48 protein-coding genes (2 of these 48 running past the window's edge) are annotated in these 56,393 nt (G+C 68.5%); 17 read left to right on the plus strand and 31 right to left on the minus strand.

Annotation, left to right across the window (positions count from 1 at the left end; genetic code table 11):
* The 4 genes from ftsA to QZH52_RS26800 form a co-directional block, all read left to right on the plus strand.
* Positions 1-56 carry the final stretch of a cell division protein FtsA gene (ftsA, locus tag QZH52_RS26785; RefSeq protein ID WP_286368870.1) on the plus strand. The gene continues 1,174 nt to the left of window position 1, outside the view, so only the last 56 of its 1,230 coding nucleotides appear in the window; its start codon lies off the left edge, out of view; its stop codon occupies positions 54-56.
* Between the two features lie 162 nt (positions 57-218).
* Positions 219-1,424, plus strand: coding sequence for a cell division protein FtsZ (ftsZ, locus tag QZH52_RS26790; protein ID WP_286523849.1), 1,206 nt, complete (start codon positions 219-221; stop codon positions 1,422-1,424).
* 80 nt (positions 1,425-1,504) lie between these two features.
* Entirely contained in the window at positions 1,505-2,428 is a 924-nt protein-coding gene (lpxC, locus tag QZH52_RS26795) for a UDP-3-O-acyl-N-acetylglucosamine deacetylase (RefSeq protein WP_301813739.1), read from the plus strand.
* Between the two features lie 13 nt (positions 2,429-2,441).
* Positions 2,442-2,618 carry a hypothetical protein gene (locus QZH52_RS26800; protein ID WP_301813740.1) on the plus strand — a complete coding sequence of 59 codons (177 nt, stop codon included), beginning with the start codon at positions 2,442-2,444 and terminating at the stop codon, positions 2,616-2,618.
* Positions 2,619-2,844: 226 nt separating this feature from the next.
* On the opposite strand, the gene ruvC is transcribed toward QZH52_RS26800, so the two are convergent.
* The 8 genes from ruvC to QZH52_RS26840 form a co-directional block, all read right to left on the minus strand.
* Positions 2,845-3,393 carry a crossover junction endodeoxyribonuclease RuvC gene (gene ruvC / locus QZH52_RS26805; protein WP_286533949.1) on the minus strand — a complete coding sequence of 183 codons (549 nt, stop codon included), beginning with the start codon at positions 3,391-3,393 and terminating at the stop codon, positions 2,845-2,847.
* A 186-nt stretch (positions 3,394-3,579) separates the two neighbouring features.
* Positions 3,580-4,644: a phosphatidate cytidylyltransferase gene (locus QZH52_RS26810; protein WP_301813741.1), complete on the minus strand. Its 1,065-nt coding sequence runs from the start codon at positions 4,642-4,644 to the stop codon at positions 3,580-3,582.
* Positions 4,645-5,436, minus strand: a complete 792-nt coding sequence (locus tag QZH52_RS26815) for a lysophospholipid acyltransferase family protein (RefSeq protein ID WP_301813806.1) — start codon at positions 5,434-5,436, stop codon at positions 4,645-4,647.
* A 27-nt stretch (positions 5,437-5,463) separates the two neighbouring features.
* Positions 5,464-6,213 carry a transglycosylase domain-containing protein gene (locus QZH52_RS26820; RefSeq protein WP_301813743.1) on the minus strand — a complete coding sequence of 250 codons (750 nt, stop codon included), beginning with the start codon at positions 6,211-6,213 and terminating at the stop codon, positions 5,464-5,466.
* On the minus strand, positions 6,210-7,055 hold the full coding sequence (aroE, locus tag QZH52_RS26825) for a shikimate dehydrogenase (protein WP_301813745.1): 846 nt from the start codon (positions 7,053-7,055) through the stop codon (positions 6,210-6,212). Before aroE ends, QZH52_RS26820 begins: the two co-directional genes overlap by 4 nt.
* Positions 7,056-7,065: 10 nt before the next feature.
* The gene (locus QZH52_RS26830; RefSeq protein ID WP_301813747.1) at positions 7,066-7,923 is read right to left on the minus strand and encodes an energy transducer TonB; all 858 of its coding nucleotides are present in this window, start codon (positions 7,921-7,923) and stop codon (positions 7,066-7,068) included.
* On the minus strand, positions 7,920-9,977 hold the full coding sequence (locus tag QZH52_RS26835; protein ID WP_301813748.1) for a ribonuclease catalytic domain-containing protein: 2,058 nt from the start codon (positions 9,975-9,977) through the stop codon (positions 7,920-7,922). Before QZH52_RS26835 ends, QZH52_RS26830 begins: the two co-directional genes overlap by 4 nt.
* 36 nt (positions 9,978-10,013) lie before the next feature.
* Positions 10,014-10,604: a YqiA/YcfP family alpha/beta fold hydrolase gene (locus QZH52_RS26840; protein ID WP_301813750.1), complete on the minus strand. Its 591-nt coding sequence runs from the start codon at positions 10,602-10,604 to the stop codon at positions 10,014-10,016.
* Positions 10,605-10,684: 80 nt separating this feature from the next.
* On the opposite strand from QZH52_RS26840, the gene rodA reads away from it, so the two are divergent.
* The 3 genes from rodA (at position 10,685) to QZH52_RS26855 (ending at position 14,749) form a co-directional block, all read left to right on the plus strand.
* Entirely contained in the window at positions 10,685-11,839 is a 1,155-nt protein-coding gene (gene rodA / locus QZH52_RS26845; protein ID WP_286533939.1) for a rod shape-determining protein RodA, read from the plus strand.
* Between the two features lie 34 nt (positions 11,840-11,873).
* Positions 11,874-13,334: a metalloprotease TldD gene (gene tldD, locus QZH52_RS26850; protein ID WP_301813753.1), complete on the plus strand. Its 1,461-nt coding sequence runs from the start codon at positions 11,874-11,876 to the stop codon at positions 13,332-13,334.
* Positions 13,335-13,630: 296 nt separating this feature from the next.
* The gene (locus QZH52_RS26855) at positions 13,631-14,749 is read left to right on the plus strand and encodes a 3-deoxy-7-phosphoheptulonate synthase (RefSeq protein WP_301813754.1); all 1,119 of its coding nucleotides are present in this window, start codon (positions 13,631-13,633) and stop codon (positions 14,747-14,749) included.
* Positions 14,750-14,773: 24 nt separating this feature from the next.
* On the opposite strand, the gene QZH52_RS26860 is transcribed toward QZH52_RS26855, so the two are convergent.
* On the minus strand, positions 14,774-15,274 hold the full coding sequence (locus tag QZH52_RS26860) for a cupin domain-containing protein (RefSeq protein ID WP_301813755.1): 501 nt from the start codon (positions 15,272-15,274) through the stop codon (positions 14,774-14,776).
* A 7-nt stretch (positions 15,275-15,281) separates the two neighbouring features.
* The gene (gene mpl / locus QZH52_RS26865) at positions 15,282-16,685 is read right to left on the minus strand and encodes a UDP-N-acetylmuramate:L-alanyl-gamma-D-glutamyl-meso-diaminopimelate ligase (protein WP_301813757.1); all 1,404 of its coding nucleotides are present in this window, start codon (positions 16,683-16,685) and stop codon (positions 15,282-15,284) included.
* A 151-nt stretch (positions 16,686-16,836) separates the two neighbouring features.
* Between mpl and QZH52_RS26870 the strand changes: the two genes are divergently transcribed.
* The 7 genes from QZH52_RS26870 (at position 16,837) to QZH52_RS26900 (ending at position 23,029) form a co-directional block, all read left to right on the plus strand.
* Positions 16,837-17,436 carry a hypothetical protein gene (locus QZH52_RS26870; RefSeq protein WP_301813759.1) on the plus strand — a complete coding sequence of 200 codons (600 nt, stop codon included), beginning with the start codon at positions 16,837-16,839 and terminating at the stop codon, positions 17,434-17,436.
* Positions 17,433-17,966: a TlpA family protein disulfide reductase gene (locus QZH52_RS26875; protein ID WP_301813761.1), complete on the plus strand. Its 534-nt coding sequence runs from the start codon at positions 17,433-17,435 to the stop codon at positions 17,964-17,966. The genes QZH52_RS26870 and QZH52_RS26875 overlap by 4 nt, the downstream gene beginning before the upstream one ends.
* Positions 17,967-18,081: 115 nt before the next feature.
* A complete protein-coding gene (gene accB, locus QZH52_RS26880; RefSeq protein ID WP_301813763.1) occupies positions 18,082-18,546 on the plus strand; it encodes an acetyl-CoA carboxylase biotin carboxyl carrier protein in 465 nt (154 codons plus the stop codon).
* A 2-nt stretch (positions 18,547-18,548) separates the two neighbouring features.
* Entirely contained in the window at positions 18,549-19,898 is a 1,350-nt protein-coding gene (gene accC / locus QZH52_RS26885) for an acetyl-CoA carboxylase biotin carboxylase subunit (protein ID WP_286523824.1), read from the plus strand.
* A 15-nt stretch (positions 19,899-19,913) separates the two neighbouring features.
* Positions 19,914-20,798: a 50S ribosomal protein L11 methyltransferase gene (gene prmA / locus QZH52_RS26890; protein WP_301813766.1), complete on the plus strand. Its 885-nt coding sequence runs from the start codon at positions 19,914-19,916 to the stop codon at positions 20,796-20,798.
* Between the two features lie 44 nt (positions 20,799-20,842).
* Positions 20,843-22,081: a zinc-ribbon and DUF3426 domain-containing protein gene (locus tag QZH52_RS26895; RefSeq protein WP_301813767.1), complete on the plus strand. Its 1,239-nt coding sequence runs from the start codon at positions 20,843-20,845 to the stop codon at positions 22,079-22,081.
* A 45-nt stretch (positions 22,082-22,126) separates the two neighbouring features.
* Positions 22,127-23,029: a carbohydrate kinase family protein gene (locus QZH52_RS26900; protein ID WP_286533924.1), complete on the plus strand. Its 903-nt coding sequence runs from the start codon at positions 22,127-22,129 to the stop codon at positions 23,027-23,029.
* Between the two features lie 63 nt (positions 23,030-23,092).
* On the opposite strand, the gene QZH52_RS26905 is transcribed toward QZH52_RS26900, so the two are convergent.
* The 8 genes from QZH52_RS26905 to QZH52_RS26940 form a co-directional block, all read right to left on the minus strand.
* Positions 23,093-23,572, minus strand: coding sequence for a histone H1-like DNA-binding protein (locus tag QZH52_RS26905; RefSeq protein ID WP_286523818.1), 480 nt, complete (start codon positions 23,570-23,572; stop codon positions 23,093-23,095).
* 197 nt (positions 23,573-23,769) lie between these two features.
* On the minus strand, positions 23,770-24,999 hold the full coding sequence (locus QZH52_RS26910; protein ID WP_301813770.1) for a ribonucleotide-diphosphate reductase subunit beta: 1,230 nt from the start codon (positions 24,997-24,999) through the stop codon (positions 23,770-23,772).
* Between the two features lie 149 nt (positions 25,000-25,148).
* A complete protein-coding gene (locus QZH52_RS26915) occupies positions 25,149-28,067 on the minus strand; it encodes a ribonucleoside-diphosphate reductase subunit alpha (RefSeq protein ID WP_301813771.1) in 2,919 nt (972 codons plus the stop codon).
* Between the two features lie 339 nt (positions 28,068-28,406).
* Positions 28,407-29,051 (minus strand): 1,6-anhydro-N-acetylmuramyl-L-alanine amidase AmpD, encoded by a 645-nt coding sequence (gene ampD / locus QZH52_RS26920; RefSeq protein WP_436411638.1) that lies wholly within the window; start codon positions 29,049-29,051, stop codon positions 28,407-28,409.
* Positions 29,052-29,169: 118 nt separating this feature from the next.
* A complete protein-coding gene (locus tag QZH52_RS26925) occupies positions 29,170-30,693 on the minus strand; it encodes a sigma-54-dependent transcriptional regulator (RefSeq protein WP_301813773.1) in 1,524 nt (507 codons plus the stop codon).
* A 4-nt stretch (positions 30,694-30,697) separates the two neighbouring features.
* A complete protein-coding gene (locus QZH52_RS26930) occupies positions 30,698-32,386 on the minus strand; it encodes a two-component system sensor histidine kinase NtrB (protein ID WP_301813775.1) in 1,689 nt (562 codons plus the stop codon).
* Between the two features lie 22 nt (positions 32,387-32,408).
* Positions 32,409-32,645: a PP0621 family protein gene (locus QZH52_RS26935; RefSeq protein WP_286523811.1), complete on the minus strand. Its 237-nt coding sequence runs from the start codon at positions 32,643-32,645 to the stop codon at positions 32,409-32,411.
* The gene (locus QZH52_RS26940) at positions 32,642-33,451 is read right to left on the minus strand and encodes a cytochrome C assembly family protein (protein WP_286533917.1); all 810 of its coding nucleotides are present in this window, start codon (positions 33,449-33,451) and stop codon (positions 32,642-32,644) included. The genes QZH52_RS26935 and QZH52_RS26940 overlap by 4 nt, the downstream gene beginning before the upstream one ends.
* A gap of 80 nt (positions 33,452-33,531) precedes the next feature.
* Here QZH52_RS26940 and ffh point away from each other — a divergent pair, with 80 nt between their 5' ends.
* Entirely contained in the window at positions 33,532-34,914 is a 1,383-nt protein-coding gene (gene ffh / locus QZH52_RS26945) for a signal recognition particle protein (RefSeq protein WP_286523809.1), read from the plus strand.
* Between the two features lie 338 nt (positions 34,915-35,252).
* On the opposite strand, the gene QZH52_RS26950 is transcribed toward ffh, so the two are convergent.
* From QZH52_RS26950 to QZH52_RS26985, 8 genes are all read right to left on the minus strand, one after another.
* Positions 35,253-35,591 (minus strand): DMT family transporter, encoded by a 339-nt coding sequence (locus QZH52_RS26950; protein ID WP_286533914.1) that lies wholly within the window; start codon positions 35,589-35,591, stop codon positions 35,253-35,255.
* A gap of 146 nt (positions 35,592-35,737) precedes the next feature.
* Positions 35,738-37,735 (minus strand): glucans biosynthesis glucosyltransferase MdoH, encoded by a 1,998-nt coding sequence (gene mdoH, locus QZH52_RS26955; protein ID WP_301813779.1) that lies wholly within the window; start codon positions 37,733-37,735, stop codon positions 35,738-35,740.
* A gap of 5 nt (positions 37,736-37,740) precedes the next feature.
* Positions 37,741-37,944, minus strand: a complete 204-nt coding sequence (locus QZH52_RS26960; RefSeq protein WP_301813781.1) for a hypothetical protein — start codon at positions 37,942-37,944, stop codon at positions 37,741-37,743.
* Between the two features lie 195 nt (positions 37,945-38,139).
* Complete coding sequence (locus QZH52_RS26965; RefSeq protein WP_436411636.1) at positions 38,140-39,576, minus strand: sigma 54-interacting transcriptional regulator; 1,437 nt, start codon at positions 39,574-39,576, stop codon at positions 38,140-38,142.
* Positions 39,577-39,604: 28 nt separating this feature from the next.
* Positions 39,605-40,237, minus strand: coding sequence for a hypothetical protein (locus QZH52_RS26970; RefSeq protein ID WP_286533908.1), 633 nt, complete (start codon positions 40,235-40,237; stop codon positions 39,605-39,607).
* A gap of 32 nt (positions 40,238-40,269) precedes the next feature.
* Positions 40,270-41,697, minus strand: a complete 1,428-nt coding sequence (locus QZH52_RS26975; protein ID WP_301813783.1) for a sensor histidine kinase — start codon at positions 41,695-41,697, stop codon at positions 40,270-40,272.
* The gene (gene miaB / locus QZH52_RS26980; RefSeq protein ID WP_301813784.1) at positions 41,697-43,064 is read right to left on the minus strand and encodes a tRNA (N6-isopentenyl adenosine(37)-C2)-methylthiotransferase MiaB; all 1,368 of its coding nucleotides are present in this window, start codon (positions 43,062-43,064) and stop codon (positions 41,697-41,699) included. The genes QZH52_RS26975 and miaB overlap by 1 nt, the downstream gene beginning before the upstream one ends.
* Before the next feature lie 120 nt (positions 43,065-43,184).
* On the minus strand, positions 43,185-43,682 hold the full coding sequence (locus QZH52_RS26985) for a hypothetical protein (RefSeq protein WP_301813785.1): 498 nt from the start codon (positions 43,680-43,682) through the stop codon (positions 43,185-43,187).
* Between the two features lie 205 nt (positions 43,683-43,887).
* Here QZH52_RS26985 and QZH52_RS26990 point away from each other — a divergent pair, with 205 nt between their 5' ends.
* Positions 43,888-45,126: an efflux RND transporter periplasmic adaptor subunit gene (locus QZH52_RS26990; RefSeq protein ID WP_301813786.1), complete on the plus strand. Its 1,239-nt coding sequence runs from the start codon at positions 43,888-43,890 to the stop codon at positions 45,124-45,126.
* A complete protein-coding gene (locus QZH52_RS26995; protein ID WP_301813787.1) occupies positions 45,123-48,257 on the plus strand; it encodes an efflux RND transporter permease subunit in 3,135 nt (1,044 codons plus the stop codon). The genes QZH52_RS26990 and QZH52_RS26995 overlap by 4 nt, the downstream gene beginning before the upstream one ends.
* A 16-nt stretch (positions 48,258-48,273) precedes the next feature.
* Here the strand turns inward: QZH52_RS26995 and QZH52_RS27000 are convergent, their stop codons facing one another.
* The 5 genes in view from QZH52_RS27000 to QZH52_RS27020 are tightly spaced (at most 10 nt apart) and all read right to left on the minus strand, a layout consistent with a single transcriptional unit that may run on beyond the window.
* Complete coding sequence (locus tag QZH52_RS27000) at positions 48,274-49,218, minus strand: alpha/beta fold hydrolase (RefSeq protein ID WP_301813788.1); 945 nt, start codon at positions 49,216-49,218, stop codon at positions 48,274-48,276.
* Positions 49,211-50,008, minus strand: a complete 798-nt coding sequence (locus QZH52_RS27005; protein ID WP_301813791.1) for an alpha/beta fold hydrolase — start codon at positions 50,006-50,008, stop codon at positions 49,211-49,213. Before QZH52_RS27005 ends, QZH52_RS27000 begins: the two co-directional genes overlap by 8 nt.
* A gap of 5 nt (positions 50,009-50,013) precedes the next feature.
* Entirely contained in the window at positions 50,014-50,739 is a 726-nt protein-coding gene (locus QZH52_RS27010) for a 4'-phosphopantetheinyl transferase family protein (RefSeq protein WP_301813792.1), read from the minus strand.
* A gap of 10 nt (positions 50,740-50,749) precedes the next feature.
* Positions 50,750-55,720: a non-ribosomal peptide synthetase gene (locus tag QZH52_RS27015; RefSeq protein ID WP_301813794.1), complete on the minus strand. Its 4,971-nt coding sequence runs from the start codon at positions 55,718-55,720 to the stop codon at positions 50,750-50,752.
* Positions 55,717-56,393: the 3' portion of a polyketide synthase gene (locus QZH52_RS27020; RefSeq protein ID WP_301813795.1), read on the minus strand. It continues 5,878 nt past the right edge of the window; the window shows 677 of its 6,555 coding nt (coding positions 5,879-6,555); its start codon lies beyond the right edge, outside the window; its stop codon occupies positions 55,717-55,719. The genes QZH52_RS27015 and QZH52_RS27020 overlap by 4 nt, the downstream gene beginning before the upstream one ends.

Consider the following 56,393-nt stretch of genomic DNA (forward strand, 5'->3'; position numbering starts at 1 on the left):
GCTCGGTCAAGACCGCGTTCGGGCGCTTCAAGGACTTCATCGTGGGGAACTTCTGACATGACCCCCCACCGTCTCTGGCTGGCGCGGGGCAGTCCCCCGCTGCATTTCAACGAGCGATGGCGGCGAACCGGACCTCCGCCCTGACCGCGCTCAACTGCATACCCACAACAAATTCATTCATCAATAAACGGCAACTGCAAATTCAAGGAGTCAGAAAAATGGCTATCGAAATGATCGAGATCGAAGAGTTCAACCAGGGCACCCAGATCAAGGTGATCGGCGTCGGCGGCGGCGGCGGCAACGCGGTCGCCCACATGATGGAGCGCGGCGTGCAAGGGGTGCAGTTCGTCTGCGCCAACACCGATGCCCAGGCGCTGTCGCGCAGCAACGCCCACAAGACGATCCAGCTCGGTACCAACGGCCTGGGCGCCGGCAGCAAGCCCGAGAAGGGCCGCGACGCCGCCGAAGCCGCGATCGACGACATCCGCGAATCGATCGCCGGCGCGCACATGCTGTTCATCACGGCCGGCATGGGCGGCGGCACGGGCACCGGCGCGGCGCCCGTGATCGCGCGCATCGCCAAGGAGATGGGCATCCTCACGGTGGGCGTGGTGACCAAGCCCTTCGACTGGGAAGGCGGCCGCCGGATGACCAATGCCGACCAGGGCCTGGCCGAGCTCGAGGCCAACGTCGACTCGCTGATCGTGGTGCTCAACGAGAAGCTGCTCGACGTGCTCGGCGAGGACGTGACGCAGGACGAGGCCTTCGCGCATGCCAACGACGTGCTGAAGAACGCGGTCGGCGGCATCTCGGAGATCATCAACGAATACGGCGGCGTCAACGTCGACTTCGAAGACGTCCGCACCGTGATGGGCGAACCCGGCAAGGCGATGATGGGCACGGCTGCGGCCAGCGGCCCGGACCGCGCCCGCATCGCCGCCGAGCAGGCCGTGGCCTGCCCGCTGCTCGAAGGCATCGACCTGTCGGGCGCCAAGGGCGTGCTGGTGCTGGTGACGGCCTCGAAGTCTTCGCTCAAGCTGAGCGAATCGAAGCTCGCGATGAACACCATCCGCGCCTACGCATCGCCGGACGCGCACGTGATCTACGGCGCCGCCTACGACGACGCCCTCGGCGACGAGATGCGCGTCACCGTGGTGGCCACCGGCCTGTCGCGCCAGGATGCACGCCGCCAGGCACCGACGCTCGAAGTGATCCGCACCGGCACCGACAACATCGCGTTCACCGTGCCGACCCTCGGTACCGGCACCGGCCACGCCGCCAGCCAGCCGAACTACGACGGCATGGCGGTGCCCAGCGTGTGGCGCACCAACCGCACCATGGCCGCGGCCAAGGTCGATGCGCTGTCGTCGGGCGGCATGGACGATTTCGAGATCCCGGCTTTCCTGCGCCGCCAGGCCGACTGAGGCCTGCCGGGGTGACGGCTATCGGGGACATAGCGAGGCGTGCGGCGCTGCGGACGGCGCGCGCCTCTAAAATGCCCTCCGTGCTGTCCCAACGAACCCTCAAGTCGATCACCCGCGCCGTTGGCGTGGGGCTGCACAGCGGCCAGCGGGTCGAGCTCACCTTGCGGCCCGCACCGGTCGACCACGGCATCGTGTTCCGCCGGGTCGACCTGCCGGAGCCGGTCGAGATCGCGATGACGGCCGAGTCGGTGACCGACACCCGGCTGGCGTCGACCGTCTCGGCGGGCGGCGCCAAGGTCCAGACCGTCGAGCACTTGATGTCGGCCTGCGCCGGCCTGGGCATCGACAACCTGCTGATCGACATCACGGCCGACGAGGTGCCGATCCTCGATGGTTCGGCATCGTCCTTCGTCTTCCTGCTGCAGAGCGCTGGCATCCAGCCGCAGGCGGCGCCGCGGCGCTTCATCCGGGTGAACAAACCGGTCGAAGTGCGCGAAGGCGAAGGCGCGGATGCCAAGTGGGCGCGGCTCGAGCCCTACCATGGTTACAAGCTCAGTTTCGAGATCGACTTCGACCACCGGGTGGTCAACTCGACCGGCCAGCGGGTCGAGTTCGACCTCGGCAGCGGCTCCTACAGCCGCGACATCGCACGCGCGCGCACCTTCGGGTTCACCAAGGAAGTCGAGTACATGCGTTCCAAGGGCCTGGCGCTCGGCGGCGGGCTCGACAACGCGATCGTGATGGACGACACCAAGGTGCTCAATGCCGGCGGGCTGCGCTACGACGACGAATTCGTCAAGCACAAGATCCTCGACGCGATGGGCGACCTGTACGTCATCGGGCGGCCCCTGCTGGCCGCCTACAGCGCCTTTCGCTCCGGCCATGCGCTCAACAACAAGCTGCTGCGCGAGCTGCTCGCCCATCCGGATGCCTACGAGGTCGTGACCTTCGACGACGAGAAGCGGGCCCCGGCCGGCTTCGCCGAAGTCGCGCGCGCCTGGTAGCGCAGCGGCGCCGATGCTGCTGTTCCGCTGGGCCATCCTGCTGCTGCTGCTGGTGGCCGGCGTCTCGTTCGCGTTCTACGCCGGCACCGGGCAGCTCAAGTACCGGCGCTTCGGCTGGATCGTGCTCAAGTGGACGCTGCTGGCGGCCTTCGGTTTCTTTGCGGTGCTGATCGCCGAGCGGGCCTTCTGAGACCTTGCGGGACTTCCTGGGACCTTGCGGGACTTCCTGGGACCTTGCGGGACAAACCAAGAAACTGCGCAGCAGTTTTCGCTCTGTCCTCGACCTCGTGAGACCTTGCGGGACAAACCAAGAAACTGCGCAGCAGTTTTTGCTCTGTCCTCGACCTCGTGAGACCTTGCGGGACAGATCAAGAAACTGCGCAGCAGTTTTTGCTCTGTCCTCAACTGATCAGATCTCAGCGCGTCCGGCCGTCCCGATAGCGCCCACTCGTGCTGCGCCCCAGCACGGTCGCCTGCCCGAGCCGCGCCAGCGACGCGCCCACGTGGGCATGCGTGATCGCGATGCCGAGTGCGTCGGCCGCATCGCTGCCCGGCAGCCCCGGCAGATGTAGCAGCCGCTTGACCATCTCCTGGACCTGCGCCTTGGCGGCCCGCCCGTGGCCCGCCACGGCCTGCTTCATCTGCAGTGCCGTGTATTCCGACACCGCGAGATCGCGGGTCACCAGGGCCGTGAGGCAGGCGCCGCGGGCCTGGCCCAGCAGCAGCGTGGACTGCGGATTGACGTTGACGAAGACGATCTCGACCGCGGCCGCGTCGGGCTGGTAGCGCGCCGCCAGTTCGCCGATGCCGTCGAACAGCACCTTCAGCCGCGCCGGCAGCTCGCCGGTGCCGAGGTGGCGGGTGCTGATGGTGCCGCTGGCGACATAGCGCAGCGCGTGGCCGTCGACGTCGACCACGCCGAAGCCGGTGGTCTGCAGTCCGGGGTCGATGCCGAGGATGCGCATCTCAACTCTCCATGGCGTACGGTGCCGCCAGCATTGCCCGAAACCGAAGCACGCTCACCGATCGAACGGCCGCGGAGCAGGCCATGCCAGGGCACCCGCGGAACCGGCTTTGCCGGGCCGCTGGGTGCGCCCCCTTGAGGGGGTTGGCGAAGCGACACGAAGTGCGCGAAGCTTGGGGGAGTTTCATCACACCTGGAAGTACCAGCGCACGGCGTGGAAGAAAACGGGCGCCGCGAAACACAGCGCATCGACCCGGTCGAGCAGGCCGTTGGCACCGGTCACGCCGACGCCGCGCCGGCCCCAGTTCGGAATGCCGCGATCGCGCTTGAGCGCCTTCATCACGAGATGGCCCATCGAGCCGGCCACGCAGGCGATCAGCGACATCGCGAAGGCCTGGCCGAACTTGAACGGCGTGATGAAGGAGAACAGGCCGCCGACCACGCCCGCGATCGCCATGCCGAGCGCCCAGCTGGTCCAGTTGAAGCTGCGGCTGACGTTCGGGGCGAAGGGCGGCTGCATGAACAGCCGATGCCGGATCGCGCCCAGCAGGCCCGGCATGCGCTCGGCTGCCGGCGCGCCCTCGTCCGGCATCGCCTTGCGTCGCGACACCAGGTGCTGCACCAGCATGCAGCTCTGGACCACGATCACCAGGAAGAAGACCAGGAAGGCGCTCTTGCCCTCGTAGCCCGGAAAGGACAGCAGCAGCAGGGCCGGCACGTGGCTCATGCCGTAGACGCAGACCATGATGCCCCATTGCAGCTTGGCGTTGCGCTCGAGGAAGTGGCTCGGGTCGTCGGCCAGCGCGCTCACGACCGGGATGGCGAGGAACACGTAGACCGGGATGAACACCGTGAAGAGGTCGAAGTGGGCGGTCGCCACCAGCCAGAACTGGATCGGCAGCACCACGAAGAAAGCCAGGATCAGGCTGCGATGGTCGCCGCGCCGGGTCGGCGAGAGCGTGATGAACTCGCGCAGCGCCAGGAAGGCGATCAGTGCGAACAGCAGGGTCGCCACCCGTTCGCCCAGGGCCCAGCCGATCCAGAACACCACCACCATGAACCAGGTGGTGTTCAGCAGCGCGCGGAAATGCCGCAGCTCGCGCTGCCAGATCTCGTCGTGGACCGGGTTGCGGCGCTCCTTGAAGCTCAGCAGGAAGGCGACGGTACTGACGATGAACAGCAGGCCGAAGACAATGACGAACAGGGCCGCGACCTGGTGCGTCGGGGAAAGGCTGCGCAGGTAGTTGTTCATCTAGACGTTCCGCAGCGCCACCACGGCCTCGCGCGCCCGGTCGAGAAAGGGCCGGCGTTCCTCGCCCTCCTCGAGCTCGATCGGCGCGCCGAAAGTGACCGAACACAGGATCGGCACCGGCACCACCTCGCCTTTTGGCATCACGCGCTGCACGTTGTCGATCCAGGCCGGCACCAGCACGACCTCGGGGAACATCTGGGCCAGCGTGAACAGCCCCGACTTGAATTTCTGCGGTTCACCCGTGTGGCCGCGCGTGCCCTCGGGAAAGATGATGATCGAGTAGCCGCCCTGCAGCGCTTCGATCAGCGGCTGCAGCGGCGCCAGCGCTTCATCGCTACCTGGCGGCGCGAGCGGCGAAGGCTCCGGTTCGGAGGCCGGCTGCGACAGCGGAATCTCGAACTGCGCGCCGGCGGGCTCGGCCGCGGCGAATGCGACAGGCGCCTCGTCGAGCGAGGGTTCGATACGGACCGCGGGCGGTGGCTCGGGCGGTGCCGGCGGCACCACCGGCGCGCCGCCGCCGCGCTCGACATAGATCGCATGGAACACCTCGGTCGTGATCCAGCGCTTGAAGGGCGTGTTGGCCCAGTAGTCGCGCGCCGCGATCGGCCGCGTGATGCCGCGCAGTTCCTCGGGCAGGGCAGCCCAGATCATCACGAGGTCGAGATGGCTCTGGTGGTTGGCGAAGTAGATGCGCTGCTCGGCCTTGGGCGGGCAGCCCCACCAGCGCGCCTGGGCGCCGGTGAGCAGCCGGATCAGGCCCAGCAATCCCCACCCCGTGAACTTTGCAAGCAACATGGTCCCGATGATACGGGGCGGTCCTCACGGCAATTCCGCCGACGGCATGCGTGCGGCAATCGTCGCCGTGCGGCTCGCGAGATAGCCCGATCCCTGCCGGCGCTCGAAGAACTTCGGGCTCGGCAGCATCACGGCCAGCCGGGCCGCCTCGTTGACGCCGAGGCGTGCCGCGGGCTTCTTGAAGTAGTGCTGCGCCGCCGCCTCGGCACCGAAGATGCCTTCACCCCATTCGACGTTGTTGAGGTAGATCTCGAGGATCCGTTCCTTGCTCAGAAAGGTCTCGAGCGCGGTAGCCAGCAGCAGCTCCTGCCCTTTGCGCAGCATCGTGCGCTCGCTCGACAGCAGCAGGTTCTTGGCCAGCTGCTGCGTGATGGTCGAGCCGCCGCGCAATGGCGCCGGGCGCGGTTCCTTGCCGCGCGCGCGCATCTGGGCGGCGCGTCTGGCGGCGATCTCCTCGGCCTTGGCATTGCGTTGCCGGGCCCGCTCGATGGCCTCCCACTCCACGCCCTGGTGGTAGATGAACTCGCTGTCCTCGCTGGCGATCACGGCGCGCTTGAGGCTGTCGGAGATCCGGCTGTAGGGCACCCACTGCTGCCGCCATTCGCGCTCGCCGTTGCTGCGCCCCTGGGTGGCGAGCTGCCAGGCCTCGGAGCGCTGGAAGGTCGTCGACTGCGGATCGATCACCGCCATCGCGGCGATCCGGAGGATGAAGAAGAGCTGCAGCGCGAAGGCCGCGATCAGCACGCAGCCGAGCCAGCGCAGGGCGGCGATCACTTGGCCTCGACGAGGGCGCGCAGCTCGGCCAGTACCGGGGCGGTCGGCGGCCGCACGCCGCGCCAGATCTCGAAGGCCTCGGCGGCCTGCTCCACCAGCATGCCGAGGCCGTCGCGCGGCACCGCGCCGTGGGCGCGGGCCCAGTCCATGAAGCCCGCTGCGGCGGCGCCATACATCATGTCGACCGCCAGCGCGCCGGGCTTCAGCACGCTGGCCGGCACCGGCACCTCGCCGCCGGACAGGCTCGACGCGGTCGCGTTCACCAGCACGTCGAAGCGGCCCGGCACGCTGTCGAGCGCCTGTGCCTCGAGCGTGACCCCATGCTGCAAGGCCAGCGCCGCATGCCGCTGCACCAGCGCGATCGCCTTGGACAGCGTGCGGTTCGCCACCACGACCCGGCGCGGTCCGGCTTCGAGCAGCGGCCCCAGCACGCCCGCGCTGCCGCCGCCCGCGCCCAGCAGCAGCAGCTCGCTGTCCGCCAGCGTGACGCCCGCGTGGACCCGGATGTCGTTGACCAACCCGATGCCGTCGCTGTTGTCGCCGTGCACGCCGTCGTCGCGGAAGCTCAGCACGTTGACCGCCTGGGCCAGTGCCGCGCGCGGCGTCAGGTGCTGCGACAGCGCCGCGGCCTCGAACTTGAACGGCACCGTCACGTTGCAGCCGCGCGCCGTGCCCGTGGTCTGGGCGCGGAACGCCGCCACCGCGCCGGCGAAGTCGTCCAGCGGCGCGAGGCGGCGGCCGTATTCCAGCTGCTGTCCGGTCAGCTCGGCGAAGCGGGCATGGATCCAGGGCGAGCGGCTGTGTTCGACCGGGTGGCCCATCACGCAATACAGGTCGGTCATCGTCGGTCGCTCATTGTCTGGACGACAGCTGGGTCTCCAGCGTCTCGTCGCGGGTGAACTTGAAGCGCGACGGCAGCACGATCTGGTCGGTCTGGCGCCGCATCGCATCGGTGAACTTGCCGAAGCTGCCGATGCTGCGAACGATCGCCTGGGCGCGGCGGTCGAGCGTGCGGTCGCCCGAGCCCTCGACGATGTCGGTCGCGAGGATCGAGCCGTCGTGGTTGACGGTCACCATCATCGTCAGCTCGCCGTAGAGCTTCTTGCCCGCCGATTCGGGGAAGTTCTCGGTGCCGCGCACCTCGATCTTGCGGCGCAGCGCGTCGACATAGGCCGCGTAGGCCGCCTCGCGCGTGGCCGGGCTGATGTAGCGCTTCTTGGGCCGCGCGTTCTCTTCGTTGACGCGGCGCTCGATCTCTGCCAGCAGCTCGACCAGCTGGCGACGTTTTTCTTCGCGTGCCGCGCTCTCGCTCGGGTTGCCCTTGGCGCGCGGATCGGGCAGCGGCATGTTGGCGAGCTGCTGCTTGATCTGGGCCAGCAGCAGCATCTGCTGCTGCTGCATGGCTTCGACCTGGCGCTGGGCGTCCTCCATCGAATCGCCGATGGCGGTGAAGGTGGAGGGCGGCAGCGGGCTGGTGGCACGACCGCGGTCGAGGTCGCCGCCGCCGGCCAGCGAGGCCTGGGCGATCGCGCGGGCCTTGTCGGGCCGCTCGTTGGTCCGGGCGTTGACCAGGATCACCTCGAGCGGCGTTTCCTGGAAGACCCGGTTGAAGGACTCCGGATCGACGAAGCGGACCGCCAGCAAGGCGGCATGCGCGGCGACCGACAGGCCGAGCGCGATCTGCAGCGTGCTGAGGTCGCGCAGGTTCATGCCGGTGCGTTCTCCGGAGCGGCCTCGCTGTCGGCGAGGTCGACCGCGATGGCGATCGGCCCGGCGACTTCTTCCTCGTCCTCGCCGCTGTCGTCGGCGGCCGCATCGGCCGGTGCGGCATCGAGCCGTTCGATGACCGTGCCGTGGACGTCGAGCGCGATCTCATCGATCTCGCCGAGCCGCACCCGCACTCGCGCGCCGCGCTGCAGGCCTTGCGTGCCGGTCACCTCGAACACCAGCGGCAGCTGGTCGGCCCGCGCCAGGGCGCCGTTCGGCAGTTCCTTGATGAGGGCCGCCTCGAGCTCGGTGATGCCTTCCTGCTGCAGGTACTTCAGGGTCCAGAAGCGTTCCATGCCGCCCTGGTGGCCGTTGTAGGTGCTGTAGGCGGCATCGAAGCCCGAGAGGATCGAGAACAGGTCGGCGTCCTTGGGCTTGAACGGCGCCGCCAGCGCGGCGGTCTTGCCGTGGCGCGCCGCCGCGATGATCTGCCACTGGTTCACGAGGTCGGTGTAGCGGCGCAGCGGCGAGGTGCTCCAGGCGTAGCTCTTCACGCCGAGGCCCGCGTGCGGCAGTGCCCGCGTGCCCATCCGCACCTTGATGCCGGGCGCCAGGCTGGCCTGGCTGCGGTAGAGGCCGGGCACGCCGAGCTCGCCGAGCCATCCGCCCCAGCTGCTGTTGGCCAGGATCATCGCCTCGGAGACGATCAGGTCGAGCGGCGCGCCGCGCTGACGGGTGCCGATCTGCACCTGCTCGTTGCCGGTCGGCTCGCCGTCGTTGCCGAGCAGCCGGAAGGTGTAGTCGGGCCGGCTGAAGTTCTCGGGCTTGCCGCGCACCACCTCGCGCTGTGCCTTCAGCTGCTTCGCCAGGCGGAACAGGAAGGACAGCGGCGCGCGCAGCGGCGCCAGCGCCGCCGGCGTTTCCGCACCGCCGGCCGACGGGTCTTCGAGCCAGGCCTGGTCGATCACGCTGTCGAGCTGGTCGTGGCGCAGGTTGGCCACGATCGGCACCCGCTCGAGCCGGGTCTCGGTGCCCTGCAGCGCCAGCGTCGCCTCGTCGAAGGTCGCGTAGAGCGAGACGGCCGGGCAGTCGCGCCCTTCCTGCAGCGTGTAGGCCTCGACCACGTGGTCGGGCAGCATCGTGATCTTGTGGCCCGGCATGTAGACCGTCGACATGCGCGCGCGCGCCACCTGGTCGATGGCGCTGCCCGGCACCAGGGCCAGCCCGGGCGCCGCGATGTGGATGCCGACCACCACGGTGCCGCTGCCGAGCCCCTGGACCGACAGGGCGTCGTCGATCTCGGTGGTCTGCGAATCGTCGATCGAGAAGGCCTGCACGTCCGCCAGCGGCAGTTCGTCGGCGATCGCCGGCGCCTGCAGCGCCGGGAAGCCGGTGCCTTTCGGGAAGTTCTCGAACAGGAAGCGGCGCCAGTGGAACTGGTAGGCCGAGTCGATTGCGCCGGCCTGTTTCAGCAGCTCGAGCGGCGGGCGCTGGGTGGCGCGGGCGGCGTCGACGACCGCCTTGTATTCGGGCGCGTTCTTGTCGGGCTTGAACAGGATCTTGAACAGCTGCTCGCGCACCGGCTCCGGGCAGACGCCCGCGGCCAGCTGGCCCGCCCATTCGGCGATCTGGGCCTGCACCAGCTTCTTCTTCTCGATCGCGGCCAGCGCCTGCTGGATGATCTCGGCCGGCGCCTTCTTGAAGCGGCCCTTGCCGGCACGGCGGAAGTAGTGCGGGGCGTCGAACAGCGCCAGCAGCGCCGCGGCCTGCTGGACCAGCGTCGGACGGGCCTGGAAATACTCGGTGGCCAGCTCGTCGAAGCCGAATTCGCCCTCGGGCGCGAATTCCCAGGCGAGGTCGAGGTCGACCGTGGCGGCGAGCGCGCGGCCCTCTGCGATCAGCTCAGCCGGCGCCGGCTTCTCGAAGCGCAGCACGATATTGGCGCTCTTGACCTTGACCCGCTTGCCGGTCTCGAGCTCGACCTGGGCCGAGGCTTCGGCCTCCGACAGGACGCGGCCGCCCAGGTATTTGCCGGCTTCTTCGAACAATACAAACATGGCGCGGATTCTCCCATGCGCAGCGGCGCAGGCCGCTCAGACAGGGTCGATGAAGGCCAGAACCTCGTCCAGGTGCTGGGCCTCGAAGTCCGACAGCGCGTGGTCGCCGCCTTCGAGGAGCTTGATCCGGCTGCCCGGGTAGCGGTCCGACATGTCGCGCCAGTCGAGCACTTCGTCGCCCTTGGCGATGACCGCGAAGACCTGCTCCGGCCGGTCCAGCGGCCCTACCTGGAGCGCACGCAGCTCGGCGATGTATTCGGGACGGAAGTGGAAATGCTCGGACGGGTCGTGCCAGAGCGTCTGGTCGCCGATGTGACGCACCAGGTCGCGCGCCGGGTCGACCGCCGGGTTCAGCAGCACCGCCCGGCAATAGGTTGTGGCTGTTACATATGTGGCGTAGAAGCCGCCGAGCGACGAGCCCACCACCGCCATCGAACTGCGCGGCCAGCCGGCGATGCCCCGCATCACGAGCGCGACCGCCTCGCGCGGCGAGGGCGGCAGCTGGGGGCACCACCAATGCAGGTTCGGGTGCAGTTTGGCCACGCGCTGCGCCATCTGGCTGGCCTTGGTCGACCGGGGCGAGGAGCGGAAGCCGTGGAGATAGAGCAGGTGGGTGGTGGGCGGCATGCCGCGATTATCCGGAACCGGGGCCGGAATTGGCCCTGGGGCCCATCCGGAGGGCCTCGGGCGGCGATAATCCCCACCCCATGTCGGCCGTCTTCAATCAACCTTCGCTCGCACGGCGCGTGTTGCCCGTGTTCCAGGGCTTCGACGGCTTCCTCGCCTTCGCCGTGCTGCTGCTGGGCTGTGCCGGCATGCTGACCATGTATTCGTCCGGCTACGACCATGGCACCCGCTTCGTCGACCACGGCCGCAACATGCTGCTGGCCGCCTTCATCATGTTCGTGGTGGCCCAGGTGCCGCCGCAGCGCCTCATGATGGCCGCGGTGCCGATCTACACCTTGGGCGTGGCGCTGCTGGTGGCGGTGGCGCTGTTCGGCATCACCAAGAAGGGCGCCCAGCGCTGGATCAATGTCGGCGTCGTGATCCAGCCCAGCGAGATCCTCAAGATCGCGATGCCGCTGATGCTGTCCTGGTGGTTCCAGCGCCGTGAGGGGCAGCTGCGGCCGCTCGACTTCATCGTCGCCACCTTGCTGCTGGCGGTGCCGGTCGGCCTGATCATGAAGCAGCCCGACCTCGGCACCGCGCTGCTGGTGCTGGCCACCGGGCTGTCCGTGATTTTCTTCGCCGGCCTGTCGTGGAAGCTGATCTTGCCGCCGGTGGTGATCGGCCTGGTCGTGGTGGCGCTGATCGTCGGCTTCGAGTCCCAGCTGTGCGCCAACGGTTTCGACTGGAAGATCCTGCACGACTACCAGAAGCAGCGCGTCTGCACGCTGCTCGACCCGACCAAGGACCCGCTCGGCAAGGGCTTCCACATCATCCAGGGCATGATCGCCATCGGCTCCGGCGGCGTCGGCGGCAAGGGCTTCATGCAGGGCACCCAGACCCACCTCGAGTTCATCCCCGAGCGCACAACCGACTTCATCTTCGCCGCCTACTCCGAGGAATTCGGCCTGGCCGGCAACCTGGCGCTGATCGCCGCCTTCATCTTCCTGATCTTCCGCGGCCTGGCGATCGCGCTCGACGCGCCGACCCTGTTCTCCCGTCTGCTGGCTGGCGCGGTCACCATGATCTTCTTCACCTACGCCTTCGTGAACATGGGCATGGTGAGCGGCATCCTGCCGGTGGTGGGGGTGCCGCTGCCCTTCATCAGCTATGGCGGCACTGCGATGGTCACCCTGGGGCTGGGGCTGGGCATCCTGATGTCCATATCCCGCGCCAAGCGATTGATCCAGAGCTGACGTCCTTCTGGCATTCCGCTCCTAGAATGCCTTGATGATTTCTCGCGAACCCACCATCGAGCGCCTCGCCACGGCGCAGAACCTCCTGCTCACGCCCTTCGGTCTCGACGAATCGCACCTGTCGCGTGCGCTCGCCGAGATCAAGGCGCACAAGGTGGACGACGCCGATCTCTACTTCCAGTACACGCGCAGCGAAGGCTGGAGCCTCGAAGAGGGCATCGTCAAGACCGGCAGCTTCAGCATCGACCAGGGCGTCGGGGTGCGCGCGGTCAGCGGCGAAAAAACCGCCTTCGCCTATTCGGACGACATCTCCGAGGCCTCGCTGCTCGATGCCGCACGCACCGTGCGCAGCATCTCCTCCGCCGGCAAGACCGCGCGGGTCAAGGCGCCGGCGCGCAAGATCGCCGGCAGCCGCTCGCTCTACGACGGCATCGACCCGATCTCGACCCTGGACAGCACGGCCAAGGTCAAGCTGCTCGAGAAGGTCGAGCAGCTGGCCCGCTCGCGCGACCCGCGGGTGGCACAGGTCATGGCCGGCCTGGCGAGCGAATACGACGTGGTACTGGTGGCGCGCGCAGACGGCACCCTGGCGGCCGACGTGCGGCCGCTGGTGCGGCTGTCGGTCACCGTGATCGCCGAGCAGAACGGCCGCCGCGAGGTCGGCTCCGGCGGCGGCGGCGGCCGTTTCGGCCTGGCCTACTTCGACGACGCGCACATCGCCGAGTACGTCGACCAGGCGGTCAAGTCGGCCCTCACCAATCTCGATTCGCGCCCGGCACCGGCCGGCGAGATGACCGTCGTGCTCGGCCCGGGCTGGCCCGGCATCCTGCTGCACGAGGCCATCGGCCACGGGCTTGAAGGCGACTTCAACCGCAAGGGCTCGAGCGCCTTCTCGGGCCGCATCGGCGAGCGCGTCGCGGCCAAGGGCGTGACCGTGCTCGACGACGGCACCATCGCCGACCGCCGTGGCTCGCTCAATGTCGACGACGAAGGCAACGCGACCCAGCGCAACGTGCTGATCGAGGACGGCATCCTCAAGGCCTACATCCAGGACTCGCTCAACGCCCGCCTCATGAAGGCCAAACCCACCGGCAACGGCCGCCGCGAGAGCTATGCCCACGCGCCGATGCCGCGCATGACCAACACCTACATGCTGGGCGGCAACCGGGTGCCGGAAGAAATCGTCGCCAGCATCAAGAAGGGCCTCTACGCCACCAATTTTGGCGGCGGCCAGGTCGACATCACGAGCGGCAAGTTCGTGTTCTCGGCCAGCGAGGCCTACTGGGTCGAGAACGGCAAGATCCAATACCCGGTCAAGGGCGCGACGATCGTCGGCAACGGCCCCGATGCGCTGACGCGCGTGACCATGATCGGCAACGACATGGCGCTCGATTCGGGGGTCGGCACCTGCGGCAAGGAAGGGCAGAGCGTGCCCGTGGGCGTCGGCCAGCCCACATTGCGCATCGACGGCCTGACGGTCGGCGGTACAGCCTGAGACCTTGCGGGACAGATCAAGAGATTGCGTAGCAATTTTTGCTCTGTCCTCAACTGACTAAATCCCTTCGCCGATTCGTAAATGCAGCCGTGAACGCGCTGCCTGTGCTACATTCCACCCCCATGTCCGCAGCTCGCGCTTATTACTTTGCCTTCTTTTGGTTCCCGGTCTCCGGCGGACGAGAGGTGCGCGCGTAAAGCAAGCAGACAGCAGAACCTCCCAAAACCGCCGGTGCCCCAAGCACCGGCGGTTTTTTTTTGCCCCACCGACATCCAGACCCCTCCAAGGAAGCACACATGAGCACGAAAGCCGCCCCGCCCAGCGACACCTGGTACGCGAACGTCGAGAAAACCAGCCGGACCGACGACGAACGCATCAAGGACATCACTGTGTTGCCTCCCCCCGAACATCTGATCCGCTTCTTCCCGATCGCCGGGACGCCGGTCGAATCGCTGATCACCCGCACCCGCCACGCGATCCACAAGATCATGGCCGGCAAGGACGACCGCCTGCTGGTGATCATGGGCCCGTGCTCGATCCACGATCCGGCCGCCGCGCTCGACTACGCGCGCCGCCTGAAGGCCGAGCGCGAGAAGTACGCCGGCACGCTGGAGATCGTGATGCGGGTCTACTTCGAGAAGCCGCGCACCACGGTGGGCTGGAAGGGGCTCATCAACGACCCCTACCTCGACGAGAGCTTCCGCATCGACGAGGGCCTGCGGATCGCGCGCCAGCTGCTGATCGACATCAACCGCCTGGGCCTGCCGGCCGGCAGCGAGTTCCTGGACGTGATCTCGCCCCAGTACATCGGCGACCTGATCTCCTGGGGCGCGATCGGTGCCCGCACCACCGAGAGCCAGGTGCACCGCGAACTGGCCTCTGGCCTGTCGGCGCCGATCGGCTTCAAGAACGGCACCGACGGCAACATCCGCATCGCCACCGATGCGATCCAGGCGGCGGCGCGCGGCCACCACTTCCTGTCGGTGCACAAGAACGGCCAGGTGGCGATCGTCCAGACCAACGGCAACCGCGATTGCCACGTCATCCTGCGCGGCGGCAAGGCGCCCAACTACGACGCCACCAGCGTCGCGGCGGCCTGCAAGGATCTCGAGGCGGCCAAGCTGCCGCCCAAGCTGATGGTCGACTGCAGCCACGCGAACAGCAGCAAGCAGCACCAGAAGCAGATCGAGGTCGCGCGCGATATCGCGGACCAAGTCGCGGGCGGCAGCCACAGCGTGTTCGGCCTGATGGTCGAGAGCCACCTGAAAGCCGGGGCGCAGAAGTTCACGCCCGGCAAAGACCCGATCGACGCGCTCGAATACGGCCAGAGCATCACGGATGCCTGCCTGGGCTGGGACGATTCGACAGAGGTCCTGGAGATCCTCTCGCAGGCGGTCAAGAAGCGCCGGAAGTGAAGGGCCGCCCGGCGCCGGCCTCGATCAGATCAGCGCCGCCAGGTCCGGCCAGTGGTGGCGCAGCAGCGCCGCCTCGTCGCCATCGGGCTGCATGAAGGCGAAGTCGTCGAAGTCGAAGCCGGGTCCGACGGTGCAGCTCACCAGTGTGTAGTCGGGTCCCCCCGGCCCGACGATCGGCCGCGCCGCCTGCCACTGGCCGGCCGGCACGGTGTGCTGGGGCCGGGTGCCGTGGACGTCGACCGGGCCGAGCCGCAGGTGGGCGGGCGGCGTGCGCAGCGCCGCGTCGCTGGTCCACAGTGCCAGCGGCGCGCCTTCGAGATGGATCCAGACCTCGTCGGACTGCACCCGGTGCCAGCGCGAATGCTGTTCGGCTTCGAGCAGGAAGTAGATGGTGGTCAGCGCATCGCGCGCCGCCCGGCCGTCGGCCGGCAGCACCTGCGCCGACGAGCGGAACATCTCGCGGTACCAGCCGCCCTCCGGGTGGGGCTGCAGCTGCAGGGTCTCGATCAGTTGGCGGGCGCGCATAAGCCGCTCATTGTGGCGCGCGCAGCGCCGAAAGCAGCTTGTCGTGCACGCCGCCGAAGCCGCCGTTGCTCATGCAGACGATGTGGTCTCCGGGTTGCGCCGCCGCCGCGACCTGCGCGACCAGCGGCTCGATGGCATTCGCCACCCGGGCCCGCGCGCCCATCGGTGCCAGGGCCGCGCCCGCATTCCAGTCGAGGCCGCCGCTGTGGCAGAACGACAGATCGGCGGCCTCCAGGCTCCAGGGCAGCTGGGCCGCCATGGTGCCGAGCTTCATCGTGTTGCTGCGCGGCTCGAACACCGCGAGGATGCGGTCCTGGCGGCGCCCGGCGGCATCGAGCTTCTGGCGCAGGCCGTCGAGCGTGGTGCGGATCGCGGTCGGATGGTGGGCGAAGTCGTCGTAGACCGTGATCGTCCCCGTGGCGCGTTCCACGCTGCCGCGCAGTTCCATGCGCCGCCGCACGTTCCGGAAGCTCGCCAGCGCGCCGGCGGCCTCGGCCGGCGCGACGCCGACATGCTCGGCGGCGACGATCGCCGCCAGCCCGTTCATCTGGTTGTGCAGACCCGACAGCGCCCATTCGACCCGCCCGACCCGTTCGCCGCCGCGCAGCACGTCGAAGGCGTCGTGCGGGCCCGCGGCCTGCCATTCGCCGCCGGCGCCGAAGCGCGCGAGCTCGCTCCAGCAGCCTTGGGCAAGCACGCGCTGCAGGCTGTCCTCGGTGGCGTTGACCACCACCCGCCCCTGGCCCGGGACCGTGCGCACCAGGTGGTGGAACTGCCGCTCGATCGCCGCCAGGTCGTCGAAGATGTCGGCGTGGTCGAATTCCAGGTTGTTCAGGATCGCGGTGCGAGGGCGGTAGTGGACGAACTTACTGCGCTTGTCGAAGAACGCCGTGTCGTATTCGTCCGCCTCGATGACGAAGGGTGCCGCCGCATCGGCGCCCAGCCGGGCCGAGACGCCGAAGTCGAGCGGCACGCCGCCGACCAGGAAGCCCGGCGCCCGGCCGGCGCGCTCGAGGATCCAAGCCAGCATCGAGGTGGTGGTGGTCTTGCCGTGGGTGCCGGCGACCGCCATCACGTGGCGTCCCTGCAGCACCTGCTCGGCCAGCCACTGCGGACCGCTGGTATAGGGCGCGCCGGCGTCGAGGATGGCCTCCATCAGCGGGAACTTGGGGCTGCCATCCGCCAGCCGGGCCCGGGAGACCACGTTGCCGACGACGAAGACGTCCGGCCTGAGCGCCAGCTGGTCGGCGCCGAAGCCCTCGATCAGCTCGATGCCGAGCGAGCGCAATTGGTCGCTCATCGGCGGATAGACGCCGGCGTCGCAGCCGGTCACCCGATGGCCGGTTTCGCGCGCAAGTGCCGCCACCCCTCCCATGAAGGTGCCGCAGATGCCGAGAATGTGAATGTGCATCGGTGGATTCTAGGAGCCCCCACGCTCCGTCACTTCGTGTACTCGCTGCCTCCCGAGGGGGCGCGGACCGCCTTGGGAGCGGCCGGCGGCGGTCCGGGGATCCGCAGGGGCCATTCACCTGCAAGCCGCGCAGTCCGGGCAAAATGGACCGATGGACACGTCGAAGCAGGAAATTGCCGCCACCGCGGCCCGCCTCGTGGTCGAGGAGGGGCTCGAATACGGACCCGCCAAGCGCCGGGCGGTGCGCGATCTCGGGTTGCCCGCGCGCACCGCGCTGCCCAACAACGACGAAGTCGAGGCCGAGGTCCGCGACTACATCCAGCTCTACTGCGCCGACACCCAGCCGCGAGAACTGCATGCGTTGCGCCTGCTGGCGCTCGAATGGATGGAGCGCATGGCGCAGTTCCGTCCCCATGTCGGCGGCGCCGTCTGGCACGGCACGGCGACGCGGCTGTCGGACATCTATATCCAGCTGTTCTGCGACGACTCCAAGTCGGCCGAGATCGCGTTGATCGATCATCACGTCGACTACGAGCCGCGGATGGTCACCGGCTTCCACGGCGAGCAGGTCGAGGCGCTCAGCGTGCATGCCGCCAGCCGCGCGCTGGGCGAAGAGATCGGCGTCCATCTGCTGGTCTACGACCTGGACGACCTGCGCGGGGCGCTGAAGCCCGACACCCAGGGTCGGGTGCCGCGCGGCAACCTGGCGGCGCTGCGGCGGCTGATGGAAAAAGAAAAGGACAACGGATGACTTCGAGCTCGACGCGCCGAGGCTGGCTCTATGGGGGCGTGGCGCTGATCGCCGCGGCCGCCGGGGTCGGCGGCGCCTGGTGGACCCAGCGCCGCGGCGCGGGCGGCGGCGAGAAGCTCGACGCGGCCTTCTGGGCCCAGCGTTTCGAGCGGCCCGAGGGCGGCGAGGTGGTGTTCGAAAGTCTCCGCGGCAAGCCGCTGGTGGTCAATTTCTGGGCCACCTGGTGCCCGCCCTGCGTCGAGGAAATGCCGATGATCGACGCCTTCTTTCGCGAAAATGCCGCCAACGGATGGCAAGTTGTCGGATTGGCCATCGATCAGCCCAGTGCGGTGCGCAAGTTCCTTACCAAGACGCCGGTCAGCTACCCGATCGGGCTGGCCGGGCTGCAGGGCACCGAACTGGTCAAGCAGATGGGCAACACGGCGGGCGGCCTGCCGTTCACCCTCGTGATCGATGCCGGCGGCTCGATCGCGGCGCGTAAAATGGGAAAGCTCGACGCCGGCGATCTTCAAGCATGGCGACGGGCCTAGTTCGCGGCTAGAATCCAGCCCCTACAAATCCGGTAGTTGGCGTTGAAACGCCGAAATAACCGGATCTTCAGGCGAGTTACATTCAAATGACCGGCAAAGCCGGCGCTGGAGTCCCATGGATCTACGCAAGCTCAAGACACTGATCGACCTGGTGTCCGAATCCAACATTTCCGAACTGGAAATCACCGAAGCCGAAGGCAAGGTCCGCATCGTCAAGGGTGGTGTCGCCGCGCCGGTCCAATATGTCCAGACGCTGTCTGCGCCGGCCGCGACCGGCGCCCAGCCGGCCGCTGGCGCCCCGGCGGCTGCTGCGCCCGCCGCCGCGCCGGCCGCGGCCGCCGCCACCGGCCACGCGATCAAATCGCCGATGGTCGGCACCTTCTACCGCTCCTCCAGCCCGGGCGCTCCTGCCTTCGTCGAGATCGGCAGCCAGGTCAAGGAAGGCGACACGGTCTGCATCATCGAGGCGATGAAGATCCTGAACGAGATAGAGGCCGACAAGTCCGGCACCGTGACCCAGATCCTCGGCGAGAACGGCCAAGCCGTCGAATACGGCCAGCCGCTGTTCATCATCGAGTGAGCATGTTCAAGAAGATATTGGTCGCCAACCGCGGCGAGATTGCGCTGCGAATCCAGCGCGCCTGCAGCGAACTCGGCATCAAGGCGGTGATGGTTTATTCCGAAGCCGATCGCGATGCCAAGTACGTCAAGCTGGCCGAGGAAGCGGTATGCATCGGCCCCGCGCCGTCGTCGCAGAGCTACCTGAACATGCCCGCCATCATCTCGGCGGCCGAAGTGACCGACTCGGAGGCGATCCATCCGGGCTACGGCTTCCTGAGCGAGAACGCCAACTTCGCCGAGCGGGTGGAGCAGAGCGGCTTCCAGTTCATCGGCCCGTCGCCCGAATCGATCCGCATCATGGGCGACAAGGTGTCGGCCAAGCAGGCCATGATCAAGGCCGGCGTGCCCTGCGTGCCGGGCTCCGAGGGCGAGCTCTCCGACGACGCCGCCACCAACAAGCGCATCGCCCGGGCGATCGGCTACCCGGTCATCATCAAGGCCGCGGGCGGCGGCGGCGGGCGCGGCATGCGGGTGGTGCACACCGAGGCGGCGCTGGTCAACGCGATCCAGATGACCAAGGCGGAGGCCGGCGCGGCCTTCAACAATCCGGCGGTCTACATGGAGAAGTTCCTCCAGGACCCGCGCCACATCGAGATCCAGATCCTCGCCGACAAGCACAAGAACGCGGTGTACCTCGGCGAACGCGACTGCTCGATGCAGCGTCGCCACCAGAAGGTGATCGAGGAATCGCCGGCGCCGGGCATCCCGCGCAAGCTGATCGAGAAGATCGGTGAGCGCTGCGCGGCGGCCTGCAAGAAGATCGGCTACCGCGGTGCCGGCACCTTCGAGTTCCTCTACGAGAACGGCGAGTTCTACTTCATCGAGATGAACACCCGCGTGCAGGTGGAGCATCCGGTGACCGAGTTCACCACCGGCATCGACATCGTGAAGACGCAGATCATGGTGGCGGCGGGCGAGAAGCTGCCGTTCACCCAGCGCCAGATCGAGGTCCGCGGCCATGCGATCGAGTGCCGCATCAACGCCGAGGACCCCTACAAGTTCACGCCCTCGCCGGGGCGCATCACGATGTGGCACCCGCCGGGCGGGCCGGGCGTTCGCGTGGATTCCCACGTCTACACCAACTACTTCGTGCCGCCGAACTACGACTCGATGATCGGCAAGATCATCGTCTACGGCGATACCCGCGAGCAGGCCATGGCGCGCATGCGCACGGCGCTCAACGAGACCGTGATAGAGGGCATCCAGACCAACATCGCACTGCACCGCGAGCTGATGGTCGACGCCAAGTTCATGGGTGGCGGCACCAACATCCACTATCTGGAAGAGTGGCTCGCTGCGCACAAGCGCTGAGCGGGCGAATCAACCATGTTCGAACTCCGCCTGCTGGCGCCTGAAGACCTGGTCGAGACCGTCAGCGAGGCGCTCGACGCGCTCGATGCGCTCAGCGTGTCGGTCGAGGATGCCGACGCGCAAACCGACGCCGAGCAGGCCCTGTTCGGCGAGCCCGGCATGCCGCCGCCGAAGGATGGCTGGCAGCGGTCGCGCGTGATCGCGCTGTTCGCGACCGAGGCCCTGGCGCGCGAAGCAGCGGCGCTGCTCGAGGCGCAGGACTTCTTCGCCGAGTGCCGCCTGCTGGGCCTGGCCGAGGTGCCGGAGCAGGATTGGGTGCGGCTGACGCAGTCGCAGTTCGCGCCGGTCGAGATCACCCCCGAGTTCTGGATCGTGCCGACCTGGCACGAGCCGCCGGCGCAGGCGCGCCAGGTGATCCGGCTCGATCCCGGGCTGGCCTTCGGCACCGGGACGCATCCGACCACGCGCATGTGCCTGCGTTGGATCGCCACGCGCGGCGGCCTGGCCGGCCAGCGTGTGCTCGACTACGGCTGCGGCTCGGGCATTCTCGCGATCGGCGCGGCGAAACACGGCGCCACCGACATCGACGCGGTGGACATCGATCCGGCCGCGGTCGAGTCGACCGGCCTCAATGCCGACGCCAACGGCGTCCGGCTCAAGGCCGGCCTGCCGGATGCATCGGCCGGCCGCTACGACGTCGTGCTGGCGAACATCCTCGCGACACCGCTCAAGGTGCTGGCTCCGCTGCTCTGCGCACATGTCGCGCCGGGCGGCGCGCTGGTGCTGGCCGGCATCCTCGAGCGCCAGGCCGACGAGCTGAAGGCCGCCTATGCGCCCTACGCGGCGCTGGAGGTCAGCGACAGCGAGGACGGCTGGATCCTGATGACCGCAAGGCTGTAGAACGCCGAGGCTGTTGCCTCCGGCAACAATACAATCGGCGCCACATGAGCCTGGTCACCCGCTGCCCCGCGTGCGACACCACTTTCAAGGTGGTGCGGGACCAGCTTCGCATCTCGGACGGGTGGGTTCGCTGCGGACGCTGCAGCCAGGTGTTCGACGCCACCATCGACCTGCAGGAAACACCGCCGGCCTCCTCCAGTCCTGCGGTCGCGGCGCCGGAGCCGGGCGAGCCGCCGCCGCACACCGATCCGGAGCCGCCGGCGGCCACCGCAGCCGAAACGGCCGACGCTCCTGCGGAAGCGATCGCCGAGACCGACTTCTTCGACGACGAACAGGCGTCGGGCCCGGCACCGCTGGCCCCCTCTGACGGCTTCCTTGCTCCGAGACCCATGTCGTGGCCCGATGCGGATTCGCTGCTGCTCGGCGACCAGGGGCGCACGGCCGTGCGGCCTCCCGTGCCGCCGCCGCTGGCCTTCCCGGACATCGACCTCACGCTGCCGTCGCGTCCTGCCACTTTGGCGAGCGCGGTCACGCCGCCGGAGGCCGACGACAGCGGCCACATGCAACTCGAGAAGGCGCTGCGCCGCGCCCGCATCAAGTCGGCCAAGATCGCCCGCGCGAAAGCCAAGGAGCAGGCCGCTGCCGCTGCCGCTGCCGTGGCCGAGGTCGCGCCGGTGGTGCAGGCCGCGAGCGAGCCCGAGCCGGCAGCGGGCAGAGCCGATGCGGCATCCGCGACCGCGCTGGACGCCGAGCCGTTGCCGGCCTTCCTGGGCATCGACGAAGCCCCGATCGGCTGGCGGCGACCCGCGGTGCGACGCTCGCTGGTCGTTGCCGCCGTGCTGGCCGCACTGCTGCTGCTGGCGCAGGTCCTGCATCAGGAGCGCGACCTGATCGCGGCCCGCCAGCCCGCCTTGCGGCCGCTGCTCGACGGCCTGTGCCGCGTCACCGGCTGCACGCTGACCGCCCTGCGGCAGATCAACGACATCAAGATCGACGGCGCCTCGTTCGCGCGCGACAAGGAGGGCGACGGCTTCCACCTCGGCTTCACGGTGCGCAACAGCGCGACCCTGCCGCTGGCGATGCCCGCGGTGGAGTTGTCGCTGCTCGATACCCAGGAGCGGGCCGTGGTGCGGCGCGTGCTCATGCCTTCCGATTTCGGTGCGCCGGCGGTGCTGCCGGCGCACGCCGAGCGCTCGGCCTCGCTGGCTCTTCGCCTCAGCGGCGACGAGGCGGCTTCGATGCCGCCGGTCGCCGGCTTTCGTCTCGAGGCGCTCTATCCCTGAGCGCCACGGCCTTTCAGCTTTTTCAATCCAACCAGTGGCTCATCCATGGCAGCAGTGATTTGCGGTTCCCTCGCGTTCGACACCATCATGACTTTCGAAGGGCGGTTCGCGGACCAGATCCTGCCGGACCAGTTGCACATCCTCAACGTGTCCTTCCTGGTGCCGGGCTTGCGGCGGGACTTTGGCGGCTGCGCCGGCAACATCGCCTACAGCCTGAACGCCCTCGGCGGCACCGCGCTGCCGATGGCGACGGTCGGCAGCGACGGCGCCGACTACATCGAGCGCCTGCGCACGCTGGGCATCAGCACCGAGTTCGTGCGCCAGGTCGGCGATACCTTCACGGCCCAGGCCATGATCATGAACGACCGTGACAACAACCAGATCACGGCCTTCCATCCGGGCGCGATGCAGCAGGCGCACATCACGAAGGTGGCCGCGCGCGACGACATCAAGCTCGGCATCGTCGCGCCCGACGGCCGCGACGCCATGCTTCAGCATGCCGAGCAGTTCAAGGCGGCCGGCATCCCGTTCGTCTTCGATCCGGGCCAGGGCCTGCCGATGTTCGACGGCAAGGAACTGGCGCATTTCGTCGACCTGGCGAGCTGGGTGGTGGTCAACGACTACGAGGGCAAGATGCTGTCGCAGCGGACCGGATGGAGCCTGGCGGAGATCTCGAAGCGGGTCGAAGGCCTGGTCGTGACGCTGGCGGCCGAGGGCTGCGAGGTGTGGACGAACGGCGAGCGCGAACATGTGCCGGCGGTCACTCCCGCGGCGGTGGTCGAGCCGACCGGCTGCGGCGACGCCTGGCGCGGCGCCTTGCTGTTCGGACTCGAGCAGGGCTGGGCGCTGGCGCGCTGCGCTGCCTTGGGCAACCACCTGGGGGCGCTCAAGATCGCCCAGCGCGGCCCGCAGAACTACCAGGTCGACCGCAACGCTCTGGGCCTCTGACCCCATGAAAAAAGCCCGGCACCTTTCGGTGCCGGGCTTGTGCCTTCAAGGCCGCTGGAAGACTCAGGGCTTGCTGGCCGTCGGGAACGGCCAGGCAGCCTGCGGGTTCAGCGTGGTCTGGGCAGCAGGAGCAGGCGCTACGGCAGCCTTGGCGGGAGCCTTCGCAGCCTTCTTGGCAGCGGGCTTCTTCGCGGCTTTCTTGGCAGCGGGCTTTTTCGCCGCAGCCTTCTTCGCCGGGGCCTTCTTGGCAGGCGCCTTTTTCGCAGCGGCCTTCTTCGCCGGGGCCTTCTTGGCTGCTGCCTTCTTGGCAGGGGCCTTCTTCGCCGGGGCCTTCTTGGCTGCTACCTTCTTGGCGGGGGCCTTCTTGGCAGGCGCCTTCTTGGCGGCGACCTTCTTGGCCGCTACCTTCTTCGCCGGAGCCTTCTTGGCCGCGACCTTCTTTGCCGGCGCCTTCTTGGCTACGACCTTCTTGGCGGGAGCCTTCTTTGCCGGAGCCTTCTTTGCAGCGGCTTTCTTAGCCGGCGCTTTCTTTGCAGTTGCCATTTCTATTTCTCCTTGATCAAGTTGAAAAAATCAACCTTTTGAAGCACTCCACGCATGTTGGTCAGCGTGAAGCGATTCATGGCGTTGGAACGGATTCCAGCACCATGAACACCGTCGCCCTCAGCAATGCCGCACTCTCCGGTGCAGTGTGTTGCTGAAGGCTTTTTCTGAATGCACTTTGTTCTTGTCGGAAAGTCTCAGTCCCAGGAGAGCGCACCGCCCGATTGATACTCGATCACGCGGGTTTCGAAGAAGTTGCGCTCCTTCTTGAGGTCAATCATTTCGCTCATCCAGGGGAAGGGGTTTTCTTCGTTCGGGAAGAGCGTTTCGAGGCCGATCTGCTGCGCGCGCCGGTTGGCGATGTAGCGCAGGTAGCCCTTGAACATGGAGGCGTTCATGCCGAGCACGCCACGCGGCATGGTGTCTTCGGCGTACTTGTACTCGAGCTCGACGGCCTTCATGAAGAGGGCCTTGATCTCGGCCTTGAACTCGGCCGTCCAGAGGTGCGGATTCTCGAGCTTGAGCTGGTTGATCAGGTCGATGCCGAAATTGCAGTGCATCGACTCGTCGCGCAGGATGTACTGGTACTGCTCGGCGGCGCCGGTCATCTTGTTCTGGCGGCCCAGCGCGAGGATCTGCGTGAAGCCGACGTAGAAGAAGAGGCCTTCCATGAGGCAGGCGAAGACGATCAGCGACTTCAGCAGGGTCTGGTCGGTCTCGTGGGTGCCGGTCTTGAAGTTCGGGTCGCTGATGGCGTCGATGAACGGGATCAGGAACTGGTCCTTCTCGCGGATCGACGGCACTTCGTTGTAGGCGTTGAAGATCTCGCTCTCGTCCAGGCCCAGCGATTCGACGATGTACTGGTAGGCGTGCGTGTGGATCGCTTCCTCGAAAGCCTGGCGCAGCAGGAACTGGCGGCATTCGGGCGCCGTGATGTGGCGGTAGGTGCCCAGCACGATGTTGTTGGCGGCCAGCGAGTCGGCGGTCACGAAGAAGCCGAGGTTGCGCTTGACGATGCGGCGCTCGTCCTCGGTCAGGCCGTTGGGGTCTTTCCAGAGCGCGATGTCGCGCGTCATGTTCACTTCCTGCGGCATCCAGTGGTTGGCGCAGGTGGCGAGGTACTTTTCCCAGGCCCACTTGTACTTGAACGGCACCAGCTGGTTGACGTCGGTCTGGCCGTTGATGATGCGCTTGTCGGCCGCCTTGACGCGGTGCGCGGCCGGCGCGACGGGCACTGCGGCCTGCGCGGGGCGCAGCGCTGCGCCGTCATCGAGCGTGCGCGCAGCGGAAGAAACTTGGGGAGCAATTTGCGAAGTCGGGAACTCCGACGAGCGGGCGACTGGCGCGCCGCTGTTCGATGGGTGCCGCAATCCTTGAGGCAGATCCTTTGGCAAGGAGGGCTTGACTTCTTCGTCCCAGGTCAACATAGAAAAATCCAATGCTCAAATTATGTGAGCAACGATGTGAGTTGCAAAGTGCTCCTCACATCGCGCTTCAATTATGTGGTCGTTATGTTGTTCGCATGCATCGCAATTTGTCAGTCGATGCCGCGAACCACGACAACTTCAGGCCGACATCACTGGCAGGCTTCGCAGGTCGGATCGTCGACGCCGCAGAACGCGATGTCGGTGGCGGGCATCGCGCTGAGTTGCGCTTGCGCTGCGCGCGCTGCCGCTTCGAGTGCGCTCATGCCCGATGAAGCATCGCCGCTGCCCGACGACACGGCGTTGAGGCGACCCGATTGCACGGTCGATTTCTCGGCGTGCGTCGCGCTCTGCGTGCGCAGGTAGTAGGTGGTCTTGAGACCGCGCAGCCAGGCCAGCTTGTAGGTGTCGTCGAGCTTCTTGCCCGATGCGCCGGCCATGTAGATGTTGAGCGACTGTGCCTGGTCGATCCACTTCTGGCGCCGTGCCGCGGCCTCGACGAGCCAGGTGGTCTCGACCTCGAAGGCGGTGGCGTAGAGCGCCTTGACGTCTTGCGGCACACGGTCGATCGGGCGCAGCGAGCCGTCGAAGTGCTTCAGGTCCATCACCATCACGTCGTCCCACAGGCCCAGGCGCTTGAGGTCGCGCACCAGGTAGTGGTTGATGACGGTGAACTCGCCCGACAGGTTCGACTTGACCGACAGGTTGCCGAAGCAAGGTTCGATCGAGGCGTCGACGCCGATGATGTTCGAGATGGTGGCGGTCGGCGCGATGGCGACGCAGTTGGAGTTGCGCATGCCGTCGGTCTTGATCTTCTGGCGCAGCGCGTCCCAGTCGAGCGTCGACGAGCGGTCGACCTCGACGTAGCCGCCGCGGGCCTTCTCGAGCAGGTCGAGGGTGTCGGGCGGCAGCACGCCCTTGTCCCACAGCGAGCCCTTGTAGCTCGAGTACTTGCCGCGTTCGCGCGCCAGCTCGGTCGAGGCCCAGTAGGCGTGGTAGCAGATCGCTTCCATGGATTCGTCGGCGAACTGCACGGCGTCCTGCGAGGCGTAGGGGATGCGCAGCTCGTAGAGCGCGTCCTGGAAGCCCATCAGGCCGAGGCCGACCGGGCGGTGGCGCAGGTTGGAGTCGCGCGCCTTCTTGACCGCGTAGTAGTTGATGTCGATCACGTTGTCGAGCATCCGCATCGCGGTGGAGATGGTGCGCTGGAGCTTGGCCTGGTCGACCTTGCCGTCCTTCAGGTGCTGCAGCAGGTTGACCGAGCCGAGGTTGCAGACCGCGGTTTCGGTGTCGCTGGTGTTGAGCGTGATCTCGGTGCAGAGGTTCGACGAATGGACCACGCCGGCGTGCTGCTGCGGCGAGCGCACGTTGCAGGCGTCCTTGAAGGTGATCCAGGGATGGCCGGTCTCGAACAGCATCGTGAGCATCTTGCGCCACAGGTCCGAGGCCTGCAGCGTGCGGCTCGGCGTGATCTCGCCGCGGGCAGCCTTTTCTTCGTAGGCGACGTAGGCGGTCTCGAAGTCGAGGCCGAACTTGTCGTGCAGGTCGGGCACGTTCGACGGCGAGAACAGGGTCCAGCTGCCCTTTTCCATGACGCGGCGCATGAACAGGTCGGGGATCCAGTTGGCCGTGTTCATGTCGTGCGTGCGGCGGCGGTCGTCGCCGGTGTTCTTGCGCAGCTCGAGGAATTCCTCGATGTCGAGGTGCCAGGTCTCCAGGTAGGTGCAGACGGCGCCCTTGCGCTTGCCGCCCTGGTTGACCGCCACCGCGGTGTCGTTGACCACCTTGAGGAAGGGCACGACGCCCTGCGATTCGCCGTTGGTGCCCTTGATGTGGCTGCCGAGGGCGCGCACTCGGGTCCAGTCGTTTCCGAGGCCGCCGGCGAACTTCGACAGCAGCGCGTTTTCCTTGATGGATTCGTAGATGCCGTCGAGGTCGTCGGGCACGGTGGTCAGGTAGCAGCTCGACAGCTGCGAGCGCAGGGTGCCGCTGTTGAACAGGGTCGGGGTGCTCGACATGAAGTCGAAGGACGACATCACCTCGTAGAACTCGATGGCGCGGGCTTCGCGGTCGATCTCGTTGAGCGACAGGCCCATCGCGACGCGCATGAAGAAGGCTTGCGGCAGCTCGATGCGCGACTTGCGCACGTGCAGGAAGTAGCGGTCGTACAGGGTCTGCAGGCCGAGGTAGTCGAACTGCAGGTCGCGCTCGGGCTTGAGCGCCGCGCCCAGGCGGGCCAGGTCGAACTGCAGCAGCTTCTCGTCGAGCAGCTCGTTGTCGACGCCCTTCTTGATGAAATGCGGGAAGTAGTCGGCGTAGGCCTGGGCCCGTTCGGCCAGCGGCACTTCGCGGCCGATCACTTCCTTGAAGATCGTGTGCAGCAGCAGGCGGGCGGTGGCGAAGGTGTAGTCGGGGTCTTTCTCGATCAGCGTGCGGGCGGCCAGGATCGAGGCCTTGTAGACCTCGTCGAGCGGCACGCCGTCATACAGGTTGCGCATGGTCTCGGCAACGATCGGGCCGGCCGTGATGCTGTCGCCGAGGTCGGTGCAGGCGGATTCGATCAGGCCCTTGAGCTCGTTGAGGTCGAGCGCGACGCGCTCGCCGCGGTCCAGCACGTGCAGCGTGGAGACCGCGACCGGGGCTTCCTGCTCGCCTTGCTTGCTGCGCTCCTGGGAGCGGCGCTCGCGGTACAGCACGTAGGCGCGTGCGATTTCGTGGTGGCCGCCGCGCATCAGGCCGAGTTCGACCTGGTCCTGCACGTCTTCGATGTGGAAGGTGCCGCCGCCGGGACGCGAGCGCACCATCGCGCGCACCACGGCCTGGGTCAGGGTGTCGACCGTCTCGCGCACGCTGGCCGATGCCGCGCCCTGGGTGCCGTGCACGGCGAGGAAGGCCTTCATCATCGCGATCGCGATCTTGTTGGGCTCGAAGGGCACCACCGCGCCGTTGCGGCGGATGATCTGGTAGTGGGCCAGCGCGTTGCTGGCGGGTGAGCCGGCGACGTCGCGCTGCTGGAGCGGCGTCGAGGAGGAGGAATGGGGGGCGGAGGGGGTGCTCAGGGCAGTTTGCATGCGAAACCTCGGTTGGCAATTCTTGTTGGGGCGGCGGTGCCAGGGCGGCCATGGGTTTGGGCGTCGGGCGCCGGGCAGGACACACTATATCTAGGGTCTGGTGGGTCTACAACCCACTAGATGTAGTGTTTTCCATAAATGTTAAAAAATGTTTTTGGGCGCATGGCGGGGCTGGAATGCGGTTGTGCCCCGTGCCCGTTGATCGACGTTAGCGCAGCCCCCGTCCGACGGGCGTTGCGGCCGTTTTTGGGCTTGGAAACCGCATGGTTGCTGCACTCGGGCCGCTCTGGGCAAGCCTTCGTGCGGACGCATCGCGAGCCGCCCAGCGATTGAAAAAAACTAGCGGTCGATGGTGTCCGGGGGAAACATCGCGCCGTCCCAGCCGAGCTGCTCGCGCAGCAGGCACCAGTCGAAGCCGGCGCCCGGGTCTTCCTTGCGGCCGGGTGCGATGTGCTGGTGGCCGGCGATGAAGCGGATCGGGTGGCGCTGCGCAAGCGCCGGGCAGAGGCTGGCCAGGGTCTCGTACTGGGCACTCTCGAAGGGCCCGCCCTCGATGCCTTCGAGCTCGATGCCGATCGAATCGTCGTTGCAGTTGGCGCGGCCGCGCCAGGACGACGCACCGGCATGCCAGGCGCGGTCGTCGCAGCTCACGAACTGCCAGAGCTCGCCGTTCCGCCGCACATAGAAGTGCGCCGAGACCTCGAGGCCGCGGATGCTGCCGAAGTAGGGATGCGCATCCCAGTCGAGGCGATTGGTGAACAGCTGCTGGACCTGGTCGCCGCCGTACAGCCCCGGCGGCAGGCTGATCGAATGCAGCACGATCAGGTCGATGTCGGCGCCGGCCGGCCGCGGTCCGAAGTTGGGCGAGCGCAGCGGGCGCGCGAAGCGATACCAGCCATCGCGCCAGAGACCCGTGGCGCAGAGGGGGGGCTCAGGCCGGCGCCGGGCCGCCCCAAGGCGGCCTGCGGCCCCCTCGGGGGGCAGCGACCCACACGCAGTGGGGGAGCGTGGGGGCGATTCAGGCCGGCGCCGGGCCGCCCCAAGGCGGCCTGCGGCCCCCTCGGGGGGCAGCGACCCACACGCAGTGGGGGAGCGTGGGGGCTCATTCATCGGCGCCGTCGCCGTTTGGAGTCGCGATGCCGAGGCGCGCGATCCGGTAGCGGATCTGCCGCAGGCTCAGGCCCAGCCGGGCCGCCGCGGCGGTGCGGTTGAAGCCGGTTTCTTGCAGCGCGCGGATCAGGATCTCGCGCTCCTGCTGGTCGAGGTAGCCCTGCAGGTCGTTCGGCACCTCGGCGGCGCCGCCCTTCGGGGGCGACGCGATGGCGGCCGCGGACGGGGCCGCGGCGTAGATCGGCGCGGCCGGCTCGCGCAGCGGCAGCTCGCTCGGCTGCAAGGTGCTGTCGACGAAGTCGAGGTGCAGCATGTCGCCGTCGCTCAAGGCCACGGCCCGGTGCAGCAGGTTCTCGAGTTCGCGCACGTTGCCGTGCAGCGGATGCTCGGCGAGCAGCTGCAGCACCTCGGCCGACAAGGTCGGCACCGGCATGCCGGCATCGCGCGCGATCCGCGCCAGCAGGGCCTTGCACAGCGCCGGCAGGTCGCCGCGGCGCTCGCGCAGCGCGGGCACCGCGATCTCGATCACGTTGAGGCGGTAGAACAGGTCTTGCCGGAACCGGCTGGCCTGGACCTCGGACTGCAGGTCCTTGTGGGTGGCGCTCACGATGCGGACGTCGACCGCGTCCTCCTGGGTCGAGCCGATCGGGCGCACGCTGCGTTCCTGGATCGCGCGCAGCAGCTTGGACTGCATGGCCAGCGGCAGGTCGCCGATCTCGTCGAGGAACAGCGTGCCACCGCGCGCGGCCTGGAAATAGCCGTCGCGGTCTTGTGCGGAGCCCGTGTAGGAGCCCTTGCGGGCGCCGAAGAACTCGGCTTCGAGCAGGTTCTCGGGAATGGCGCCGCAGTTGACCGCGACGAAGGGACCGTCGCTGCGCTGGCTGCAGGCATGGACGGCGCGGGCGACCAGTTCCTTGCCGGTGCCGGATTCGCCGCGCACGAGCACCGGCGCCATGCCGCGCGCCACCTTGGCGATTCGGGCCTTGACGATGCGCATCGGCTCGGAGTCGCCGACCAGCCGCTCGAGTGCGGCGGCGCCGCCGCTGCCGACCGCGCTGGCGATCTTGGCGCCGTCGTCGACCCGGTCGTCGACTGGCCGGGCCGCCCGCGCACCGGCCAGCTGCGCGGTGGCCTGCACCGCGGAAGCCACCACGGCCCGGAACTGCTTCAGGTCGACCGGCTTGGTGAGGTAGTCGAAGGCGCCTGCCTTGAGGGCCTCGACCGCGTTCTCGGCCGAGCCGTAGGCGGTCATGACGACGCAGCGCTCGCCGCGCTGGTCTTGCTGGATGCGCTGCAGGATCTCCATGCCGAGCCCGTCGGGCAGCCGCATGTCGGTGATCACGGCGTCGAAGCGGCCGGCGTCCAGGTGCTGGGAAGCCTCGGCCACGCTGCCGGCGGCTTCGACCCGGTAGCCCTCGCGCAGCAGCGTGAGTTCATAGAGCGTGCGCAGGTCGGGTTCGTCGTCGACGACCAGGATCTGGGCGGGGCGCGGCGTGGACGGATGGGGGGTGCTCACGCGGCTATTGTGTCAGCCGGGTCTCGGCGTCGGCAAACGAAACGAAGAACTCGTTGCCTTCGGGCCCGGCCGCGGACAGTGCGCGGCGTTCGTAGCCGATGGTGGCGCCGTGCCGCTCGCACAGCTCGCGGCAGAGGAACAGGCCCAGGCCGCTCGAGCGGCTCTCGGACGAGAAGAAGGGCTCGAACAGATGCCGCTGCACCGCCGGCTCGAGCGGCGCGCCGTCGCTCCAGATCTGCAGCGTGGCCCGGCCGGCGGGGTTGAGCCGGGTCGCCACCTGGATCGAGCCGTCGCGGTCGCCGGCGTAGCGCGCCGCGTTGTCGAGCAGGTTCACGAGGATGCGGCGCAGGTGCTCGATGTCGAAGCGGACGTCGCGGCCCGGCGCGTCGAGCACCAGCAGCACGCCCTGGCGCTGCGAATGCAGCACCCACTCCTCGGCCAGCGTGCGCACGGTGGCGTCGAGCGCCACCTGCTCGCCCAGCGGCAGCACGCGCTGCTGCCGGGCCCGGGCGACGTCGAGCACGTCGTCGACGATGCGCGACAGGCGCTGGGCGTTCTGCTGCACCATGGTGGTCAGCTGGCGGTGCGCCGGGTCGACCAGGTCCTCGGCCAGCAGGGCGCTGGCCTGGGTGATCGCGGCCAGCGGATTGCGGATCTCGTGCGCCACGGCGGCCGACATGCGGCCCATGGCGGCCAGCTTCTCGGTCCGGATGCGGGCCTCGAGCTCGCGCAGGTCCTGCAGGAACATCACGCACAGGCTCTCGGAGTTCGGGTCCGGCGAGCGGGTCAGCCGGGTGCGCACCCGCACCTCGCGCGCCGCACCCTGGGCCTGGGCGACCGGGATCTCCTTCGACTGCGGACTGCGTCGGGCAAAAGTCTGTCGCGCCAGCGCGGCCAGCGCGACCCAGGCCGGGTGGGCGTCGAGCTTGAACGGCAGCTCCATCTGGGCCAGGCCCTGGCCCAGGATCGCATCGGCGGCGGGGTTGGCGGCATGGACCTGACCCTCCGAATCGAGCACCAGCACGCCTTCACTGAGGGTCTCGATCACCAGGTCGTTGACCAGCGCGTGCATCTGCGCCGCGCTGCGGTTGCGCTGGGCCAGCGCTTCCTCGCGCGTGAGCCGGCGGGCCATCTCGTGGGCGATCAGCGCGACCACGAACAGGCCGGTGCCGGTCAGCGCCGCCTGCACGAAGCGCGGCGAGGTGTCGGCCGGCTGTTCGAGCCAGTACCAGGTTGCGTGGCCCAGCAGCAGCAGGGTGGCGGCCGCGGTGGTGCCGAGACCGACGGCGCCGCTGCCCAGCACGGCTCCCATCAGCACGGGCAGCGCGAACAGCGGCGAATAATTGATGCCCCCGACCTGCAGCACCTGCAGCGCGGCGAAGACCACGAGATCGATGCCGATGGTCGCGAGCCAGGTCCGGCCCAGGCTGCGGATCTGCTGCACCGGCGCATAGCGCGCGGCCAGCAGGGTGGCGACCAGATAGCCGGCGCACAGGGCGACGGTGGCCGATTGGGTCGCCTGTCCGAGCACGAAGGCCAGCGCCTGGAGCAGCAGCAGCACCATCGCCACGAAGCAGCGCGCGGCCACGAAGCCACGCCACAGGCGCTTCAGCGCGGTGCTCTGGCCGTCGAAGTGTTCGAGCGAACTCCAGTCGGTCGCCGGCTCGCCCCGGGCACGCAGGAGCGCGGTCATGGCAGGCGCGGCGCGGGCTGTTTCATCGGCTCGCGGCCTGGCGGTGGGCGACGCTGCAGAACACGGCGCCGTCAGGGCCGGCGATCGCGTCGGCGGCGGGCAGGTGGAGGCCGCAGTGGGCGCAGCGGACCATGGCCTGCGGCGCGCCGACGGCGGGGGGTTTTTGCGGCGGCGGGCGCGATTGCATCTCTTCGCGCCGATTCTTGCGCCAGAGCCAGACCGCGATGAAGACCACCGCGAAGACGAGCAGGTATTTCATGAGATGGCGCGAGAAAGAACGACTTCGAGCACGAAGCGCGAGCCCACGTAGGCCAGCAGCAGCAGCGCCGAGCCCGCGTAGAGGACCCGCCGCGCGGTGCGTCCGCGCCAGCCGAAACGGGCGCGGCCGGTCAGGAGGATCGCGAACGTGAGCCAGGCCAGCACCGAGAAGACGGTCTTGTGGTCCCACTTCCAGCCGCGCACCGCGCCGCCGTACAGCGTCTCGCTGAACAGCAGGCCGGCCAGCAGCGTGGCCGACAGCAGCACGAAGCCCGCGGTCACGAAGCGGAAGGTGAGCCGTTCCATCGTCAGCAGCGGGACGCCGCCCTGCGGTTCGGCCGCCAGCCGGATCTGCTTTTCGGCCCGCGTCATGAGCCAGGCGTGGACCACGGCGGCGCCGAACAGGCCGTAGGAAGCGATGCCCAGCGCCAGGTGCAGCGGCAGCCACGGCGAGGCCGAGACATGCAGCGGCGTGCCGGGCAACAGCACGGCCAGCATCACGGCGACCGCGCCCAGCACCGCCAGCGCGCGGCGCACCTTGAGCTGGGGATAGAGGCTGCTTTCGATGGCGTAGACCGTCAACACCAGCCAGGCCGTCACCGAAATCGCCGGCGCGAAGCCGAAGCGCGGCGTGCCGCCGGCCAGCCCGGTGGCCAGCGTCAGGCCGTGCAGCAGCCAGGCCAGCGCCAGCAGCCACTGGGTCGAGGAGCGGCTGAGGCGGGAGGCGGCGGCGGCGGTGACGCCATAGGCGGCGGCGGTGGCGATGCCCAGTGCCACGCCGAGCGGGGAGGGGATCGCTAAAATCATCGGCTGGAGTTTAGCTTCTCGCCTTCTGCGGAATGCCGCCGCTCCCGTCTTCATACCGGTCCCGTCCAGCGGGAAGCATCATGGCCAGCGCCCTCACAGAAAAATTCTCCCGCCTCGTCAAACAGGTCAGCGGCCAGGCCCGCATCACCGAAAGCAACGTCCAGGACATGCTGCGCGAGGTGCGCATGGCCCTGCTCGAGGCCGACGTCGCGCTGCCGGTGGTGCGCGACTTCGTCGCCCGCGTCAAGGAAAAGGCGCTCGGCCAGGAGGTGCTGGGCTCGCTGAAGCCCGGCCAGGCGCTGGTCGGCATCGTGAACCGCGAACTCGCCGCCACCATGGGCGAGGGCGTGGCCGACATCAACCTCGCCGCCCAGCCGCCGGCCGTCATCCTGATGGCCGGCCTGCAGGGCGCCGGCAAGACCACCACCACCGCCAAGCTGGCCAAGCACCTGATCGAGAAGCGCAAGAAGAAGGTGCTGACCGTGTCCGGCGACGTCTACCGGCCGGCCGCCATCGAGCAGCTCAAGACGGTGACGAAGCAGGCCGGCGCCGAATGGTTCCCGAGCACGCCCGACCAGAAGCCGCTCGACATCGCGCGAGCCGCGCTCGACCACGCCAAGCGGCACTTCTTCGACGTGCTGCTGGTCGACACCGCCGGCCGCCTCGCCATCGACGAGGTGCTGATGCAGGAAATCCAGCAGCTGCACGCGGCGCTGGACCCGGTCGAGACGCTGTTCGTGGTCGACGCGATGCAGGGCCAGGACGCGATCAACACCGCCAAGGCCTTCAAGGAAGCGCTGCCGCTGACCGGCATCATCCTGACCAAGACCGACGGCGACTCGCGCGGCGGGGCCGCGCTGTCGGTGCGGCAGGTCACGGGCGTGCCGATCAAGTTCGCCGGCGTGAGCGAGAAGATCGATGGCCTCGAGGTCTTCGATGCCGAGCGCCATGCCGGCCGCATCCTGGGCATGGGCGACATCGTCGCGCTGGTCGAGCAGGTCACGGCCGGGGTCGACGTGGCGGCGGCGCAGAAGCTGGCGGCCAAGGTCAAGAGCGGCGTCGGTTTCGACCTGAACGACTTCCTCGGCCAGCTGCAGCAGATGAAGCAGATGGGCGGGTTGTCGAGCATCATGGACAAGCTGCCCGCCCAGATGGCGGCCAAGGCCACCGAGGCCGACATGACCCGGGCCGAGCGCGACATCCGGCGCAAGGAAGGGATCATCAACAGCATGACGCCGCAGGAGCGGCGCAAGCCCGAGCTGCTCAAGGCCACCCGCAAGCGCCGCATCGCCGCCGGCGCCGGGGTTCAGGTGCAGGAAGTGAACCGGCTGCTCAACGAGTTCGAGCAGATGCAGACCATGATGAAGAAGATGAAGGGCGGCGGCCTCATGAAGATGATGAAGCGCATGGGTGGCATGAAGGGCATGCCGCCGATGGGCGGGGGCGGGATGCCGCGCTTCTGAGCCCTGGGGTTCGCGCAAGGCGCCCTTTCCCTTTCTGGCGCTGGTCTGCAGGGGTGCGTGCCGAGGGCACCGGGTGGCCCCCTCCGCTCATGTCCCCCGGCCTGCGGCCTCCTCCTTTACTTCGCTGCGGGGGCCGCCCGGTGCCCTCGGCACGGGTAGCGCCGTGGAGTGCTGGCTGAGGATGAACCACCGGCTTGACGGCTCACGCCGATGGTGTGCTCTGCGCAGCGAAATAAAGGAGGAGCCCGAAGGGCGGGGGACATTCGCGGAGCAGAGTACGCCGTCGACGTGAGCCCGCCCCGAACCAATAGCGTCGTATCGAATCCAGGCGCTCGGATTCATCCTGAGTGAGCGCTCAGGTTCAGCGCGACCACGCCGCCGACGACCATGAGCAGCCCCGTGATGCGAAGCGCGGTAGCCGCCTCGCCGAACCAGATGATTCCGGCGATGGCCGTGAGCGCCGTGGCGCTCCCGGCCCAGACCGCATAGGTCAGGCCGATCTCCAGATGCCTGACCGCGAGCGCCATCCACCAGATGGCGGCCGCATAGCACGCGGCGGCTGCCAGCGAGGGAAGAAGCAGCGTGAAGCCCGCGGCATGGCGAAGCGCCAGCGTGCCGAGCACTTCCGCGGCTACGCTGGCCGCGAGGATCAGCCAGGCAATGGTTTGTTGACGCACGGACACCTCCGCGTCCGGCGCCGATACCGGGCGCGAAGACGGGCGGATGGCGGTACCCGGGTGCGCCATGGTAGCTGGGCATCGGCCGCAGCCACCAACGAAAAAGCCCCGCATCGCGGGGCTTTTTCTCAAAGGCTAGAACCTGCTCAGGCCGCAACCGGCCGCGACAGCCGAAGCGCATGCATCCAGGCCCTGCGCAGCACCGCAGGCGAGCGCGATTCCTCGGGGATCAGCAGGAAGCCGCGTTCGCGCAGCGCGATGCCGAAGCCGATCTGGCTGGTCAGCACCGTCAGCGGGATCGCCAGCAGCAGCGGCAGGCCCACCGGCATCAGCCAGGTGAGGGCGCTGGCGTCGATCAGCGCGATGCCGACGGCCAGCGCGGCGATCACGAAGGACATCGGAGCCAGCTGCGAGACCGCGATGCGCCAGGACACGGCGGCGGCTTCGCGCGGGGGCGACTTCCAGTCGAGCTTGAGGCCGGTCAGGGCCACCACCACGAACAGCGAGTGGGCCAGCATGCGCACCGGGGCCTGGACGATGGCCATCGCGCTTTCGAGCGTGGCGCTCTTGAGCAGGCCGCCGATGCCGCCGAACTGGCGCTGCTCGCCGCGGATCACCACCGCGACCAGGCCCAGGATGCGCGGCAGGAACAGCAGGCAGAGGGTCCACAGCCAGAGGCCGACGAGTTCCATCGGCATCGCGAGCCAGTGCTCGACCACGCTCGAACCGGTCAGCCACAGCGCGGTGCCCAGGGTCAGGAAGGCCAGCCACAGCGGCGCCGAGAGGTAGGCCATGGTGCCGGTGACGAACATGGCGCGGTGCACCGGGTGCAGGCCGGGCTCGGCCATCAGGCGGGCGTTCTGCAGGTTGCCCTGGCACCAGCGGCGGTCGCGCTGCAGCTCGGACAGCAGGTCCGGCGGCTGCTGCTCGTAGCTGCCGACCAGGTCGGCGACCAGCCAGACGTGGAAGCCGGCGCGGCGCATCAGCGCGGCTTCGACGAAGTCATGCGACATGATGCCGCCCGCCATGCCGCCCTTGCCCTTGATGGGCGCCAGCGCGCAGTGGTCCATGAAGGGCTGGACGCGGATGATCGCGTTGTGGCCCCAGTAGTGCGACTCGCCGAGCTGCCAGAACTGCATGCCGAGCGTGAACAGGCGGCCCGTCATGCGCGAGGCGAACTGCTGGGCGCGGGCGTGCAGCGTGACGTGGCCGATGGCCTGGGTCGCGGTCTGGATGATGCCGGCGGTCGGGTTGGCTTCCATCAGCTTGACCATCGAGGTCAGGCAGTCGCCGCTCATGACGCTGTCGGCGTCGAGCACGACCATGTAGCGGTAGTCCTTGCCCCAGCGGCGGCAGAAGTCGGCCACGTTGCCGGCCTTGCGGTGCGTGCGGCGGGTGCGCAGGCGGTAGTAGACCTCGACCTGCGGCTGGTTCGGGCTGTCGGCCAGCGCGGCGCGCAGGTCTTCCCAGGCGGCGCGCTCGGCGGCCGCGATCTCGGGCGTGTAGCTGTCGGACAGCACGAAGACGTCGAACTGTTTCGCGTGGCCGGTGGCGGCCACAGATTCGCAGGTGGCGCGCAGGCCGGCGAACACGGTCGCCACGTCCTCGTTGCAGATCGGCATGATGATCGCCGTCCGTGCCTCGGGGTTCATCGGATGGTCGGCGACCTGCTTGCCCGACAGCGCGTGCTTGTCACCGCGCACCGAGACATAGAAGCCCATCAGCGCGGTCACGAAACCGGTCACGACCCAGCCGGACAGCACGGCGTAGAGCGCGATCTGGCTGTATTCGAGCCACAGGTTGTCGTAGTCGGGCTGGACCCGGGCGAACAGCGTCGCGGCTGCCACCGTGCTGAGCACCGTCAGCGCCAGGAAGGCGAGGCGGCGCTGGGACGCGGCGCGCTGCCAAGGTTGCCTTGCCGAGGGCGCGGCCTGGGCGGCGGCATTGCGGCCGGCGCCGAGCTTGACCAGCAGGGCCGTGCCGATGCTGTTCCAGAAGCCGCGCCAGGGGCGGGGCGCCATGGAGCCGCGGTTGATGGGGGGGGCCGTCACCGAATTCGGGTGGCGTTCCTCGCGCAGCGGGCTGCGGTGCGAGAAATCGCTCTCGGCCAGCAGCTTCGGTTGGGCGTAGTGGGTGGGCTTCATGTGCTTCAGCCGCGTTGCTTGTCGAAGGAGGGCGTGTCGCCGATTGCCGGAAAGCGCTTGAACACGCTCTCGGGCGCGAAATGGCCGGCGCCCGCCTGGGATGCCAGCAACTGACCCGCGGCACGGGGCCGCGAGAGGGAAAACTGCTTTTGACGCAGGCCGTCGCGCTGCGGACGCAGTGCGAAAGAGGGGCTGGTGAGTGCTGTCATGCCTGTACAGGGGCAAACCCTGTGCCAGGGCTGAAAAACCCTTTGAAATCAATCGCTTGGACTGAATTTCCGGTTTTTCGAGGGGGCTCGGACCCCAGAAAGGCCGCCAGACCCCCGAAATTGTCGCCTGGGCCCGACAGCCTGCGAGCCTGACCGACAAAACCCAATCAAATCAACAACTTGGCGTGTCGCTGGTCAGCGACCGTTTTCGCCCCCCGGCGACGGGGCCTCGGCCTTGAAGTGGCCGGGCGTCAGTTCGTGCTTCTGCAGCAGGCGGTAGAACTCGGTGCGGTTGCGGTCGGCCAGGCGGGCCGCGTCGGCCACGTTGCCGTCGGTCAGCTTGAGCAGGCCCACGAGATAGTCGCGCTCGAAACGCTGCTTGGCCTCGGCGTAGGTCTGGACTTCGACGCTCGGAACGCGCAGCGCGCGCTGCACCAGCGCCAGCGGGATCAGCGGCGAGCTCGACAGCGCGCAGACCTGCTCCACCACGTTGAACAGCTGGCGCACGTTGCCGGGCCAGGAGGCGGTGGTGAGCGCCTTCAGCGCCTCGGGCGCGAAGCCCGACAGCCGCTTGCCGTACTTGGTCGACAGCCGCTGCAGGAAGTGGTTGGCCAGCAGCGGGATGTCCTCGCGCCGCGCCGACAGCGGCGGCAGGCTGAGTGTCACGACGTTGAGGCGGTAGTAAAGGTCTTCGCGGAACTGGCCGGCCTCCATCGCGGCGTCGAGGTCGCGGTGGGTGGCCGAGATGATGCGAACGTCGACCGCGATCGACTGGCTGCCGCCGAGCGGGCGCACCGCGCGCTCCTGCAGCACCCGCAGCAGCTTGACCTGCAGCGCCGGCGGCATGTCCCCGATTTCGTCGAGCAGCAGGGTGCCGCCGTCGGCCTGCTGGAACAGGCCCTTGTGGTTGGCGACCGCGTCGGTGAAGGCGCCCTTCATGTGGCCGAACAGCTCGGATTCGAGCAGCGCCTCGGGGATGGCGCCGCAATTGACCGCCACGAAGGGCTTGTCGGCGCGCGCGCTGGCGCGGTGGATGGCGCGCGCCAGCACTTCCTTGCCGGCGCCGCTGTCGCCGCGCAGCAGCACGCTGGCGTCGGACTTGGCGACCATCCGGGCCTCGGCCAGCAGCTCTGCCATGCGGTTGCTGCGGCTCACGATCTCGGCGCGCCAGCTTTCGTCGCCGCCCTTGCCGGGCGCGGCGGCCGGCGCGCCCAGGGCCAGCGCCTGGCCGATCTTCTCGAGCAGCTCGCGGGCGTCGTACGGCTTGGTGAGGTAGGTGAAGACCCCGCGCGCCGTGGCCTCGACCGCGTCGGGAATGGTGCCGTGCGCGGTCAGCAGGATCACCGGCAGGGTCGGATGGCGCTTGCGGATCTCGTCGAACAGTGCCAGGCCGTCGCGGCCCGGCAGGCGGACATCGGAGAGCACCAGCTGGGGATGTTCGATCTCGAGCTGGGTCAGCGCCGACTCGGCCGAGGTCACGGCCGTGACCTGGTAGCCGGCCGACATCAGCCGCATCGACAGCAGGCGCAGCATGTCGGCGTCGTCGTCGACCACCAGCAGGCGGGCGCCGCGGGCCGTCGGGACCGCGGCAGTATCGGGCGGCTTCGGTGCCGGGGGCGGCGCGCTGCTCATGAAGGGACCTTCGTGCTTCGCATTGCGCTCATGGCGCCGGCTTCGGCGCCGCCGGCGCCGGATTGGGCCGCGAGAAGCTGCGCTCGATGGCGCGCAGGGCTTCGATGCGGTCGTTGAGCTGGTCGATACGGCGCTGACTGTCGCGCAGCTGCTGCGCCAGCTTGTCGCGGTCGTCCTCGACCTTGCGCTGCTCGGCGTAGCGCGCCGCCAGCGTGCGGGCCAGCGGCTGCAGCGGCAGGGCGTCGGCGGAAGGATTGGAGATCACGCGCTGCAGCAGGCCGCTGGCGCGCCCGAGATCGGCGGGGACCCGGGTCTGGGCCAGCACGATCGCCATCTGCATCTGCACCGCGGGCGTCTCGACCAGGTCGCCCAGGCGGTTGAGCTCGGCCGCCAGCTCGGGTGCGCCCAGCGGCCGCACCTTGTCGGCATAGGCCAGCATGGCGCCCACCGGGCCCTGCGTCCATTGCGTGAAGAGGCTGCCGGGCTGGGTCGCGGGGGCCAGAGGCTCGGCCTCGACCGGGGTGATCGCCGGCGGCGCTGGTGTCGGGGCGACCGCGACCGCGACCGGCGCGGGAGGCGGCTTGCGGGGCGCGGCGCAGCCGGCCAGCAGCAGGGCGCAGCTCAAGGCGATGGCGGGTCCGCGAACGATCGAAGAAAACATGGACTCAGGAATGGGCGCGTGGGCGATGAAGGTCAGGCGGAGCGTGGCAGCGCGATGCGGAATCGCGCCCCCGGTCCCTCGGGCAGCAGCGTGACGCGGCCGCCATGGGCTGCAATGTACTCCTGCACGATCGACAGCCCGATGCCGGTGCCCTTGACCGAATGCTGGGGCTGTCGCTCGCCGCGGTAGAAAGGTTCGAAGACGCGGTCGCGGTCGCCGTCGGCGATGCCGGGGCCGGCGTCGGCGATGTCGATCTGCGCCGTGTCGGCGGTGCTCGACACCGTCAGCGTGATGGTGCCGCCGCGGGCCGAGAAGCGGATCGCGTTCGACAGCAGGTTGGCCACCGCGGTGCCGAGCTTGACCGGGTCGACCACCACCGAGATCGGCTCGCCTTCGGCGCGCACCGTGAGGCCGTTGGCCTGCCACTGCAGCCGCTGGGCCTCGATCTGCTCTTCGATCAGCGGCAGCAGCGGCGTGCGTTCGCGGCGCAGTTCGCGGGCCTCGAAGGCGGCGGCGTTGAAACGCAGCAGGGCCTCGATCTGGCCCTGCAGCGCGACCGTGTTCTGCTGCAGGATCTGCGTCACTTCGTGCTGGGCCGGATTGAGCGCGCCGGTCACGCCGTCTTCCAGCAGCGAGACGCCTTCGCGCAGGGCGGCCAGCGGAGTCTTGAGTTCATGCGAGACGTGTCGCAGGAAACGTGCCTTGTCGGCATCGAGTTCGGTCAGCCGCAGCCGCAGCCACTCGAGCTGCTGCGACACCCGGCGCACGTCGGACGGCCCGTGGATGTCGATCGGCACGTCGAGCCGGTTCTCGCCGAGGCCGACGATCGCGCGCTCCAGGCGCTTGAAGGGCCGCGCCAGCCAGACGCCGAAGGCCAGCGCCAGCGCCGCCGCCAGCGCGCTGGCGGCGATCACCAGCCGCATCAGCCGCTTGCGCGCGGTCTCGATGCGCTGGGCCAGCTCGTTGTTCTGGGTCTCGATCAGGAACTGCGCCTGCTGCGCGATCTGGGTGTTGAGCGCATCGAGCTCGCGGAATTGCACCGCCATCGAGCTCTCGCGCGCCAGCGAGGTCTCGGGGGCGCCGCTCATCAGGCCCTGGATCACTTCCAGCTGCTCGCGCCATTTGTCGGGCCCGTCGGGACCCAGGCCGTTGGCGGAGAGCCGGCCGAGCACCTGGCGGGCGTCGCGCGCGGCGTCTTCGAAGCGGCGCCGCAGCACGCCGTCGTTGAGCACCAGCGACTGCCGCCCGGCGCGCTCCATGGCGGCGCTGCGCTCGGCCAGGGACTGCGCGGCGCCCGACAGCGTGAGCGCGCGCGCCGCCGCGTCGCGGCTCTGGGTCATCAGGATGTCGTACTGGAACACCGCCCGCAGCGCCACGCCCACCAGCAGCGCGGTGATCAGCAGGAACGCGAACAGCAGCAGTTGCTGGAACGAGCCGCGGGCTGCGCTCAGCTTCGCCATCAGGCGACCGGCAGCGCGGCCGAGCGGCCGGCGGCGGTGGATTCGGAGGTGACGACCTCGCCGCGCAGCGTGTAGGCGAGCGAGCGCGTGATGCGCAGGTCGACCATCTGGCCGACCAGGCGGGCGTCGCCCTCGAAGTTGACCACCCGGTTGCACTCGGTGCGGCCCATGAGCTCGCCCGCGTCCTTGCGCGAGGCGCCCTCGACCAGCACCCGCTGGACCGTGCCGACGCGGCTTTCACCGAAGCGCCGCACGTTGCCGTCGATCACGGCCTGAAGCTGCTGCAGCCGCGCCAGCTTGACCGCATGGGGCGTGTCGTCGTGCAGTGCCGCCGCCGGCGTGCCCGGCCGCGGGCTGAAGATGAAGCTGAAGCTGGCGTCGAACTCGAGCTGGTCGATCAGCCGCATCATCTTGCCGAAGTCCTCGTCGGTCTCGCCCGGGAAGCCGACGATGAAGTCGCTGCTGAGCGCCAGCTGCGGGCGGATCGCGCGCAGCTTGCGCACCGTGCTCTTGTATTCCATCGCCGTGTAGCCGCGCTTCATCGCCATCAGGATGCGGTCGCTGCCGTGCTGCACCGGCAGGTGGAGGTGGCTCACCAGCTGGGGCACCCGGGCGTAGGTGTCGATCAGGCGCTGGGTGAACTCGTTCGGGTGGCTGGTGGTGTAGCGGATGCGCTCGATGCCCGGCAGTTCGGCGACGTACTCGATCAGGGTGGCGAAATCGGCGATCTCGGCGGTGTCGCCCATGCGGCCGCGGTAGGCGTTGACGTTCTGGCCCAGCAGCGTGACCTCGCGCACGCCCTGGTCCGCCAGCCCGGCGATCTCGACCAGCACGTCGTCCAGCGGCCGGTTGATCTCCTCGCCGCGGGTGTAGGGCACCACGCAGTAGCTGCAGTACTTCGAGCAGCCTTCCATGATCGAGACGAAGGCGGTGGCGCCCTCGACCCGGGCCGGCGGCAGGTGGTCGAACTTCTCGATCTCGGGGAAGCTGATGTCGACCTGCGGGCGGCCCTCGCGGGCGCCCTGGCTCAGCATCTCGGGCAGCCGGTGCAGCGTCTGCGGCCCGAACACCACGTCGACGTAGGGCGCGCGGGCGATGATCGCCGCGCCTTCCTGGCTGGCGACGCAGCCGCCGACGCCGATCTTCACGCCCTTGGCCTTCAGGTGCTTGACCCGGCCGAGGTCGGAGAACACTTTCTCCTGGGCCTTCTCCCGCACCGAGCAGGTGTTGAAGAGGATCAGGTCGGCCTCGTCCACGTTGGTGGTCGGCTCGTAGCCTTCGGCGGCGCGCAGCACGTCGGCCATCTTGTCCGAGTCGTACTCGTTCATCTGGCAGCCGAAGGTCTTGATGAAAACTTTGGGGGTCATAAGGCTCTCCCGGGAGCAGGTTGGCGTGATCGATCCATCAGCGCGCCACCATGGGGCGCCATGCGCCGCAGTGCGGCGCTTCCCATGAGGGCCGCAGGCCAGTAGACCGGCGAAGCCGGTCTACTGGCCGAAGATCGGCAACTGGTTGAAGGGCGTCTTGCCGTCGTCGCGCGGGCCGCTGTCGGCCGACACGAAAGGCCAGAAATTGAGCAGCGGCTTTTCGGCCGAGGCCCGCTTGGCACGGGCTTCGTCCGGGGTCAGGATCCAGACGTCGCGCACCATGCCGGCGGCGTCGCGGGTGTAGTTCACCAGCAGGTTCTGGCCGGTGATCGACGCCGGCATCACCAGCATGCGGTCGGCGCTGCGGATGCGGGCCCCAGGGGCGAGCCGCTCGGCGTTGCCGTCGAGCTGGATCTCGGGCGGGTTCACGACCAAGAAGCTGCCGCGCAGGGTGCCCGGCGGAAAGTTGCGACCGCCGTTGGCAGCTTCGTTCTGGGTCGCCGAAGGGTCGAGCGCCTGGGCCGCGGCGGGGCCGGCAAGGAACGCGCCGGCAGGGACGATCAGCACCGCGAGGGCGATCGACAGGAGGCTGGGAAAAGGCTTCTTGCAGCGGTTCATGGGGTATATCCAGAGGCTGTGGAGCGCGGATTCTAGCGGCCTGGGGGCGCAGAATGATTCGCTCAACGTGCCATTCTGCCCAGACGCTTTACATTTCTTTACGGCAAGCGCGGGCTCTTTTCCCGGCTCGCTGCTCCAATAGCTGCCGCCGCGATATTTAGTGTGACCGCGCCCCCTCGATCCATCCCGATCCATCTGGAACCCCATGAAGAAGAATCTCGTTCTCGCCCTTTCCGGCGTGCTGGTCGTGGCCGTCGCGGGAGGCACCTGGTGGTGGTCGGGCGCCAAGACCCGCAGCGCCGCGGCCACCCAGGCCGCCGCCCCCGGCGCCGGTGCCCCGGCGCTGGTCACGCTGGCGTCGGCCCAGCGGCAGAACGTTCCGGTCACGGTCCAGGTCAACGGCAGCGTGGTGTCGCTGAACAGCGTGGACCTGCGGCCGCAGGTGACGAACACGGTGCGCGAGGTGCATGTCAAGGAAGGCGAGTTCGTCAAGGCCGGCCAGCTGCTCTTCACGCTCGACGACCGCCCGGACCAGGCCAACCTGGCCAAGGCGCGGGCCCAGCAGCAGCGCGACGAGGCCATGCTGGCCGACCTGGAGCGCCAGTACAAGCGCAGCCAGGACCTGGTGGCGCAGAACTTCATCGCCAAGAGCGCCGCCGATGCGACCTTGTCGCAGCTGGAGGCGCAGCGCGCCGCGGTGGCGGCCGATCGGGCGGCCGTGCAGTCGGCGCAGGTGGCGCTGGGCTATGCCACGCTCAAGGCGCCGATCGCCGGGCGCATCGGCGCGGTCAACATCTACCCGGGCACCTTGGTGCAGCCCAGCCTGTCGCTGGTCACGATCACCCAGCTCGATCCGATCGCCGTGAGCTTCCCGGTGCCTGAAGGCAAGCTGCAGGACCTGCTGCAGGCGGCCCGCGAGCACACGCCGGTCGAGGCCCTGGTGACCGGGCGCAAGGCGCCGCTCAAGGGCACCCTGAGCTTCGTCGACAACACGGTCGACCCGCTGATCGGCACGGTGCGCGCCAAGGCGGTGTTCGACAACGCCGACCAGGCGCTCTGGCCCGGCCAGTTCGTCGAGACCCGGGTCACGGTGCGCACGATCGACGGCGCCACGGTGCTGCCGGCCTCGGCCCTGATGATGCTGGCCGACGGCAACTCGGTCTACGTGGTCGACGCCGAGCGCAAGGCCGCCCGGCGCAAGGTGCAGGCGATCTACAACTTCGGCACCCAGGTGGTGGTGAAGGGCGTCGAGCCCGGCGAGCAGGTGGTCACCGAAGGCAAGCAGAACGTGCGCCCCGGCGGCAAGGTGCGCATCGACGCGCCCCAGGCGCAACCCGACAAGCAGCCGCAGCCCGGCAACGCGGCACCCGGGCCCTCGCCGGGCAGCGCGGCCTCGGTCGCGCCGTCCAGCGCCAGCGTCGTCGCGGACCGGGAGCGCACATGAACATCTCCGAGCTGTGCATCCGTCGTCCTGCGATGACGGTGCTGCTCTCCGCCGCGGTGGTGGTGATCGGCATCTTTGCCTATTTCCAGATTCCGGTGGCGGCGCTGCCGAGCTACAACACGCCGGTCATCAACGTCTCGGCGCAGCTGCCGGGCGCCAGCCCCGAGACCATGGCCTCGTCGGTCGCGCTGCCGCTCGAGAAGCAGTTCTCGACCATCCCGGGGCTGCAGACCATCAGCTCGGTGAACACCCAGGGCGTGACCTCGGTCACGCTCGAATTCGTCAGCACGCGCGACATCGACGCCGCCGCGGTCGACGTCCAGGCGGCGCTGCTGCGGGCCCAGCGGCAGCTGCCGGCCGAGCTCACGCAGCTGCCGTCCTACCGCAAGGTCAATCCGGCCGACGCGCCGGTGCTGTTCATCGCGATGGTGTCGAACTCGATGACGCCGGCCGAGCTCAACGACTATGCCGAGAACCTGATCTCGCCGACCCTGTCGACCATCGACGGCGTGGCGCAGGTGGCGGTCTATGGCCAGAAGCGCTTCGCGGTGCGCATCAAGGCCGACGCCAACCTGCTCAATGCCCGCAACATCACGCTCGACGAACTCGCCAACGCGGTGCGGCTGGCCAACGCCAACACGCCGGTCGGCGTGCTCGACGGTCCGCGCCAGACGCTCACGATCCAGGCCAACGAGCAGATGCTGAAGGCGGCTGATTTCGCCAAGGTCATCGTCGGCCAGCGCAACGGCGCGCCGGTGCGGCTGGACGAGGTGGCGACCATCGAGGACAGCTTCGAGTCGGTCAAGACCGCCAGCAGCTTCAACGGCGAAAGCTCGATCTCGCTGGCGGTCCAGCGCCAGCCCAACGCCAACACGGTGCAGGTGGTGGACGCGGTGCGCGCGCTGATGCCGCGCTTCAAGGCCGAGCTGCCGCAATCGGTCGAGATCAACCTGGTCAACGACCGCTCGCTGTCGATCCGCGAGGCGGTGCACGACGTCCAGCTGACGCTGCTCGGCACCATCCTGCTGGTGGTGCTGGTGATCTTCCTGTTCCTGCACCGGCTGGTGGCGACGCTGATCCCGGCACTGACGATCCCGATCTCGCTGATCGGCGCGGTGGCGCTGCTCTATGCCTTCGGCTACAGCCTGGACAACGTGTCGCTGCTGGGCATCACGCTGGCCGTGGGGCTGGTGGTGGACGACGCCATCGTGGTGCTCGAGAACATCATGCGCTACGTCGAGAAGGGCATGGAGCCGTTCGCGGCGGCCCTGCGCGGTGCCCGCGAAGTCGGCTTCACGATCATCTCGATCTCGATCTCGCTGGTCGCGGTGTTCATCCCGATCTTCTTCATGCCGGGCGTGATCGGCCTGCTGTTCCACGAGTTCGCGGTGGTGGTCGGGCTGGCGGTGATGGTCTCGGCGATCGTCTCGCTGACCCTGGTGCCGATGCTGGCGAGCCGGCTGCTCAAGCACACGCCGCGCGCGCACGGCACGCTCGACCACGAGGAGCAGCATCCCGAGCCGGGCACCGCCATCGGCCGCGCCTTCGAACGCGGCTACCGCTGGGTGCACGGCAGCTACATGCGCTCGCTCGACTGGACGCTCGGCCACCGCCCGCTGATGCTGATCCTCGCGGCCTCGACCTTCGCGCTCACGGCCTGGATGTTCATCACGATCCCGAAGGGCTTCTTCCCCGAGGAGGACATCGGCCAGATCCAGATCACGACCGAGGCCGCCGAGGACATCTCGTTCCCGGCCATGAAGGCGCTGCAGGACCGCGTGGCCCAGGCGCTGCAGGACGACCCGAGCGTCGACTACGTGAATTCCTTCATCGGCGTCGGCGGCCCGACCGCGACGCAGAACTCCGGCCGCCTGTTCGCGGTGCTGAAGCCGCGCAGCCAGCGTCCGCCGATGGCCCAGGTGCTGGAGTCGCTGCGCAAGCGTTTCCGCGAGATCCCGGGCATCGCCGTCTACATGCAGCCGGTGCAGAACCTGCGCCTCGGCGGCCGCCAGAGCAAGGCCCGCTTCCAGTACACGCTGCAAAGCGTGAACGCCGGCACCATGGGGGTCTGGGCCGACCGTCTGATGGAGAAGATGCGCGCCGACCCGGCCTTCCGCGACGTCACCAGCGACTCGCAGAACCGCGGCCTGCAGGCCACGCTGGACATCGACCGCGACAAGGCGGGCGTGCTCGGCGTCGCGGTCGGCGACCTGCGCACCGCGCTCTACAACGCCTACGGCGATCGCCAGATCGGCAGCATCTACGGCGCCAGCAACACCTACCAGGTGATCCTCTCGGCGGCCGACGACGACCGCCGCTTCGAGGAGGACATGTCGCGCCTGTCGGTGCGCAACAAGGCCGGGCAGCTGGTGCCGCTGTCGGCCTTCTCGACCGTCAAGCGCACGGTGGGCCCGACCTCGGTCAATCACCAGGGCCAGCTGCAGGCGGTGACGGTGTCTTTCAATCTCGCGCCGGACGTGCCGCTGGGCAATGCCACCGCCAAGATCGACCAGTTCAAGGCCGATCTGAAGATGCCGGAATCGATCATCACCAGCTACGGCGGCGACGCGGCGGTGTTCCAGAGTTCGCAGGGCAGCCAGGCCGCGCTGCTGATCCTGGCCGTGCTGGTGATCTACGTGCTGCTCGGCGTGCTCTATGAAAGCTACATCCACCCGTTGACCATCCTCGCCGGCCTGCCGTCGGCGGCGGTGGGCGCGCTGCTGTCGCTCAAGCTGCTCGGTTTCGACCTGACCCTGATCGCGACCATCGGCATCCTGCTCCTGATCGGCATCGTCAAGAAGAACGCGATCATGCTGATCGACTTCGCGCTCGAGGCCCAGCGCAGCGAGGGCATGCGGCCGCAGGACGCGATCCGGGAAGCCTGCCGGCTGCGCTTCCGGCCGATCCTGATGACCACGCTGGCCGCCATGATGGGTGCGCTGCCGCTGGCGCTCGGCCTCGGCGCCGGTGCCGAGCTGCGCCAGCCGCTGGGCGTCGCGGTGGTCGGCGGGCTCATCTTCTCGCAGGTGATCACGCTCTACATCACGCCGGCGATCTACCTGGCGCTCGATCGCTACAGTGGCAGCGGGCCGTTGCAGGCGCTGCCGGGCGAGCACGTCGCCGCGGCCTGAGGGGCGACGCTCGAACTCAGGAGCCCGCGTGCTCGAGCTTGGTCGCCAGAGAGCTGGTGGCCCGCGCGCCACGGGCAGATTGCCCGACGGCCGACAGCGCTGGCGAGGCCGGGCTGCCATCGCCGTGAATCACGCGCAGAATCCAGTCGCACGCCTGCTTCATGAAGGCCTGCTGGGACGCCTGCGAGATCAGGCCGTGATCGATCTCGGGGATGAAGCGGTACTCCAGCTGGCGCACGAATGGTTCGTTTGCGAACGGACCCAGCTGGTCGAAATTGCGGTCCTTCACGTGGACGCTTCCGGTGTAGACCAGCATCGTGGCGACGCCGCGTTCCACCAACTGCCTGATCGAGTGGCCGAAGTACTCGACCGTGTCTTCCGGCGCCTCCGACTCGAAGATATTGGCATCCGCCGCCGGCTGTGAGGGCAGCAGCTTGCGCCGGATCGCGCCCGACACGCGGGCGAAAAAAGCACTGAGGCTGGGATCGGCGAGTGCCCGGCGCGCGCTGCGTTCCCAGCGTGCGCGGCGGCCCGGGAAGCCGGGGCCGTCGAACATCAGGAGGCCGACCAGCCGGGGGTCGTTGACTGCGACGCAAAGGCCGTTGCGCGCGCCGGAACACAAGCCAACCAGGATGAAGCGATGCACGCCGAGCATGGTGCCGACCAGGTTCATGGCGGCCTGAACATCCAGCACGGCCTGCATCCTGAAGTCGACCGTCTCGCCAGCCGGCCGGCTGTCGCCGAGTCCGGCCAGGTCCATGCGGATGCTGCTGATGCCGCAGGCAGCCATCTGCCGCGCCAGCTTCACATTGGTGCGCCGGGGGCCGATGCGGTGGATCGCACCCATGTTCATCAGGATGCAGCCGACCGGTGCCATCGGACCGTCGCCAGGCGTCGTGATGATGCCGATCAGCGAGCCGTCGGGCCCGAACTGCACAGGGGTTTCGTTGTAGTCATCCATTGATTTCTGCCAGCAAGCGTTGCAGTGCCTCGGCCGGGACCATGGCACTGTTTGGGAAGGGGTCGGAGGTCCAGATCAGCGAATGCCGGAACGGCGACAACCTGACAGGAATCTGGCGCTCGGCTTGCATGCGTGCCCATTGGTTGACGGGCTCGTCCTCCGCCTCGGCCAGCACGACGGTCTCGTGCGACCCTGTCAGCTGGAGCGACTGCGGGGAGAGCGCGCGCAACTGATTGCGCAGCGCGGGCGAGACGGCGAAGCCGAGCAGTTCGTCGGTGAAGGCGTCCTTGTCGGCCGCGAGGCGCCGGCGCCAGGCACGGTCGGGAATCCAGAAAGAGGCCTCGAGCGCCGAGACGTGCTTCTCGCGCATCGTATCGAGGTAGCGCGCGCCGTCCACGATCGGGTCCCAGAGGATGACTTTCGACGGGTCGCTGCGGCCGCTGCGGGCTGCCAGCACCGCCAGCGTGGCACCCAGGCGTGATCCCAGCCACACGATGCGACGCGGGGCGGTCAGCCGGTGCAGCTCTTCGTGCGCGGTGCAGACGTCGCGGCGCCAGCCTTCGAGGTCGCCATCGGTGTCGTCCCCGGACGAATCGCCGGTGCCGTGGCAGTCGAAGCGCAGCACCGCCACCCCGGCGCGGGCCAGCCGGTCGGAGAGCACGCGGAACAGCCGGTGCGTACGGACCACCTCCTGTCCGAACGGCGCGCAGATCAGGACCGCGATGTCACGCTCGCGTTCCGGCGGGTGAAAGAGACCGAACAGGCGGCGCTGCGGCGGGCCGAAAAGCATCGGGGTCATGCGTAGGACTCGTTGTCTTGGAAGGTGGGGCGCGGCGCGGCGGCTTCGACGGCGGCGTCGGACTCGAGCATCCGGGCGATCGCGCAGACTACACCCTCTCCGCCATCGAAGGAGCGTAGCGACAGCCGTGCCATACCGCTTTCCAGGGGAATCCGGACTTCGCGCGCTTCTTCGTCCAGCCCGGCCTCGAAGCTGCACGTGTCGATGCCGAGTCCCGTGCCGACGGCCTTGAGGCAGGCTTCCTTGCGCGTCCAGCAGGTCAGGAAGGCCCGGTCGCGGCGCGCCGGCGCCAGTGCCGCCAAGGCCCGCCGTTCCGCTTCCGTGAAGTGGACGCGTGCCAGGTCGTCGGCGTCCGGCATCGGACGCAAGAGTTCGACGTCGACGCCGATCTCGGCTTCGTCGCTGATCGCGATCAAGCCCACCGCCTGGCTATGGCTGAGGTTGAAGTGCACGCCCGCCGGGTCGGCCAGCGCCGGCTTGCCGAAAGCACCTGGCACGAAGTCCAGCAGGGCACCGGGGCTGCCGGTGTGCAGCGACAGCAGGCCGCGCAGCGCGGCATGGGCGGCGACGAAGCGATGGCGATCACGCGCAAAGACGAAGCGGCTCGCGCGCGCCCACTCGTCGTCCGACAGGCTGGCCGCGGCCGCCGGCGCCGGCGCGCTGTCGAGGTCGATGCGCCACAACCGGCCTTGCGTCGTGGTGGGCAGCTGGACGATGGACATTGCTTCTCCTTCAGCCCTTGCGGCCCCAACCCGAGAACACACGTCCCAGCAACCCGCGCCGCGACTCGCCCTGGACGGCCGTCGCGGCCGCCACGGCCGGCGCGTCGAGCGGAGTTCCTGCGGTGGAGGCGGCGAGTTGCCCGAGCGTTTCGAAGACATAGCGGCGAGGTTCGACGCGAAAGCCCAGGGCTTGCTCCGCCTGCTGGATGGCGTGCATCGCCAGCAACGAGTCGCCTCCCAGGTCGAAGAAGGAGTCGGTGGCCCGGATGTCGTTCACATCGATGCCGATGATGCTGGCCCAGACCTGGGCCAGGCGAGCCTGCTCGGGCTGCAGCAGGATCGAAGCCGGCGAGTGGGTCGATGCCTCAGGTGCGGCTGCCGGCCGGATCACGTCCGAGCAAAGCTCCGACAGCGTGGCGTCCGGCTGCTGGGCGACCGCGGCGAGGATATCGGCGAAGCTCTTGCAAAGCGCCGCAGCGGTCTCCCGCTTGTAGAGGCTTGCGTTGTAGGCCAGCGTTCCCTGCAGGCCGGACGGACGATCGAGCAGCCAGAGGCCCAGGTTGTCGGTGACGCCCGTCTGTTCGAGCGTGACCGACTCATGCGCCAGGGGCCCCCAATGCCGATGCCGTTCGCGCGTGTCCTGGAACGAGAACACCGCCTGGTACAGGCCGGCGCGGCGCTGTTCCGGACTGGCGCTCTGATGGATGTGCTCGTACGGGAGGTCCTGGTGTGCCAGGGCGGCGACGATTTCCTGCTTCAGGGAGGCCGCGAAATCGAGGAAGCGCAGGCCTTGCTCGGCATTGGCATGCACCGGCACCAGACCGACGAACAAGCCCATGACCTGGTCGAGGTCGGGGAGCATTCGACCGCGCGTCGGCATTCCGATCGAGACCGGCGCTTCGCCCACGGCCTTGGACAACATCACGGCGTAGGCCGCCATCAGCAGCATGTTGAGCGTCAGATGATGCTGTGTCGCGATGAGGCGCAGTCGCTCCGCCAGCTCGGCGTCCAGTTCGACCAGCTCGGTCGCACCTTTGCCCGGCACGCCAGGCTGTGGTTGCAGGTCGTGCCGCACCGCCTTGAGGACCGGTGTCTGCTGCACCCGCTGGCGCCAGTATTCCCGCTGGCTGGCGGCCTCGGGACCCTCGATCCATTCAAGCTGCCATTGGGCGTAGTCGCCGTATCGGATCGAGAGTTCCGGCAGCGGATTGGCGCTGCCGCCGAGTCGGGCGGCGTAGCCGGCGGCCATCTCGCGGTCGAGGATGTCGAACGAGTAGCCGTCCCAGACCAGGTGATGGACCACGAACAGAAAGACATGCTCGTCCTGGCCGAGGCGATACAGCGCGCATCGGAACAGCGGTGCGGGCGCAGCGGCGATGGGTACGTCGACGATGGCCTGCATGCGGCGAAGCATTTCGGCTTCGCGTCGATCGGCAGGAATGCTTCGCAGGTCTTCGAACGGGAAGTCGAAGCGGATCGAAGCCGAGATCTGCTGGGTCCAGCCGTTGCCGTCGGCCGCAGGCACGATGGCGGTGCGCAGACCGTCCTGCCGGCTCACCATGTCGCGAAATGCCTGCTCGAACTTCTCCCGGTCCAGCGCGCCCGTCAAGCGATGCGCCGAAGGCGTGTTGAAGGTCGTGCTTTCGGGATGCATGTCTTCGGCGAACCGCATGCGTCGCTGATCGAGCGTCAGCGGCGCGCTGCGGCCGTCCGGGCGGACGGGAATCGCCACCGGTGCAGCGCTTTCACCTTGTGCGCGCTGGATCTCGCGTGCCAGTTGTTCGGCGGTCGGGGCTTCGAACAGCTTGCTGAGCGGCAGCCGGGTGCCGAAGGCGGCATTGATTCGAGTGATCAGGTGCGCCGCCAGCAGCGAGTGGCCGCCCATGGCGAAGAAGTCGTCGAGCACGCTCATGCTCGGCAGATGGAGGGCCTCTTCCATCGCTGTCAGGACGGACTGCTCGCGTTCGTTGCGCGGTGCCACGCGAAGCTCGGGCTCTTCGCGAACCGCCTTCGTCGAGCGCACGACATACGGTGCCGGAAGGGCCTTGCGGTCGATCTTGCCGTTGGGCAGCAGCGGCAACGCCGGCAGCGCCACGAAGTGCTGCGGCACCATGTACAGGGGCAGTCGCGAACGCAGGTGTTCGCGCAGCGTTGCCTGGTCGTAGGCAGCGTCGGACGCCATCGCGAGATAGGCGACCAGACGGACATCGCCGGGGACGTCCTCGCGCGCCAGCACGACGCTGCGCGCGACGCCCGGGGCCTCGTCGCAACGCGCTTCGATCTCGCCGAGTTCGATGCGATAGCCGCGGATCTTGACCTGGAAATCGAAGCGGCCCAGGTGCTCCAGGCGACCGTCGTTGCGCCAGCGGCCGCGGTCACCGGTGCGGTACATCCGATCCGCGACGCCGCCGAACCTGGTGTCGACGAAGCGTTCCGAGTTCAACTCAGGTCGCTCGTGATACCCCAGCGTCACGCCCTTGCCGCCGATCCAGATTTCACCGGGCACGCCGATGGGACAGGGCTTGCCTCGTGAGTCGATGATCCACACCGTTGTGTTGGCGATCGGGTTGCCGATGGAAACGCTGCGGTCGGCCAGGCTCGCCCCGTCGACGTGCCAGAGCGTCGACCAGACGGTGGTCTCCGTCGGTCCGTACATGTTCCAGACTTCGCCGCAACGGCGAAGCAGCTCGTGCGCCAGGTCGTTGGGCAGGCTCTCGCCGCCGACCAGTGCCCGAAAAGCGCCCCTTGCCTTCCAGCGGGCGTCGACCAGCAAACGCCACATGCCGGGCGTGGCTTGCATCATGGTCGCGCCGCTCTGGTCCAGAAAGGCGGCGAGCGCATGGCCGTCCATGGACGTCTGGCGCGGCACCATGACGATCTCGGCGCCGACCTGCAGCGGCAGAAGCAGCTCCAGGACTGCGATGTCGAAGGAGAGCGTGGTGACGGCCGCCAGCTTGTCGGCGGCCGAGATGGAGGGCTCGACCTGCATGCTCTGCAGGAAGTTGGCGACCGCGCCGTGCGGGACACGCACGCCCTTGGGCTTGCCGGTGGAGCCCGAGGTGTAGATCGCGTAGGCTGCGTCGTCGGGCAAGGCATCCATCGGACCGGCGGCGAGCCGCTCGCCCGACTGTTCGCGCCAGTGGCTGTCGGTGTCGATCTCGAAGATCCGCTCGGCAGCGTCGTCGCACCAGGCCCGGGGCGACGTCGCGATCGAGGACTGCGTCAGCAAGAGGGACAGCCTGGCATCCTCGGCGTAGTAGTCGAGGCGGGCCTTGGGGAAATCCGGATCCAGCGGAATGTAAGTGGCACCGGCCTTCAGGACGGCCAGCAAGGCGACCACCATGTCGGCGCCGCGATTCAGGCACAGGCCGACGTGCTGGCCGCGCTGAACGCCGCGGTCGCGCAGCGCGCGCGCCAGCCGGTTCGATTCCTGGTCGAGTTGGGCGTAGCTGAGGTTCAGCGTGCCGTCGCTCAGGGCGGTGCGTGCGGGCGTCGCCGAAGCCTGCGTCTCGAACCCTGCGTGCATCAGCGCGGCGCCTCGAATCGGCGTGGCCGCCGGTTGCAGCGTCCGCAAAGCGGCCTCCTCCACGGCGGGCAGCACGTTCAGGTTGGCAAGCGCCTGGGACGCATCGCTGGCGGCCGAGCGCAGCAACGCCTCGAACATCGCCAGCCAGCGGCTCACGGTCGCATCGTCGAACAGATCCGCGTTGTATTGCGTCTCGATCTGCATCCCGTCGGGCCGCGGTGCGATGCTGAGAAACAGTTCGAAGTTCGAATACGCGCGCACCACCGTGCTCGACTCGACGCCGAGTCGCGGGAAGCTGCCTTGACCCGCGACCGTCTCCCGGTCGACATTGAACATGACGCTCACGAGCGGCAGGCGGCTCGGGTCGCGCGGAACGGACAGCTTGCGCAGCAGCGTGCCGTAGGTCAGCGCGCGGTGGTCGAAGGCGTCGAGCAGCATCGTCCCGGATTGGCGCACGAGCGTCTGGAAGGGCAGTTCCGTGTCCACGGCGAGACGCAGCGGCAGCAGATTCACGCAGTGGCCCACGAGGTTCGGCGTGTCGTTGGCAAGTTGCCCGGCGGCCGGAATGCCGATCACCAGGTCATCCTGTTCGGTCAGCCTGTGGAGAAGCGTGGCGAACGCACCGAGCATCGTGGCGAACAGGCTGGTCTCGGATGCAGCGCCGATCTTGCGCAAGGCGTCGATCAGCTCGCGGTCGAGAAAGTGATCGGCGCGCTTCGATCTGAAGGTCCGGACCGCCGGGCGCGGGTGGTCCAGGGGCAATTCGAGCACCGGCAGCGTGCTGCCCGTGAACCGGCCGAGCCAGTAGTCGACGTGCTGCTGCATGGCCGGACCTTCGGTCTCGGCAGCCTCCCGGGCTGCGTAGTCGACGAAGCTTGCCGCTGGCGCGGGCGTCGGACCGGCGCCCGTCTCGGCGGCATAGAGCTGGCCCAGGTCCTCGACGATCACGCCCCACGACCAGCCGTCGCATATCGCGTGATGGGCGGTCAGCAGCAGTTCGTGATCGGTCGGCGACAGCCGATAGAGCGCGGCGCGGAACAGCGGACCGTGCTCCAGCGAGAAAGGCGCGAGCACGACCGCCTCGGCTTGCTCCTTCATGGCCTGGCGCTGCGCGCCGGCATCCAGCGTGCCGAGGTCATGTTCGACCATCGCGATGGGCACGCCTTCGCCGATGAGCAGTTGGGTGCCGTCCGGCGAGATGGTCGCCCGCAGCGAGTCGTGACGATCGACCAGGCGCGTCAAAGCCGTGGCCAGCGCGCGCGTGTTCAACGCGCCCGTGAACCGCAGGTTGATCGCCTCGTTGTAGGCCAGCGAGGCCTCGGGGGCGAGCCGGTCGGCCAGCCAGATTTCGCGCTGGGCTTCGGTGGTCGGCGCGATCTGTTCGATGGATCCACCCGCAAAGGGGTCGAACTCGGCGGCTTCGTCGTTGGGTGCTTCCATTGTCGCGTCGTTCATTTTTGAAGCCTGATGTACTTTCCCTGGGCGGCCGGGTTGGGCACGAACCACGCGGGTTGCCCGTCGCGGTCGCGTCCCAGCCGGGCGTTCGGCACGGGCGGTTGATTGGGGTCGACATACGACGACTTGGCGACGGCGCGCCGCGGCAGGAATTCAGAATCTTGCATTTCGCTCAGCGACTCCTTGAATGCCGACTTGATGGTCGCGATGTCCTCTTGCGTGTGCGCGCCGGTCATGAAGCAGGGGCTGTCTTCCAGAACATGAACCCCGCGACTGCGCATCATGGCGAACAACAGGTCTTGCTGCGGATGGTCTTCCAGCCAGTTCACGCGCCAAAGCGAGGAAAAGTACAGGATTTCCAAGGGCGCGCCAACCTCCCGGCAGTAGGCGGACAGCTCATCGGCCATGGCGGCCGTGTGCAGGTTCAATTTGGTCTGCAGCTTGTTGTCGTCCTGCTTCAGAAGCTCGAGCGCCGTCCTGGTCGCAGCCAGCGCCAGAGGATGCTGCGCAGAGTGGCCCCGCGCCGAGACGATGCCGCTTTGCGCCCAGGCCTCGTTGTCCAGCACATCCATGAACGCGCGTCTGCCGGCTACCGCGCCGATCGGAAGCCCGCCCCCGATCACGCCGCCATAGCACGCCAGATCGGCCTGGACGCCGAACATCGCCTGGACGC

The organism is Variovorax ginsengisoli, from assembly GCF_030486595.1.
Lineage (GTDB): Bacteria > Pseudomonadota > Gammaproteobacteria > Burkholderiales > Burkholderiaceae_C > Variovorax > Variovorax ginsengisoli_B.

What these genes read in the sequence shown, in the direction of transcription:
- aroE (WP_301813745.1), bottom strand. Translation starts at nt 7,055, where the DNA reads ATGACCGACCTGTATTGCGTGATGGGCCACCCGGTCGAACACAGCCGC.
- mdoH (WP_301813779.1), bottom strand. Translation starts at nt 37,735, where the DNA reads ATGAAGCCCACCCACTACGCCCAACCGAAGCTGCTGGCCGAGAGCGAT.
- QZH52_RS26840 (WP_301813750.1), bottom strand. Translation starts at nt 10,604, where the DNA reads ATGCCGCCCACCACCCACCTGCTCTATCTCCACGGCTTCCGCTCCTCG.
- QZH52_RS26835 (WP_301813748.1), bottom strand. Translation starts at nt 9,977, where the DNA reads ATGTTTGTATTGTTCGAAGAAGCCGGCAAATACCTGGGCGGCCGCGTC.
- mpl (WP_301813757.1), bottom strand. Translation starts at nt 16,685, where the DNA reads ATGCACATTCACATTCTCGGCATCTGCGGCACCTTCATGGGAGGGGTG.
- QZH52_RS26900 (WP_286533924.1), top strand. Translation starts at nt 22,127, where the DNA reads ATGGCAGCAGTGATTTGCGGTTCCCTCGCGTTCGACACCATCATGACT.
- QZH52_RS26910 (WP_301813770.1), bottom strand. Translation starts at nt 24,999, where the DNA reads ATGTTGACCTGGGACGAAGAAGTCAAGCCCTCCTTGCCAAAGGATCTG.
- QZH52_RS26940 (WP_286533917.1), bottom strand. Translation starts at nt 33,451, where the DNA reads ATGATTTTAGCGATCCCCTCCCCGCTCGGCGTGGCACTGGGCATCGCC.
- miaB (WP_301813784.1), bottom strand. Translation starts at nt 43,064, where the DNA reads ATGACCCCCAAAGTTTTCATCAAGACCTTCGGCTGCCAGATGAACGAG.
- QZH52_RS27015 (WP_301813794.1), bottom strand. Translation starts at nt 55,720, where the DNA reads ATGAACGACGCGACAATGGAAGCACCCAACGACGAAGCCGCCGAGTTC.
- ftsZ (WP_286523849.1), top strand. Translation starts at nt 219, where the DNA reads ATGGCTATCGAAATGATCGAGATCGAAGAGTTCAACCAGGGCACCCAG.
- QZH52_RS26905 (WP_286523818.1), bottom strand. Translation starts at nt 23,572, where the DNA reads ATGGCAACTGCAAAGAAAGCGCCGGCTAAGAAAGCCGCTGCAAAGAAG.
- QZH52_RS27000 (WP_301813788.1), bottom strand. Translation starts at nt 49,218, where the DNA reads ATGGATGACTACAACGAAACCCCTGTGCAGTTCGGGCCCGACGGCTCG.
- tldD (WP_301813753.1), top strand. Translation starts at nt 11,874, where the DNA reads ATGATTTCTCGCGAACCCACCATCGAGCGCCTCGCCACGGCGCAGAAC.
- QZH52_RS26875 (WP_301813761.1), top strand. Translation starts at nt 17,433, where the DNA reads ATGACTTCGAGCTCGACGCGCCGAGGCTGGCTCTATGGGGGCGTGGCG.
- prmA (WP_301813766.1), top strand. Translation starts at nt 19,914, where the DNA reads ATGTTCGAACTCCGCCTGCTGGCGCCTGAAGACCTGGTCGAGACCGTC.
- ffh (WP_286523809.1), top strand. Translation starts at nt 33,532, where the DNA reads ATGGCCAGCGCCCTCACAGAAAAATTCTCCCGCCTCGTCAAACAGGTC.
- accB (WP_301813763.1), top strand. Translation starts at nt 18,082, where the DNA reads ATGGATCTACGCAAGCTCAAGACACTGATCGACCTGGTGTCCGAATCC.
- QZH52_RS26995 (WP_301813787.1), top strand. Translation starts at nt 45,123, where the DNA reads ATGAACATCTCCGAGCTGTGCATCCGTCGTCCTGCGATGACGGTGCTG.
- QZH52_RS26855 (WP_301813754.1), top strand. Translation starts at nt 13,631, where the DNA reads ATGAGCACGAAAGCCGCCCCGCCCAGCGACACCTGGTACGCGAACGTC.
- rodA (WP_286533939.1), top strand. Translation starts at nt 10,685, where the DNA reads ATGTCGGCCGTCTTCAATCAACCTTCGCTCGCACGGCGCGTGTTGCCC.
- QZH52_RS26990 (WP_301813786.1), top strand. Translation starts at nt 43,888, where the DNA reads ATGAAGAAGAATCTCGTTCTCGCCCTTTCCGGCGTGCTGGTCGTGGCC.
- QZH52_RS26800 (WP_301813740.1), top strand. Translation starts at nt 2,442, where the DNA reads ATGCTGCTGTTCCGCTGGGCCATCCTGCTGCTGCTGCTGGTGGCCGGC.
- QZH52_RS27010 (WP_301813792.1), bottom strand. Translation starts at nt 50,739, where the DNA reads ATGTCCATCGTCCAGCTGCCCACCACGACGCAAGGCCGGTTGTGGCGC.
- QZH52_RS26985 (WP_301813785.1), bottom strand. Translation starts at nt 43,682, where the DNA reads ATGAACCGCTGCAAGAAGCCTTTTCCCAGCCTCCTGTCGATCGCCCTC.
- accC (WP_286523824.1), top strand. Translation starts at nt 18,549, where the DNA reads ATGTTCAAGAAGATATTGGTCGCCAACCGCGGCGAGATTGCGCTGCGA.
- QZH52_RS26960 (WP_301813781.1), bottom strand. Translation starts at nt 37,944, where the DNA reads ATGACAGCACTCACCAGCCCCTCTTTCGCACTGCGTCCGCAGCGCGAC.
- QZH52_RS26870 (WP_301813759.1), top strand. Translation starts at nt 16,837, where the DNA reads ATGGACACGTCGAAGCAGGAAATTGCCGCCACCGCGGCCCGCCTCGTG.
- QZH52_RS26810 (WP_301813741.1), bottom strand. Translation starts at nt 4,644, where the DNA reads ATGAACAACTACCTGCGCAGCCTTTCCCCGACGCACCAGGTCGCGGCC.
- QZH52_RS26970 (WP_286533908.1), bottom strand. Translation starts at nt 40,237, where the DNA reads ATGTTTTCTTCGATCGTTCGCGGACCCGCCATCGCCTTGAGCTGCGCC.
- QZH52_RS26830 (WP_301813747.1), bottom strand. Translation starts at nt 7,923, where the DNA reads ATGAACCTGCGCGACCTCAGCACGCTGCAGATCGCGCTCGGCCTGTCG.
- QZH52_RS27005 (WP_301813791.1), bottom strand. Translation starts at nt 50,008, where the DNA reads ATGCTTTTCGGCCCGCCGCAGCGCCGCCTGTTCGGTCTCTTTCACCCG.
- QZH52_RS26860 (WP_301813755.1), bottom strand. Translation starts at nt 15,274, where the DNA reads ATGCGCGCCCGCCAACTGATCGAGACCCTGCAGCTGCAGCCCCACCCG.
- QZH52_RS26935 (WP_286523811.1), bottom strand. Translation starts at nt 32,645, where the DNA reads ATGAAATACCTGCTCGTCTTCGCGGTGGTCTTCATCGCGGTCTGGCTC.
- QZH52_RS26930 (WP_301813775.1), bottom strand. Translation starts at nt 32,386, where the DNA reads ATGACCGCGCTCCTGCGTGCCCGGGGCGAGCCGGCGACCGACTGGAGT.
- QZH52_RS26965 (WP_436411636.1), bottom strand. Translation starts at nt 39,576, where the DNA reads ATGAGCAGCGCGCCGCCCCCGGCACCGAAGCCGCCCGATACTGCCGCG.
- QZH52_RS26895 (WP_301813767.1), top strand. Translation starts at nt 20,843, where the DNA reads ATGAGCCTGGTCACCCGCTGCCCCGCGTGCGACACCACTTTCAAGGTG.
- ruvC (WP_286533949.1), bottom strand. Translation starts at nt 3,393, where the DNA reads ATGCGCATCCTCGGCATCGACCCCGGACTGCAGACCACCGGCTTCGGC.
- QZH52_RS26915 (WP_301813771.1), bottom strand. Translation starts at nt 28,067, where the DNA reads ATGCAAACTGCCCTGAGCACCCCCTCCGCCCCCCATTCCTCCTCCTCG.
- QZH52_RS26975 (WP_301813783.1), bottom strand. Translation starts at nt 41,697, where the DNA reads ATGGCGAAGCTGAGCGCAGCCCGCGGCTCGTTCCAGCAACTGCTGCTG.